A 54362-nucleotide genomic window follows, 5' to 3' on the forward strand; every position below is an offset into this window, starting at 1 on the left:
GAGCACCAGCGCCACCAGGGTCAGCACCGCCATCGCGGAGAGGTAGACCCCCACCAGCCACGGCGACCCGTCACCGGCCTCCCACAGCGCCACCGCGATGAACGGGGCGACGGCCGCACCGAGGATCGAGCTGACGTTGTACGAGACCCCGGAACCGGTGTAGCGCACGCTCGTCGGGAACAGCTCGGGCAGGAGCGCGCCCATCGGTCCGAAGGTCATGCCCATCAGCGTGAACCCGAGCACCAGCCACAGCACCACACCGAGCGTGCCGAGGTCGAGCAGGGGCACCCAGAGCAGCCCGAAGACCACGATCGAGGCGGTGACCCAGATCAGGGTCGTGCGCCGGCCGTACTTGTCGGCGAGCGGCCCGGAGACCAGGGTGAACGCGGCGAAGAACAGCACCCCGAAGATCATCATGAGCACGAAGGTGGTGTAGCCGTACCCCAGCCCCGGCACGGCGGCGTCCTCGGCCGTACGCCCGTAGCTCAGGGAGAACGTGGTCATCAGATAGAAGAGCACGTACGTCGCCAGCATGGCGAAGGTGCCCAGGACCAGCTGCCGCCAGTGGTCGCGGAAGACGGTGGCCAGCGGGAGCTTGTGCACCGTGCCGGCCTCACGGGTCCGGGAGAACACCGCGGACTCCACCAGCCGCATCCGCACCCACATGCCGACCGCGACCATCACGGCCGAGAACAGGAACGGCACGCGCCAGCCCCAGCTGAGGAAGGCGTCGGAGGGCTGCGAGGGGTCCGCGCTCGCCGACGGGAGCAGGACGGCGATGAGCAGAAACAGGCCGTTGCCGATGATGAACCCGAGCGGTGCGCCCAGCTGCGGGAAGGTCCCGTACAGGGCGCGTTTGCCGGCCGGGGCGTTCTCGGTCGCCACCAGCGCCGCGCCGCTCCACTCCCCGCCGAGCGCGAAGCCCTGCGCGAGCCGCATCACCACCAGGAGCGTGGTGGCGACCCACCCGGCCTGGGCGTAGGTGGGCAGGACGCCGATGAGGAACGTGGCGATACCCATGGTGAGCAGGGAGATCACCAGCGTGCTCTTGCGGCCGAGGCGGTCGCCGAGGTGCCCGAAGAACACGGCGCCGATCGGACGGGCGACCATCGCGGCGCCGAACACGGCGAACGACGACAGCAGGGCGGTGGTCGGGTCGCTGTCCGGGAAGAACAGCTGGGGGAAGACCAGTACGGCGGCGGTCGCGTAGATGTAGAAGTCGTAGAACTCGACCGTCGTGCCGATGAGGCTGGCGATGAGGACGCGCGAGCGCGGATTGACGGGAACCTGGGGCGGGCTGGTGTCTGGCGTAGGCATCTGGAGCGTCTTTCACACGTACACGGGGGACGGTCACCGACGCACCGCGTCGGCGGCCCGCACGGCGGCGTGCGGCCCCGGGAGAGGGGACCGTACGAACCGTATGGGCACTACAACCATGTCACCCATCTCATGCATCGGTAGATCAATCTCGGGATATGAGATGCCGTCGAGGCGTGGGCGTGTCGAGGCGGGCCGTGCGGGTCTCGCGCATCCGCCACACCGTGAGGGCGGTGATCGCGGCGCCGGCGCACAGCAGCAGGGAGACCGGCGTGCTGTCACCGCCGGAGGAGGCGACGAGGCTGCTCGCGATCAGCGGCGAGAACCCGGCGCCGATCAGGGTCGCCGCCTGGTAGCCGAGGGAGGCGCCCGTGTAGCGGACCTCGGTGCCGAACAGCTCGGTGAGCAGGGCACCGAGCGGCCCGTACATCGTGGACTGGGCGAGGCCGTGGCCGAGCACGAGGGCGAGGATCAGCAGGCCGGGCGAGCCGGAGTCCACCAGGGCGAGCACCGGGAACGCGAGGGCCGCGCAGGCGAGGGCGCCGGCGAGGACGACGGGGCGCCGGCCGACCCGGTCGGACAGCGCGGAGGCGGCGGGCAGGACGGCCAGGGCCACGCAGGAGGCGACGGTGACCGCGGTGAGGACCTGCGGGCGGCTGTAGCCCCGGTCGACGGCGTACGAGATCATGAAGCCGGTCAGCAGTGACTGCGCGGTGAACGCGCCGATGCCGACGCAGGCGGCCAGCAGCACGGTCCTCGGCCGGCGCAGCACCTCCACGACCGGCGGCCGGGCCGCCTTCTCCCGCCGCCCTTGTGCGAACAGCGGGCTCTCCGCCACCTTCAGCCGCACGAACAGGCCGACGGCCAGCAGGACGACACTCAGCAGGAACGGCACCCGCCAGCCCCAGGAGCGGAAGTCGTCGTCGGGCAGGGCGGAGACGAGGGCGACCACCCCGGCGGAGAGCACGGAGCCGAGCGGGGCGCCGAGCTGGGTGGCGCTGGACCACAGGCCGCGACGGTCGCCCTGGGTGCGCTCGGCGTGCTCGACGACCATCAGGGTCGCGCCGCCCCACTCGCCGCCGATCGCGAGCCCCTGCACCACGCGCAGGGCGACCAGCAGGACGGGCGCCCACACACCGATGGCGTCGTAGGTCGGCAGCAGCCCGATGAGGAAGCTGCCGCCGCCCATCAGGGCCATCGTCAGCAGCATCATCGACTTGCGGCCGATCCGGTCGCCGAAGTGGCCGAAGACGATGCCGCCCAGCGGCCGGGCGACATAACCCGCGGCGAAGGTGCCGAAGGCGGCGATGGTGCCGACCGCGGGGTCGGCACCGGGGAAGAACAGATCGCCGAAGACCAGCGCGGCGACGGTGCCGTAGACGAGGAAGTCGTAGAACTCGACGGTGGTGCCGAGCAGGCCGGACAGGGCCACGCGACGCAACTGGCGGTGGTCCGGGGACGGTTGGCGGGCAGGGGAGGGGGACGGCTGCACGGTGAGCTCCCTGGGGACGGTGCCGATGCCCGGGAAGCTAGGCACGAATTCTTCAGCCGTCAATCATCTGCACAACATCACTTCAGCCCGTCCCCGGCGATGCGCAGCAGCAGCGCGTGCAGGGTCTCCCGTTCGGCCGGGTCGAGCGGGCCGAGGAGGTCGTGCGTCACCTGCGTCCCCGCCTCGTCGGTGTCCTGGAGGAAGGCGCGCCCCTTGTCGGTGAGGACGACGATCCGGCTGCGCCGGTCGTCGGGGGACGGCCGGCGTTCGGCGAAGCCGAGCCTCTCCAGGTCGTCGACCAGGCCCACGATGGCGCTCGGGTCGTAGCCGAGCCGCGCGCTCAGCTCACGCTGCAACGCGCCGTCGGTGGTGGCGAGCAGGCGCAGTACCGCGTAGTGGCGCAGGCGCAGCCCCGACTCCTGGAGCGAGGCGTTGAACAACTGCCCCGAGCGCAGACCCAGGCGGTAGAGCAGATAGCCGGTGTCCGCGTGCAGGGCGCGCATCCACGGCTCGTCCGCGTCGATCGGCTGGGGGTTCGTGGCGTGCTGGCGAGTGATGGCGGGCTCCCTGGTCGAGGCCCCTGGCGGGGCTGTGCGTCGGTGCTGCCCCGAGTCTCTCGCACTCGGCGGGTTGGCAACAACTATTGACGACAACAATTATTGCTCTTAACTTCTAGTTCGACCCAGTCACCCCGTGAAGGGATCCGCACGTGCCCCGCATCGATCTCACCGGCAAAGCCGCCGTCGTCACCGGCGCCGGCCGGGGCCTCGGCCTCGCCTACGCCCACGCCCTGGCCGCCCACGGAGCCTCGGTGGTCGTCAACGACGTCGACGAGACCGTGGCCGAGGCGGCCGTGAAGTCCGTCCGCGAGGCCGGCGGGACCGCCGTCGCCGAGGTCGTCCCGGTCGGTACGGCCGAGGCCGCCGACCGCCTGGTCGCCCGCGCCGTCCACGAGTTCGGCCGGCTCGACGTCCTGGTCACCAACGCGGGCATCCTGCGCGACAAGGTGCTGTGGAAGATGACCGACGACGACTTCGACGCGGTGCTCGGCACCCACCTCAGGGGCACCTTCACCTGCGCCCGCGCCGCCGCCGTCCGCATGCGCGAGCAGGGTGAGGGCGGCACCCTGGTCCTGGTCGGGTCCCCGGCCGGCCAGCGCGGCAACTTCGGCCAGACCAACTACGCCGCCGCCAAGGCCGGCATCGCCGCCATGGCCCGCACCTGGTCGATGGAGCTGGGCCGGGCCGGTATCACCGTCAACGCGATCGTGCCGGTCGCCGCCACGGCGATGACCGAGACGATCCCCGCCTTCGCGCCGTACGTCGAGGCGATGCGCGACGGCGCGCCACTGCCCGGCTTCCTGCGCAAGGGCGAGGGTTTCGGCACCCCCGAGGACTGCGCCGCCCTGGTCCCCTTCCTCGCGTCCGGGGCGGCCCGGGGGATCACCGGCCAGTGCATCGGCATCGGCGGCGACAAGGTGAGCCTGTGGTCCCACCCGCGGGAGATCAGGTCGGCGTACGCCGACGGCGGCTGGACCCCCGACGCCCTCGCCGCCGCCTGGCCCACCTCGGTCGGCGCCGAACTCCAGACGGTCGGCATCCCCGCGCCGAAGGTTCCGGAGGCGTGATGACCCGGGCCATGAACGTCGAGGAACTCGTCGCGATCGACGTCCACACCCACGCGGAGGTCTCCTCCAAGGGCCACGCCTCCCTGGACGACGACCTGCACGAGGCGTCCTCCGCCTACTTCAAGGTCGAGGGCAAGCGCAAGCCCACGCTGGAGGAGACGGCTGCCTACTACCGCGAGCGGAGGATGGCCGCCGTGATCTTCACGGTGGACGCCGAGTCCGCCACCGGTACCGCGCCGGTCCCCAACGAGGAGGTGGCCGAGGCCGCCGCCGCCAACGCCGACGTCCTCATCCCCTTCGCCTCCGTCGACCCCTTCCGCGGCAAGGCGGGCGTGCGGCAGGCCCGCCGCCTGGTGGAGGAGTACGGGGTGAAGGGCTTCAAGTTCCATCCCAGCATCCAGGGCTTCTTCCCCAACGACCGCTCGGTGGCGTACCAGTTGTACGAGGTCATCGAGGAGACCGGCACCATCGCCCTGTTCCACACCGGCCAGACCGGCATCGGCGCCGGCGTGCCCGGCGGGGGCGGGATCCGCCTGAAGTACTCCAACCCCCTGCACGTGGACGACGTCGCCGCCGACTTCCCGCACCTGAAGATCATCCTGGCGCACCCGTCCTTCCCCTGGCAGGACGAGGCCCTCGCGGTCGCCACGCACAAACCGGGCGTGCACATCGACCTGTCCGGCTGGTCGCCCAAGTACTTCCCGCCGCAGCTCGTGCAGTACGCCAACACGCTGCTCAAGGACAAGGTCCTGTTCGGCTCCGACTTCCCCGTCCTCACCCCCGACCGCTGGCTCGCCGACTTCGACAAGCTGACGATCAAGGACGAGGTCAAGCCGAAGATCCTCAAGGAGAACGCCGCCCGCCTGCTCGGGCTGACCACACCGTGAAGGGGCGCGACATGCGCAACGAGGGACTGGGGTCGTGGCCCGCACGCCGGGCCCGCAAGACCCCGCACCGCACCGCCCTGGTCCACCACGACACGACGGTCACCTACGCGGCGCTGCACGAGCGCACCACCCGCCTCGCCCACGCCCTGCGCGCCCGGGGCGTCCGGCGCGGCGACCGGGTCGCCTACCTCGGCCCCAACCACCCCTCCTACCTGGAGACCCTCTTCGCCGCCGGCGCGCTCGGCGCGGTCTTCGTCCCGCTCAACACCCGCCTCGCCGCCCCCGAGATCGCCTACCAGCTCGCCGACTCCGGTGCCAGGGCACTCGTCCACGCCCCGTCCGCCGCCGGGATCGTCGCCGGACCGCCGGGCAGCGCCGACGTACGGGCCCGTATCGAGACCGGCCCCGAGTACGAGGAGGCGCTCGCGGCGGCCGGGACCGAGCCGATCGACGAGGCGGTCGCCGCCGACGACACCTGCGTCATCATGTACACCTCCGGCACCACGGGTCGTCCCAAGGGCGCCATGCTCTCCCACGGCAACCTCACCTGGAACGCCGTCAACGTCCTCGTCGACCACGACCTGACCGCCGGCGAACGCGCCCTCGTCTGCGCTCCGCTCTTCCACACGGCCGGACTGAACATGCTCACCCTGCCGGTGCTGCTGAAGGGCGGCACCTGCGTCCTGGTGGAGTCCTTCGACCCGGCAGCCACCCTCGACCTGGTCGAACGGCACCGGATCACCTTCATGTTCGGGGTGCCGACGATGTTCGAGCAGGTGGCCAGGCAGCCCCGCTGGAAGGACGCCGACCTGTCCTCCCTGCGGATACTGACCTGCGGCGGGTCCCCGGTCCCCACCCCGCTCATCACCGCCTACCAGGAACGCGGCCTCACCTTCCTCCAGGGCTACGGCATGACCGAGGCGGCCCCCGGCACGCTGTTCCTCGACGCCGAGCACGCCGTCGCCAAGGCCGGATCGGCGGGCGTACCGCACTTCTTCAGCGACGTACGGGTCGTCCGGCCGGACCTCACCCCGGCCGGCCCCGGCGAGACGGGCGAGGTGGTGGTGCGCGGCCCGCACGTCATGACCGGCTACTGGGGGCTCCCCGAGGAGACGGACGCCGCCTTCGCCGACGGCTGGTTCCGCAGCGGGGACGCCGCCCGCGTCGACGAGGACGGCTACGTGTTCGTCGTCGACCGCATCAAGGACATGATCATCTCAGGCGGGGAGAACGTCTATCCCGCCGAGATCGAGGACCTGCTCCTCGCCCACCCGGACATCACCGAGTGCGCGGTCATCGGCGTGCCCGACGCCACGTGGGGCGAGGTACCGCGCGCGGTCGTCGTCCCCCGCGAGGGCGCCGTCCTCGACCCCGGCGAGGTGCTCGCGTCGCTGACCGGCCGCCTCGCCAAGTACAAGATTCCCAAGTCGGTCGTGGTCGCGGACGAACTGCCCCGCACCGCCTCCGGAAAGCTCCTCAAGTCCCGGGTGCGCGAGCGCTTCGGGAGCCCACGACGCACACGCACAACGGTTGGGGAAGACATATGAGCATCACCGTCAACGGTCTCGACGAGCTGAAGAAGCTGGCCGGCGGCGACCTGGGCACCAGCGACTGGATCGAGATCACGCAGGAGCGCGTCGACACGTTCGCCGACGCCACCGGCGACCACCAGTGGATCCACGTCGACCCGGAGCGAGCCGCCGCCGGCCCGTTCGGCGCCCCCATCGCCCACGGCTACCTGACCCTCTCCCTCTTCATCCCGCTCTTCACGGAACTGCTCGACGTCCAGGGCGTGACGACGAAGGTCAACTACGGCCTCGACAAGGTGCGTTTCCCCGCACCGGTCAAGGTGGGCGCGCGCGTCCGGCTCACCGGCCGGCTCGCCGAGGTCACGGACGTGCCCGGCGGCGTGCAGATCGCCGTCGAGGGGACCATCGAGATCGAGGGCGCCGACAAGCCGGCGGCGGCACTGCGGAGCCTGTCGCGGTTCTACGCCTGAGGCGCGCGCACCGGCACCAGGTCGAGCAGGCGGCGAGCGGCGTCCCGGGCAGGCGGGGTCAGTCGCTCGTGCACCGTCCGGAACGTCTTCTCCGCCCGCTCGGCCGGCCAGTCGTCCGGCAGGTGCTCCACCGGCAGCCGGGGGTCGCGGCGGATCAGCCCGAGCCACTCGGTCTGCATCCGCAGCCGCGACACGAGCGCCTCGTCGCCGTCCGGTGTCCGCTCCGCGCAGGGCCCCCAGTGCCGCACGAACGCCTCGTACGAGGCGGCGAGCCCGGACAGCTCCCAGGTCTCCTCGATCATCGCGCCGATGTCCATGCCCGCGTCCGCGTGCGCGCGGAACACCTTGACGTGGGCGGACAGGTCCAGCTCCGCCACCAGCGCCGCCACGTCGACCTCGCCGGGCGCGATCCACAGCCCGTTGAACAGCGGCCCGAATCCGGCCCAGGCCAGCCGCGAGCGCAGGTCGTGCCGCTGCCGCTGCCAGGACTCCGGCAGCGAGAAGCCGAGCAGCGTCCAGGTGCCGTCCCACCGCCGGTTGACGGCGCCGGTGTGCCAGACGCGCCGTTCGCCGTCGCGCAGCACGGCCTCCGAACGGGCGGTCAGACCGAAGTACATCCGGCGGCCCTCACGCTGGCGGCGCAACAGGCCGCGGCCGACCATGCGGGTCAGGGTCGAGCGGGTCGCCTGCTCGCCGATCCCGGCCCGCGCGAAGACGTCGATCACACTGCCGGAGTACACGCAGACGTCCCGGCCCAGCACCTGGTCGCCCAGGAACGTCAGCATCAGGGACTGCGGCCTGGGCGAGTCGTCACGCGTCACGCGGTCACGGTACCTCCGGCCGGGACACGCCAGGCCGACTCGGTCCCCGGCGGCTCTCGGTCCCCGGCGGTTCCGTGCCGTCGGCACGAGGAACGACGCGGCCCGGGACCGCGCCGCGCCCTCGGCCGGGCGTGGCCCTCCGGCAGGAGAACTCCCCCTGCGCCGTCAGAAGGAAATCTGTAGCGGACACAGTAGACATTGACCCGCGCGACGGGCTACGGTTTTCCCGTAGCCACGAAGTCGACGAGAGGTGGAGCAGAACGCCATCAGGATCGCCCGGGCGAGGACGTCATCCGCCCGGGTACCGCAGGCCCCGGATTGGAAGGTGGTCCCCGGTCACGCATCCGCGATCCCCGCAGCCCCGCCCTCCCGGGCGGAACCTGCGGACAACAAGTCCGGCACCACGCCGGTAGATGGTGTTGAAAGCTCGGGGCCCGGGTGCCGCACGGCACCCGGGCCCCCCGACGCGTCATACGAAAGAAGAGGTCTATGCCCCCTCGCAGTACCCACTCCGTCACCCCCCTGGAAGACGACGACTACCCCGCCTACACCATGGGCCGGGCCGCCGAGATGCTCGGCACCACCCCCGCTTTCCTCCGTGCCCTCGGCGAACACCGCCTCATCACGCCCCTGCGCTCCGAGGGCGGCCACCGCCGCTACTCCCGCTACCAACTGCGCATCGCCGCCCGCGCCCGCGAACTCGTGGACCAGGGCACCGCCATCGAGTCCGCCTGCCGCATCATCATTCTCGAGGACCAGCTCCAGGAAGCCCAGCGCATCAACGAGGAACTGCGGCGACGCCCCGCCGACGTGACGGACACGGCCGACGCCTGACACGTCACCCGCCCGTCCCTCACGCGTCCCGGCGCACGCGGTACGTCACGTGGGTGACCGAGTGCGTCGCCCGCGACTCCACCTGCTCGAGATCCAAGGGCGGTACGCCGTCGAACAACCGTGTGCCGGCGCCGAGCGTGAACGGCACGATGTGGAGTCGCAGCTCGTCGATCAGGCCCGCGGCGAGGTACTGGTTGACGGTGGTCGCGCCCCCTTGGACCGCCACCTCGCGCCCCCCGGCCGCCTTGCGAGCCCGCCGGAGCGCGGCTTCGATGCCGTCGGTGACGAAGTGGAACGTGGTGCCACCGTCCATCGGCTGCGGTGCGCGCGGATGGTGGGTGAGCACGAAGACCGGCGCGTGGTACGGCGGATCGTCACCCCACCAGCCGTTCCACTGCCGGTCCCACGCGCCGCGCACGGGGCCGAACATGTTGCGGCCCATGATGAAGGCGCCGACCGGCGTCAGCCGGTCGAGTTCGGCCTGCCGCTGCTCCGGGGTTTCGAACATCCAGCCGTGCAGCCTGTCGCCCCAGCCGTCGCCGGCGTCGTCGCCGAACGGGCGCTGCTCGCTCTGGCCGAGCCCGGCCGAGTACCCGTCGACGGAGATCGAGAGAGTGCAGGTGACCCTGCCGGAAGGTGTCGCCACTGTGCCCTCCTCCTGCCGGTGGCCTCCCGACACCTTCTCGGTGAGCCACCTGATCCGTTCGTCACAGGGGCAGACCGTCGCGGGCCCACGAACTCATCGCACGGCCCGTCACCGCCCCTTCGCCAGCTCCCGTACCGCCCGCTCCAGCCGCGTCCGCCGGGCCTTTGCCGTCGCGGCCTGGAGCAGCGGCAGCATCACGAGATAGCGGGCGGTACGGTCCAGCGCGTCGAACGCCGCCCGCGCCGCCGGATCCGCGGCCAGCGCCGCGGCGAGGTCGTCCGGGACGCCGGCTGTCGCCTGCGACGCGTACGCGCGGTCCCAGCGGCCGTCCTCCTGGGCCCGCCGGACCTCGGCCAGGCCGGGCTCCCGCATCCGGCCCGCCGCCGCCAACGCCGCGACCTTCTCGACGTTCACCCGCGACCACAGGCTCCTCGGTCGTCGCGGCCCGTACTTCTGCAGGTAGTACCGGTCGTCCAGGCCCCGGCGCTGCCCGGAGATCCAGCCCCAGCACAGCCCCACGTCGACCAGCTCGTCGTCCGTGACCGACGCGATCCCCGACGCCTTCTTGGCCACCTTGACCCAGACACCCTCGCGCCGGGTGTGGTGCTCGGCCAGCCAGTCCTCGAAGGCCGCCGCATCCGGGAACGCGACGACGTCCACCCCGTTGAAGTCCTCCATGCGGGCCAGGCTAGCCCGGCGGGAGCCGGGCGGGTCGGCCGACCGGAGCGGCGGACGCCTGTACCGGCCCGGTCAGCCGGTCAGCCGGTCGAGCCGCTCGCGGTGGACCTGCGTCAGCTCGACGTCCTGCGCGGCCAGGTTCTCCTCGAGGTGGTCGATCCGGGCCGTGCCGGGGATCGGCAGGACGACCGGCGAGCGGCCGAGGAGCCAGGCCAGTGCGACCTGGGTGGGCGTCGCACCGCACTCCGCCGCCACAGCGGCGATCTCGGTCCTCTCGCCCGCCGTTCCCGCCGCGACCGGTCGCCACGGCAGAAACGCGATGCCCGCCGCTTCGCAGGCCGCGAGGACGGGCTCGTGCTCGCGGTCGAGCAGGTTGTAGCGGTTCTGCACGCTGACCACGTCGATGATCTCTCGCGCCTGTTCGAGTTCGCCGACCGTGACCTCGGACAGCCCCAGCCGGCCGACCTTGCCCTCGGCCTGGAGCTCCGCCAGGGTGCCGAGCTGGTCGGCCATCGGCGTCTCGGGGTCGACGCGGTGCAGCTGCAGCAGCTCGATCCGCTCGACGCGCAGCCGGCGCAGGGCCTGGTCCACCTGATCGCGCAGGATCGCGGGCCGCCCGTCCAGCCGCCACGCGCCGTCGGGCCCCGTTCGCGCGACACCGACCTTGGTGGTGACCAGCAGCCCCTCCGGATAGGGATACAGGGCTTCCGCGAGGAGTTCCTCGTTGGCGCCGCCTCCGTACAGGTGGGCGGTGTCGACCAGCGTGACGCCCAGTTCGACAGCCCGCCGGACGACCGCGAGGGAGTGCTCGCGGTCCGCGCCGGGCTCGGTCGGCAGGCGCATGGCCCCGAAACCGAGCCGCCGGACTCCGAGGTCTCCGCCTATGTCGAACGCGGTCGATGCCATCCGCTCTCTCCGCCCCCTCGATGGAAGGGCCACGCTAGCAGCGCCGGTGACCGCGAAGCTGAGTCCCGTCCGTCCTGTCCATCCCGTCCCATCCGTCCCGTCGGAGCGGCGACACCGCGTGCGTGTCCTCACCTCGCTCCGCGGAACGTGTCGCGGTAGGCGCGCGGTGACACGCCCAGCGTCTCGCGGAAGTGCTGGCGCAGCGCGGTGCCCGTCCCGAAGCCGGCCTCCGCCGCGATGCGGTCCACGGGCTGGTCCGTGCGTTCCAGCAGCCTGCGGGCGTACTGGAGGCGCTGCTGGCCGAGCCACCGCATCGGAGGCAGTCCGGTCTCCTGACGGAACCGGCGGGTCAGCGTGCGCACGCTCGTCGACGCCCGGCACGCCAGATCATCCAGGGTCAGGGGCTCGCCGAGGTGCTCCAGCGCCCAGGCGCGCGCGGCGGCGGTCGAACTGCCGTCGGCCTGCGGCACGGGTCGCTCGATGTACTGGGCCTGGCCGCCCTCGCGGTGCGGAGGCACCACCGTCCCGCGTGCGACGGTGTTGGCGATGTCGGCTCCGTGGTCGCTCCGGATCATGTGCAGGCACAGATCGATCCCGGCGGCGACGCCCGCCGACGTCAGGACGCCCCGGTCGTCGGTGTACAGCACGTCCGGGTCCACCTCGATCTCCGGGTAGAGGGCGGCCAGCTCCGGGCAGGACTTCCAGTGCGTCGTGGCCCGCCGGCCCGCCAGCAGCCCGGCCGCCGCGAGCACGAACGACCCCGTGCAGATGGACGCCAGACGTGCTGATTCCGGGACGTGGGCGAGGGCCGCCCGTACCTGCGGGCTGAGCCACCCCCGCCGCTGGGGGCCGTAGTCCTCGACCGCGGCGGGCACCACCACCGTGTCCGCCGCACGCAACGCCTGCGGCCCGAGCGGCACATTGACGGTGAAGTCGGCGTCCGTGGGCACCTCGCCCGGTTCCACGGCACAGGTCACCACCGTGTACAACGGCTGCCCGTCCTCGTCCGCGGCGGTCCCGAACAGCCGGTGCACGATCCCCAGTTCCATGGGCAGCAGACCCGCGCGTACCAGGACCACCACGTTGTGCACACCCTCGTCGCTCACGGCCATGACCGGATTCTTTCACTACGTGTCCGGACGGCCAGTGGTTCGCCCGCCCGCCCCGTCGAAGGATGCGGGGCATGGACAACGCGATCACCCGTCACACGAAGGATTCCGGCCGCCGCGCCTGGTGGGTGGCAGCCGTCACCGGGGTGGCGGTCGTCGTCGCCGGCGCCTTCTCGACCATGCCGGGCATCCTCCAGGACCCCCTGCGGCAGGAGTTCCAGTGGTCGCGGGGCTCGATCGGCCTGGCGGCCTCGGTCAACATGATCCTGTACGGCGTCACCGCGCCCTTGGCGGCCGCCCTGATGGACCGGTTCGGCATCCGCCGCGTCGTCGTCGCCGCACTCGGCACCGTGTCCGCCGGTGCGGTGCTCACCGGCGTGATGGACGCCGCCTGGCAGTTCACGCTCTTCTGGGGGCTCCTCGTCGGCCTGGGCACCGGCGCGCTCTCGATGACCCTCGCCACCACCGTCACCCACCGCTGGTTCACCACCCGCCGCGGCCTGGTGACCGGCATCCTCGCCTCCGGCAGCGTCCTCGGCCAGATGGTCTTCCTGCCCGCCCTGTCGTGGACCGTCGCCCGCCACGACTGGCGGCCCGCGCTCATCAGCCTCGCCCTCGCCGCGCTGGCGGTCGCCCCACTGGCCCGGCTCGTCCTGCGCGACCACCCGGCCGACCTGGGCCAACGCCCCTACGGCAGCGACACGTTCGTCCCGCGTCCCGACCCCGTACCCGGCGCCGCCCGCCGCACGGTGACCGTGTTGCGCCAGGCGGCGGGCACCCGCCCCTTCTGGCTGCTCGCCGGCGCGTTCGCCATCTGCGGCGCGTCCACCAACGGCATCATGTGGACCCACTTCGCCCCGGCCGCGCACGACCACGGCATGCCGGTCACCACGGCCTCGACCCTGCTGGCGCTCATCGGCGTCTTCAACGTGGCCGGCACGATCGCCTCCGGCTGGCTCACCGACCGCGTGGACGCCCGCCGGATCCTCGCCGTCACCTTCCTGCTGAGGGGGCTGCTGATGGTCGGCCTGCCGCTGATCATGACCGCCACCGTCAGCGCGCCCATGCTGGTCTTCGTGGTCGTCTTCGGTCTGCTCGACCTGGCCACCGTGCCGCCGGTCATCGCCCTGTGCCGGACCTTCTACGGAGACGACAGCGCCATCGTTTTCGGCTGGACCAACGCGGCGCACCAGATCGGCGCCGCGTCGGCCTCCTTCCTCGGAGGCGTCGCCCGTGACGCGTTCGGCGGTTACGACCCGGTGTGGCTCGCCCTGGGCGCCGCGTGCGCCACCGCGGCACTGCTGTCCCTGGCCGTCCGCCCGCGTCCCGCCGGCCCGACCGGGGCGGGGCGCGAGAGGTACGCCTCCCCGGCCGCGCGGGGATGACGGCGAGGGCACGGCTCGGCCCGCGGATCCCCGCGAACGCCGGGGAAGACCGCCGGCGCCGGACCGGCAGGGGCGGGAGGCGACGGCCGCGCGGCGTTCACCAGCTGATGCCGGCCGCCACCGGCAGGTGGTCGCTGCCGGTGGCCGGCAGGACCCAGGAGCTTTCCGGCGTCACTCCGCGTACCAGGATCTGGTCGATCCGCGCCACCGGGAAGGCCGCCGGCCAGGTGAAGCCGAAGCCGTCCCCGGCCTCGCTCTGGGCCGACCGCAGCCGCGAGGTGACCGGGTCGAGCGCGCGGTCGTCCGTCGTGCCGTTCAGGTCCCCGAGCAGGACCACCCGCTCGTTCCGCTCGGCGGCGACGGCCTTGCCGAGCGCCCGCGCGTTACGGTCCCGGCTCTCCGTCCAGAAACCCCCTCGGGGCATCAGCCGTACCGACCCCAGGTGCGCCACGTACACCGCCAGCGGACCGCGGTCCGTCGCCACGGTGGTGCGCAGCGCCCGGTTGTCGGCCGGCGTGACGTCGTCCGGCTTGGTCTTTGCCAGCGGGCCGTAATCCATCTGGGTGTCGACCGGCCGGGTGTCCGACAGCGGCAGCCTGCTCCACACCCCGACCGTGCCCAGCACCGCGTGGAACGGGTACGTCTTCGCCAGCTCCTTCTCGTACGTGCCCCGGGCCCGCTCGGTCAGTTCCACCAGCGCCAGCACGTCCGCCCCACTGGCCGCCAGGTCGCGGGCGGTGCCGGAGGGGTCGGGGTTGGCGTCCGCGACGTTGTGCTGGGCCACGACGAGGTCGCCGCCGGAGCGGGACTTGTCGACGAGCAGCCCGCCGAAGAGGTTCAGCCACACCACGACCGGCAGCAGCGTCGCGACCACCGCGGCGGCGGAACGGCGCCACAGGGCCCAGGCCAGCAGGACGGGGACGAACAGGCCGAACCACGGCAGGAAGGTCTCCACCAGGCTGCCGAGGCTGCCGCGGTCCGTGATCCGCGCGTGCAGCAGCAGGAGCAGGCCGAGCAGCACCGTCAGCGCCGCCGGCACCCGGCCGCGCTTCCAGGGGCCGGGGCGGGAGACGGCGCGCATCGCCCGGCGCAGAGCCCCGCGCGCGGCACGGGAATCGGTGTCCCGCCGGCGGCCGGGGCCGCCCTGTCCGGTGCCCGCCGTGTCGTCCCGCGTCATCGTCCGGACGGTCTCGCTGCCGTTCACTGCTGCATCCTCGGGTCCTGGGTGGGCTCGGCGTACATGGTCGGGCAGCCGTCGTCGGCCGCTTCGGGGCGCAGTTCGTAGTGCCAGGGCTCGTTGCGGTAGATCTGGCACAGCCCGTACTCGGCGCCGTGCCGGGACAGCCAGGCCGTCGCATCGGACGGCCCGAGGTCGACCGCGTCCCCCGACACGTGAGGAGACGTCTCGGCGGTGGCCACCCAGCGAGCGGCCTCTTCCTCGGACCCGTACTCGGCGACCGCCTCCCGACGGAGCAGGTCCTGGTACGCCCGGGAACGCCAGCCGCTGTTGACGTGGAACGCGACGTGGTCGTCCGCCGCGGCCGTCGCGGCCCGGCGGAGGGCGTCGAGGAGGTCCTCGTCGAGTTCGGCCACCGCTGGTACCGCGTCGTCGAAGACGGTCACGCCGTCGGGGACGACACCGTCGGCCTCGCCGAGGCCACCGGTGGCCTCGCGCGGCTCGCCCCCGTGGTCGGGGCCCAGTGGCCGCGAGGGCGGTGCGTCCGAGGAGGACGGCGAGGACGGGGAGGACGGCGAGGGCGGGGAGGAGCGGGCGGAATCGGCGGACGACCGGGAGCCCGAGGGCTTCTGCGCGTGGGAGTCGCAGGCCGTGACGAGGACCGCCGTGACGGCTGTCAGGGCGGCGGCGAGGAGCCGGCGCGTCCGGTGGGTGGTTGATCGTGTGGTGGATGCGGGCCGATGCATGGAGCCAGTCAAGGCAGCATGGTGTTGCCGGCGCGTATGCGCTTTCCGATACGCCGGCGATATGCGCCGACTCCTAGCATGACGGCATGCGTGTGCTGATCGTCGAGGACGAACCCTTCATGGCGGAGGCCATCCGCGACGGCCTGCGGCTGGAGGCGATCGCGGCCGACATCGCGGGCGACGGTGACACCGCGCTGGGACTGCTGGGCGTCAACACCTACGACATCGCCGTCCTCGACCGCGACATCCCCGGCCCCTCCGGTGACGAGGTCGCCGAACGCATCGTCGCCTCCGGCAGCGGCATGCCGATCCTCATGCTCACCGCGGCCGACCGCCTCGACGACAAGGCCTCCGGGTTCGGTCTCGGCGCCGACGACTACCTCACCAAGCCCTTCGAGATGCGGGAGCTGGTGCTCAGGCTCAGGGCACTCGACCGCAGGCGCGCGCACACCAGACCCCCCGTGCGCGAGATCGCGGGCCTGCGCGTCGATCCGTTCCGCCGCGAGGTCTACCGGGACGGCCGCTACGTGGCGCTCACCCGTAAGCAGTTCGCGGTGCTCGACGTGCTCGTCGCCGCGGAAGGCGGTGTCGTCAGCGCCGAAGAGCTGCTGGAACGCGCGTGGGACGAGAACGCCGACCCGTTCACCAACGCCGTGCGCATCACCGTCTCGGCACTGCGCAAACGCCTCGGCGAACCGTGGATCATCGCCACCGTGCCGGGCGTCGGCTACCGCATCGAGGGCAGGGACCGTGGATAGGCGACCCGGGCTGAGCGCGCGCCTCAAGCTCACCCTCAGCTACGCCGGATTCCTCATGCTCGCGGGCGCCCTGCTGCTCGCCGCCATCGGAGTGTTCCTCCTGCGGCAGGGATGGCTGCGGACCAACCCGGAGGGGGCGTGGCGGGCCACCCCCGGCACCACCTTCGTGCTCGGATTCGCCCCGATGGCAGCCGCCGTCATGGGGTTCCTCCTCGTCTTCGGCCTCCTGGGCGGATGGTTCCTCGCCGGCCGCATGCTCGCCCCGCTCAACCTCATCACGCACGCCACCCGCACGGCCGCGAACGGATCGCTCTCCCACCGGATCCGGCTGCCGGGCCGTCAGGACGAGTTCCGCGAACTCGCCGACGCCTTCGACATGATGCTCGCGCGGCTCGAGGCGCACGTCGCCGAACAGCAGAGGTTCGCGGCCAACGCCTCGCACGAGCTACGCACCCCGCTGTCGGTCTCGAAGTCGCTGCTCGACGTGGCCCGCGCCGACCCGGGCCGCGCCACCGACCCGCTCATCGACCGCCTGCACGCCGTCAACACCCGGGCCATCGACCTCACCGAGGCACTGCTCCTGCTCAGCCGCGCCGACCGGCAGTCCTTCACCCGGGAACACGTCGACCTGTCCCTCATGGCGGAGGAAGCCGCCGAAACACTTCTCCCCCTCGCCGAGGGACAGGGCGTCACCCTCGAGACCGACGGCGACGTCGCTCCCACGATCGGATCGCCGGCGCTCCTGCTGCAACTGACCACGAACCTCGTGCACAACGCCGTCGTCCACAACCTGCCGGAACGGGGAAACGTGTGGGTGACCACCCGGGCCGGCCCCAGGACCGTGACGCTCACGGTCGAGAACACCGGCGACCGGATCGCCCCGGAACTGGCGGCGACCCTCACCGAACCGTTCCGGCGAGGCACCGAGCGCGTCCACACCGGCCACGCGGGCGTCGGTCTCGGCCTGGCGATCGTCAGGAGCATCACCCACGCACACGACGGAACACTCACCCTCACCCCGCGTCCCGCCGGCGGCCTGAGCGTCACCGTGGAACTGCCCGCCGCGTGTTCACCATGACGGACCTCGCGGGCGACGCCGACCGGCGCCGCACGTGGGAACTGCTCGCCGGTTCGCGATGACCGGGTGACCGCGCGTGCGGGGCGGCGGCACGGGAACCCGGTTTCGGCCAGAATCGTTCTTGCGCCCGCGCCGTCCAGCCGAGGAGTCATCGCTTGTCCGCCAGATCGACGGTCCCTCCGGGGCCCGGTGCCCAGCCGTCCCGCCCGGCAGTTTCCGAGCACGGCGAGTGGTGGGGTGGTGCCGGATGAGTGCCGTGGAAGCCTGGCTGGGCGTGCTGGCCGTGTTCGTACTGACCGCGGGCACCGGCTACTTCGTCGCCCAGGAGTTCGCGTACGTCTCCGCCGACCGGCTCGCCCTCGCGCGGGAAGCCGAAGCCGGGGACCGCGGGGCCGCCCGTGCGCTGAAGGTGCTGGCCCGGCTGTCCTTCATGCTCTCGGGCGCCCAGCTCGGCATCACGGTGACCGGTCTGGTCGTCGGTTTCATCGCCGAGCCGTCCGTCTCCGCACTGCTGAGGCCGGTCCTGTCCGGCCTCGGCATCCCCGACGGCGCGGTCACCGGCATCTCCGTCGTGCTCGCCTTCGTCCTGGCCACGGCCGTACAGATGGTGCTGGGCGAGCTGGCCCCCAAGAACCTCGCCATCGCCGTCCCGGAACGGCTGGCGAAATCACTGGCGACATCCACGCTGGCCTACCTGAGGGTCGTCGGCCCCGTGGTCCGCGTCTTCGACGGCGCGGCGAACGGGCTGCTGCGCAAGGCCGGTATCGAGCCGGTCGAGGAACTGCACCACGGAGCCACCCTGGAGGAGCTGGGCCACCTCATCGGTGAGTCCCACGAGCAGGGGCAGCTGCCGCGCGGCACCGCCGAGTTGATCGACCACGCCCTGGAGTTCTCCGAGCGGACGCTGCACGAGGTGATGGTGCCGCGCGTCGACGCGGTCTTCGTCCGCGAGGGCGCCACCGCGGCCGAGGCCATCGAACTGATCGGCAGGCACGGCCACTCGAACTACCCGGTGCTCGGCGACCACCCGGACGACGTCGCGGGGGTGCTGGGCGTACGGGAGCTGATGGGGCTGCCCGCCGGCCTGCTCGCCTCCACCACGGCCGGTGCCGCGGCCCGGGTGCCGCTGCTGCTGCCGGACACCCTGCCGCTGCCGGATGCCGTGGAGCGGATGCGGGAGCGCGACGACGAGTTCGCCGTCGTCCTCGACGAGCACGGCGGTGTGGCGGGCGTGGTCACCTACGAGGACGTCGCCGAGGAACTCGTGGGCGACATCGCCGACGAGTCGGACGAGGTCACCGAGGTCGCGGTCGCGGACGGCGACGGCTGGCTGGTGGACGCCGGGCGCCGGCTCGACGAGGTGGCCGAGGTCACCGGCATCGAGCTGCCCGAGGACGAGGACTACGACACCGTGGCCGGACTGGTCGTCGACCGGCTCGGCCGCTTCCCGGCCGTCGGCGACCACCTCACGGTCGCCCTTCCCGACGGCGACGAGGTGCTGATCGACGTACGCACCCTCGACCGGCACGTACCCGAACGGGTCCGCATCGAGCGGACGACCGAGAAGGCGCAGGCGCAGGCATGAGCTTCCCGATGGCGTTGTCCGTCACCGTCCTGCTGCTCATCGGCAGCGGGTTCTTCGTCGCCGCCGAGTTCGCGCTGGTCGCCGCCAAACGGCACCGCGTGGAGAAGGCCGTCGCCGACGGCCGGCGCGGTGCCAGGGCGGCACTGGCCGGCATGCGCGAACTGTCGCTGATGCTGGCCGGCGCCCAGCTCGGCATCACCGTGTGCACCCTGGGGCTCGGCTCGGTCTCCAAGCCCGCGATCTCCCACGAACTGGATCCCCTGCTGCACCGGCTCGGCCTGCCCACCGCGCTCAGCTACGGCATCGCCTTCGCGGTGGCGATGATCGTGGTCGTGTTCCTGCACATGGTCCTCGGCGAGATGGCACCCAAGTCCTGGGCCATCGCCCACCCGGAGCGCTCCGCGATGCTCCTCTCCCCGCCGTTCAGGGCCGTCGTGAAGGCGGTACGCCCGCTCATCAGGGTCCTCGACGCCCTCAGCAACGCCCTGGTCGGGCTGTGCCGGGTCACCCCGCGCGACGAACTGGCCTCCGTCCACAACCGCGAGCAGCTCACCCACCTGGTGGAGGAGTCCGAACGGCTCGGTCTGATCAGCGAGACCGACTCCGACCTGCTCACCCGCTCACTGACCGAGCCGGAGACCCCGGTACGCGACCTGCGCGTCCCGGCCGCCGACATCACCGCGGTCCACGCCGACGCCGACGCGGACCAGATCCTCGCCCGGGCCGCCGAAAGCGACCGCACCCGGCTCCTGGTCCGTGCGGCGGACGGGGAAGTGCTCGGTTCGGTGCACGCGCGGGACGTCCTGGTCGCCCGCGCCCGGGGCCGCGCCACCAGCGCCCGCGCCCTGGCACGGCCCGTGCCCGAACTCGCCGAGCAGACCACGGTGGCCGAAGCGATCGAGACGCTGCGCCGGCGCCGGGCCACCGTCGCGGTGGTCCGCGACGACACCGGCGCCCTCACCGGCACGGTGAGCCTCGACGACCTCCTCGCCCGCTACCTCCGGCCCCGGACGGTGTAGGCACCTCACCCCGCGCGCGGCCGACACCCGCCGAGCACGATCCCCCCGCGGTGGCGCGAACCCGTCCCTCCCCACGCGGGGGAGGCGCGGAGGAGGCGCTAAGCTGCAGGAGCCTCGTGGGGGAAGTCCGGTCGAAGTCCGGCGCTGACCCGCAACGGTAGGCGGCATCCCGCACAGGATTCCGCGAGCCCGATTACCCACGGTGGTGAAGCTCCTGTCAATCGCCGTGGACTGCGAGAGGTGCTGCGCACGGGGCCCAGCGCCCGGGCCCGCTCCTTCGAACACGCAGGCGCACGGCCCGAGGCGAAAGCGATCCGCCTGTGGCCACGCTCCGCGAACGAACACCCGCCGTGCGGCGCCGCGGCACCGGCGGCGGACCGCCGCCGGCCGGCCGCGTCCCGTTGCCCTGGCTCGTGACCGGCCTGTGCGCCGCCCTTCCCGTCTCCCTCGCCTGCGGAGCGGGCATCGGGGCGTCGGGCATCGCGTGGAGCGAGGTGCTCCACTACCTCTGGGCAGGACTGACCGGTGGCTCCATAGACCCGGACGAGGTCCCCTCCTACCTCATCGTCTGGGAACTCCGCTTCCCGCGCGCGGTGCTGGCCGCCGTCGTCGGCGCGGGACTGGCCGCCGTGGGCGTCGCCGTCCAGGCCATGGTCCGCAACGCGCTCGCCGACCCGTTCGTTCTCGGCATCTCCTCCGGTGCGGCCGTCGGCGCCAACGCCGTGCTCATCTTCGGCGCGTTGGGCGCACTGGGCATCTGGGCGCTGTCCACGGCGGCGTTCGTCTCCGCGCTCGCGGCCATGCTGCTCGTGTACGCGATCGCCCGCACCCCGCGCGGTCTGACACCGCTGCGGCTGGTGCTGACCGGTACCGCGATGTACTACGGCTTCTCGGCCGTGACCACGTTCATGGTGTTCGCCGCCGAGCACGGCGAAGCGGCCCGGTCCGCGATGATGTGGCTGCTGGGCAGCCTGGGCGGCGCGAGCTGGTCGTCCGTTCCGATCGCCGCCGGCGCGGTGCTGGCCGGCCTCCTCCACCTCGGCTGGTCGGCCCGGCGCCTGAACGCCCTGGCGATGGGCGACGAGACCGCCGCCGCGCTGGGCGTGGACCCCGGACGGCTGCGCAAGGAACTCTTCCTGACGACCGCCGCCGTCACCGGCGCGGTGGTCGCGGTCAGCGGGGCGATCGGTTTCGTGGGCCTGATGGTCCCGCACGCCGCCCGGATGCTGGTGGGCGCGGACCACCGTCGTCTGCTGGCCGTCGCCCCGCCCGCCGGCGCCGTGCTGCTGATCTGGGTCGACATCCTGTCGCGCGTGGTGCTCGCCCCGGCCGAACTGCCGCTGGGCGTCCTGACGGCCGCGATCGGCGTGCCCTGCTTCGTGCTGCTCATGCGCCGCCGTACCTACACCTTCGGAGGCGTGTGATGCGGGTCGAGACCGACGGGCTCACCGTGGAGATCTCCGGTGCGCGGGTGGTGGAGGACGTCACCCTGGGGGCGGGCAGCGGTCAGTTCGTGGGACTCGTCGGGCCCAACGGCAGCGGGAAGTCGACCGTGTTGCGGTGCGTCTACCGGGCCCTGCGCCCCACGTCCGGTGCCGTGCGGCTCGGCGGTGACGACCTGCGGGCCATGAGCGCGCGCGACAGCGCACGCCGTCTCGCGGCCCTGCCGCAGGAAGCGGCCGCGGAGTTCGACTTCACGGTGGCCGAGGTCGTGGCCATGGGCCGGCTGCCGCACCAGGGGGCGGTGGCCCGGGACACCGACGAGGACCGGCGTACCTGCGCCGCCGCGCTGGAAGCAGTCGGCGCCGGCCACCTGGCCGACCGCGGCTTCCTCACCCTCTCCGGCGGTGAGAAGCAACGCGTCCTGATCGCCCGCGCGCTCGCCCAGCAACCCCGGATCCTGGTGCTCGACGAACCCACCAACCACCTGGACATCGCCCAGCAACTCGAAGTCCTGGCCCTCGTCCGCGCCAGCGGGCTGACCGTGCTCGCCGCGCTGCACGACCTCAACCTCGCCGCGCTGCACTGCGACGTCCTCCACGTCATCGACGGCGGACGGATCGTCGCGTCCGGCGCCCCCCACGACGTACTGACGCCCTCACTGCTCGCCGACGTCTTCGGGGTCCGGGCCCACCGTGTCCCCCACCCCGAGACCGGTGCGGTGCAGCTGCTGTTCGACCGACTCGCCTCCCGGTAGACCGCCCCCACCGTCCGTATCCGAAGGAGCCACCGCCACCATGCCGCACCGCGCACGCCCCGCCGCCCTCGCCCTCGCCCTCGCCCTGGTCCTCGCCGTCACCGGCTGCGGGGCGGACGTCTCGTCGGGGGAGGGGAAGGGGGAGGGGACGGGGAAGACGGACGGCGCGGAGGCGTCCGGCGGCCACTATCCCGTCACGGTCGAGAACTGCGGCGAGAAGAAGACGTTCGAGCGAGCACCGCGGCGGGTGGTCACCAACGACGTGGGCATCACCGAGATCATGTTCGCCCTCGGGCTCGCGGACCACATGGCGGGATACGTCATGCCCGACGACAAGGGTGACCTCACGGCCGTGCCGTGGAAGGACGGTTACCGCGAGACCAAGTGGCTCTCCAAGCAGCGCATCAACAAGGAGCTGGTGCTCGACGCCCGTGCCGACCTGGTCTTCGCGGGCTGGAACTACGGCTTCGACGAAGGGTCGGGGTTCACACCCGCCGCGCTCCGACGCGTGGGCGTCGACTCGTATCTGCTCAGCGAGTCGTGCCGCAACGGGCGGGGCAAGGCCCGGGGCGTGATGCCGCCGCTCGACGCGCTGTACACGGACCTGCGCAACCTCGGGAAGGTCTTCGACGTCGAGGAGCGGGCCGAGAGCCTCATCACCTCGTTCCGCGAGCAGGTGGCCGATGCCCGGGCGAAGGCCCCGAAGGGCGGCGACCGGCCCAGGGTGTTCCTCTACGACAGCGGTCAGGACAAGCCGTTCACGTCCGGCGCCTACGCGGGCCCCCACGACATCATCACCAAGGCGGGCGGCGACCACATCATGAAGGACCTCGAGGACAGCTGGACCACGGTCGGCTGGGAGACGGTGGTCGCCCGCGACCCCGAGGTCATCGTGATCAACGACTACGGGGACACCACCGCCGAACAGAAGCGGGAGTTCCTCATGTCCTACGAGCCGCTCGCCGACGTCTCGGCCGTCAAGAACGACCGGATCGTCGTCCTCGACTACGCCGACCTCGTCGAGAGCCCCCGCAACCCGGCGGCCGTCAGTTCCCTCGCGGCGGACCTGAGGAGCCTCGGCTCCTGAACGTGCGTGTTCTTGGTCTTTACTGTGACGTGAATCACCGCGAGAGTGCTGAGTGGGGGATGCGGGAAGCTCTCGTACCACCCCATGAGGGCGGAGCCACGAATGCGAGGATGAGCCGCCATGACTGTCGGGTGGTGTCTGCGCACGACGAGGGCCGCGGTGTTCGCGGCCCTCTGCGTGCTGCTCGCCACCCTGGGGCACGTCCTGATGTCGGGGACCCCGGTGCCGTGGTGGGCGCTCGTCCCCGCGACGGCGGTGACCGGTGGCACGGCGTGGTGCCTGGCCGGCCGGGAGCGCGGGCCGCTGCTCGTCTCCTCGGTCGTCGTGGCCGCACAGACCGCACTGCACGAGTGGTTCTCCTACGCGCAGGAGCTGTCGGCGCCGGCCACGTCCGCCTCCGTCGGAGGCATGGCTGACGGCACCTCTTCCACGGGTCACATGGCCTCACCGGAACACCTGGGCCATGCGGGGCACTCCGTTCACTCCATGACTCAGGCGCCCTCCGTCACGGACGCGGCGGGGGCCCTGGAGCCCTTGGCGGGCGTGGGCCACACCATGGGCGGGATGTCGTCCTCGGGCATGCTGGCCGCCCACCTGCTGGCCGCGCTGCTCAGCGGCCTGTGGCTCGCGTACGGCGAACGCGCGGCCTTCCGTCTCCTGCGCGCCGTCGCCGGCTGGCTGGCCGCTCCCTTACGGCTGTGTCCGGTCCTTCCCGCGCCGCCGCACCGGCCGCGCCTTCTCGCCCGTCGTGGCCGCCTGGCGCGCAGGCCGCGTCGGCTGTTCCTCGTGTACGCGATCACTTCTCGGGGTCCGCCCCTGGGGACCGCTGTCGTCTGAGACAGCCGGCTCCCCGACACCGCCCCGGGCGCTCGACGCCCGGACGGCTCGGGCAACGGACGTACGCCGCCCCGCGCGGGTGCGCCCGCCACTCCCGCACCACCACCGGACCCGCCCCGCGTCTCGCGCGCTCGGACCCCGTGGTGGCCGCACGTCCGCGCGTCGGACGTCGGGACCTACGAGAAGGACACCAGGTGATCAGCCCTGCCCTGCCTGACCCGTGCGACAGACCGTCACGCGCCACGCGGATCCGCGACGAGAGGACATACGCGGACGAGTTGACGACCATGTGGGCGCTCGCCGCCCGCGGTGGTGACCAGGAGGCGGTCGAGAACCTCGTCCGCGCCCTCCACCGCGACGTACGCCGTTTCGTCACCCATCTCGGCGCCGATCCGCAGGCGGCCGACGACCTGGCCCAGGACACGTTCCTGCGGGCCCTCGGCAGCCTGCACCGCTTCGAGGGCCGTTCCTCCGCCCGCACCTGGTTGCTGTCCATCGCCCGCCGTGCGGTGATCGACAGCCACCGGTACGCGTCCGCCCGGCCCCGCCTCGCCGACACCGACGACTGGCAGGCCGTCGCCGAACGCGCGCAGGAGCGGGGTCTGCCGGGCTTCGACGACGGCATCGCCCTGACCGAGCTGCTGGACGCGCTGCCCGACGAGCGGCGTGAGGCGTTCGTCCTCACCCAACTGGTCGGGCTTCCCTACGCGGAGGCGGCGGCGCTCAGCGACTGCCCGGTCGGTACGGTCCGTTCCCGCGTCGCCAGGGCCCGCGCGGCCCTGGCGAGGTCCCTGGACGACGCCGAGCGAGCCGGACCCTCGGGTGCGGCCGCCTGACGCCGCGCACGTCACCGGCTTCCCGACCGGCGGGTTCGGCGCCGGTCAGGGCCGCACCGGCATCCAGGCGCGGGCGGCGCACACGAGGGCGTCGACGCCGGTGGTGAGGGTGGGTTCGAGGACGGGGGCGTAGTGCGGGGAGTGGTTGGAGGGCAAGTCGTGGGCGATGCGCACGACGTCCTCCAGCGTCTTGGCGGGGGCGAAGGCCTGGGGGTCGGCTCCGCCGAGGAGCCAGTACACGCAGGGTGCGTCCGCCTCGGTGGCGAGGATGCCGACGTCCTCGCTGCCGGTGACGGGTCCGGGGTCCACCACCAGCCCCGGACCGAGACCGGCGGTGAACGCCTCCCGGGTGCGGGTGCAGGCGTCCGGGTCGTTGATCACGGCGGGGAAGGACTCGGTGAGCGTGATGTCCGGCTCCCGCGGTGCCGCGGACGCCGTCGCTTCGGCCCGTACGATCCGTTCGACGGCGGCCAGGACCTCGTCCCGCACGTGGGCGTCGAAGGTGCGGACGCTGAGCCGGAGTTCGGCATGGTCGGCGACGACGTTGCCGCGGGTGCCGGCATGCAGGGCGCCGACCGTGACGACGGCGGTGGCGGAGCCGGCGATCTCGCGGGAGACGATGCCCTGCAGGCGCATCACCGTCGCCGCGGCCATGAGGACCGGGTCGACGGTCGTCTCGGGCCGTGACCCGTGACCGCCCTTTCCGTGCAGCACGACGGTCAGGGAGTCGGCGGCGGCGAAGGCCGGACCGGGATGCAGCCCGAGGAGCCCGGCCGGCACCGGGGCGACATGCTGCCCCAGGACCACGTCGGGCCGGCCGAAGCGGTCGTAGAGGCCGTCGTCGACCATGGCCCGGGCGCCGCCGGCGGTCTCCTCCGCCGGCTGGAAGACCAGCAGGGCGGTGCCCCGCCAGGCGGTCCGGTCCGCCGCCAGCTCGGCGGCCGCACCCAGGAGGCACGTGACATGCGTGTCGTGGCCGCAGGCATGCATCACGGGAACGGTCTCGCCGTCGCCGTCGGTCGCACGGGCCGTGCTCGCGTAGGGCAGACCGGTGCGTTCCCGCACCGGAAGGGCGTCCATGTCGGCGCGCAGGAGCGCGGTGGGGCCGTCGCCGTTGCGCAGGATCCCCACGACGCCGGTCCGGCCGACCCCGGTGGTGGTCGCGTAGCCCAGGGCGCGGAGCCGGTCGGCCACGATCGCCGCGGTGCGGGTCTCCTGGAAGGCGAGTTCGGGATGGGCGTGCAGGTCGCGGTAGACCGCGGCCAGCTCCGCCGCGGTGGTTGCTGCGGGCATCGTGTGGTCTCCGTTCCTCGGCCGCGTCGGGGCATCGACGGGTGAGCGGCACGGTCCATGTCACCACGCGGTCAGCCCCAGTCGCCGTTGATCCACGCGAGCAGGCGGGCGCGCTTCGTGTAGGAGCACGGAGTGTGGGCGGGGCCGGACGTGACCTGTGCCTCGGACCCGCCCCGGAGGTCGTACCCGTGGTCGACGGGGCCGTACTCGCCGTCCCGGTGGCCGTCCAGGCCGTCGGCCCAGTCGCCTGCCCGGTCGAGGAGACCGAAGTCGAGGTTCTCGAGGTACCGGCCGGCGTCCGCCGGTTCGACGGGTGCGGGGCGACCGTCCGCCCCGGCGACGGGCCGGTCCTCGAGGCAGCCGTCGGAGCGCACGGGCTGGCCCAGCCACCAGCCGGCCAGGAACACGGCGTAGAGAGCGGTGGCGGCGCCGAGGCGGCGAGGGGTCATCCAGGCGGGCATCCCGGGAGTGTCGCACGACGCGGGGCAGGCGCTCGCGTCGGCGGCCACCGCGCGCCGCACCGCCTGTCTACCGCCAGTCGCCCTCCAACCACGCCTGAAGGCGGGGGCGTTCGCTCGTGTCGTTGGTGCAGGAGACGGCGTAGGTGGTGAACGTCTGGGACAGCGTGACGTCGGTGACGGTGAGCGAGTCGTGGACAGGGCCACGGGTGAACGTGGGGGTGGGGGAGGGGGAGGTGCCGCGCTCCTCGGCGATCCGGTCGAGGGCCGCCTGATCGACGTGGCATGCGGGGCTGACGGGCTGCCCCAGGTACCAGCCCGCCACGAACACGCCGTAGACCGCGGCGGCGGCACCGAGACGGCGCGGGGTGACCCGGCGGGGGCCGGCCAGGCGTGGGGCGGGCGGTGTCGGGGTCATGCGCAAGGACCCTACCCCGCAGGCACGCACGCTCAGGCCGAGGCGTCACCGCCGGTGGCCGGCTCCACGGCCGCCACCCTCACCGCCCTTGCGTCCCAACTGGAAGGCACACGCCGGATTTTGAGCTGGTCCGGCAGGTGTGATCTGCCCGCGGTGGGCAACTGGATGGAGAGCGAAGGACCACAACACGCAGATCCACGACTCTCCGGGAGATATCATGTCGAGCTACAGCAGAACGGGCGCGCGGAACACCAGCAGGGCGAACGGGATGGCCATCGCCGGACTGGTCTGCGGAATCGTCGGCCTCCTGTTCCTGCCGATCGTCCTCGGCCCGCTGGCCATCATCTTCGGTGCCGTGTCACTGCGTCAGACCGGCTCGACCATGGCGAAGTGGGCCATCGGCCTCGGCGTGGTCGACATCCTGCTCATGATCCTGATGTTCGTGCTCGCCGCCAACAACGGTGGCAGCTTCACCTGGCACTTCGGCTGACCGAGCCCGTGGCGTTCCCGGCTGCCGGTCGACGACGCCCGGAACTCCGGCCCGGCCGGTCGTCCGCCGCCCCCGACCCCGGCCGAGGCGGGACACGGTCTACGCGGCGGTCCCATGACCGCTCTCCCGCGGATCCCCCGTGGGCCGTGTCAGCCCGTCATCCGCAGCCGCACGCCGGCTCGGCTCCGTGGTGTCCAGCTCCCAGTGGTACCGACACTCCTCGCACCGGACCTCCTCGGTGCCCGGCGCGGCCGGCAGGACCTCTCCGTTCGGACAGTCGCTCCCGTCCCCCCGCCCCGCACACGCCTGCTCCCTCGTACCCGCCATGCGGATGACCGTGCGTCGCGGTACCGGCGGACCGGGAGAGGGCTTGCGGGGGCGCACGGGAGCTCACCCTCGGCACCGCACCCCGGCACGCGACACCCACCTCACCAGTGCTCCCCAGGGGTCGCTCCGGGTTGAAGCCCTGCCGAGTGGGCAGACGCCGGGCCTACCAGCACAACCGATCAGGACCGGATGGCAGTGCATGACCGACACCGACATCACGCGTACCCACACCCACAGGGCTCCCGTCCTCGCCGAAGGCGACAGTTCCGCCGGCATCGCTCACGCTCGTGACGTCACCCGCGCCTTCGTCGACGGGCTGACCCCCGCGCCGGCCGCCGGGACGGCGGAGACCCTCGCCCTGGTGGTCTCCGAGCTGACCACCAACGCCCTGCGGTACGGCGGGGGCCGGTACACGCTCGAACTCACGGCCACCGCCGACGCGCTCCACGCTGCCGTCAGCGATCCCAGCCCCGCACCCCCGCGGGAACGGACCCCCGACCTCAACGGCGGCACCGGCGGCTTCGGATGGCCCATGGTCCGCCACCTCACCAGCATGGTCACCGTCACTCCGGGGCCCGGGCAGGGCAAGACCGTCCATGCCCGCCTGCGGCGACGGCCGAGGTTCGTCGACTCCTGACCCCGCGGCTCCCCGTGGGACCGGTCACTCATGAAGTTCCCCGGAACAGGCCGACCCCGGCGCTGCTTGCCCCCGCAATCTTCGGGTAGCAGCGTGTGAACGGGAACCCGTATCCGCCCGCACAACAGGTTACTGAGAGTGATGCATTCGTGACTGGTCTCGGCAGTTCGGGGGGCGACCTTGTGAAAGGCTCGGGGCATGCTCCCGAGGACGTCGCCCTGGAGATCGCCGACGCCGTCGAGTCCCTGACGAGCCTGTGGTCGCTGGCCGCTCAGGAGGCGGTGCTGCGCCTGTCCGTGCACCAGTTGCGGGCGTTGCGGGCACTCGAGGCGACACCCGACCTCAATCTCACCGGTCTGGCCGAACGGCTGGCCGTGGGGCTTCCCACCGCCAGTCGCCTGTGCGACCGGCTCGAAGCCGCCGGTCTGCTGGAACGCGCCCTTCACCCGCGCAAACGCCGAGAGGTGCAGCTCAGTCTCACCGTGCAGGGACATCGAGTGCTGGACGACGTCGCGGGACGCAGAGCGCACGCGCTGACCGCAGTGCTGGCCGGGATGGAACCCGCCGACCGCATCGCGTTGAGCCGCGGTATGGGAGCCTTCCTGGCGGCGCGGGGATCCGGTCCGCCCGGATGATCACCGCGTCGGGCCGGTGGGGTGGCAGAGCAGCAGGCACACGTCGTCGTCGCGTTCCGATTCGTGCAGCAAGGGCTTGAGCAGGCCTTCCGCCGCGGCGTCCAGATCGTGCGCCGGCGCCACCGCGCTCAGCGACCTGAGGGCCTGGGTGAGGCGGCCCACGCCGGCGTCGAGGCCCTCGGTCCGCCGCTCGACCAGCCCGTCGGTGTAGAGGGCCAGCGTCGAACCGGGCGGCAACTGCGCGGAGTGCTCCCGGTACTGGTGCGGCACGGGCACCCCGAGCATGGGACCCGGCGCGGCGTCCAGGACGCGCACGGTGCCGTCGGGCAGCCGTACGAGGGGCGGGGGATGCCCGGCCGACGCCCAGGTGATGCCCGGCTCTCCCGGCGTGAACCGGGCCAGTGCCGCGGTCGCGTACAGCTCGGGTTGCTGGTGGCGCAGCATGCCGTGCATCCGGGTGAGGATGCCGGCCGGGCCGTCACCGGTGACGGCGTAGGCGCGCAGCGCGGTGCGCAGTTGGCCCATCAGCACGGCGGCGTCGAGCCCGTGGCCGGTCACGTCCCCGATGACGGCGAGGAGGCTGCCGTCGGGCTGGCTGAAGGCGTCGTACCAGTCGCCACCGATGTTCAGCCCGCGGGTGGCGGGCAGATAGCGGGCGGCCAGGAGCAGCCCCGGTGTGGCGGGCAGGTCGGTGAGCTGCGCGCGTTGCAGGGCACGGGCGGTGTCCTCGTGCTGTTCGTAGCGGCGGGCGTGTTCGAGGGCGACGCCCGCGCGACGGGCGAGTTCGACCAGCATGATGCAGGTGTCCGGATCGAACGCGGGTCCCGGCGCGGTCAGGGTGAGCACACCCGTCACTTCCGGCCGCGGCGTGGTGAGGGGGATGGAGAGGATGGCCGTGTCCGGGGCCAGGGCCGAGGGCGGAAGGTCGTCGATGCCGGGCAGGGCGCTGGGACGAGCGGCGGCGAGCTGGGGACGGCCGGTTCGGGCGGCCGCCACGGCGGCGGCCGGGCGGGGGACGGCGGGACGGCCGCCGCGCCCCTGGTGGTCCTCGTCGAAGAACCAGGCATCGACGTGCGCGGCGTGGTCGGGTACGAGGAGGCCGGACAGGCGCCGCAGGATGTCGTCGGGACGCAGCGACGCGCTGACGGCGGCACTGGCGTCGACGAGGAAGGCGAGCAGACGACGGGCGTTCTCGGCCTGCGCGTGTGCCTGCCGTTCGGCGTCCAGCAGTTCCCGCTGGCGCAGCGCGGCGGCGTCGAGTTCGGCGTGGAGGGCCAGCACCCCCTGGTTCGTGTGATGCATCTCCTCCCGGTGGAAGCGGACGAGTTCCTGTAGTTCGTCCAGGCGCCGCAGGACCTCTCCGGCGTCCACGTCGGCGTCGACGAGCGCCTCGGCCAGCACGGTGCGGTCCGGACGGGCGGGCGGGGCCGGGCCGCCCTGCCGCGTGGAGGGGGAGCGTCAGCTGTCGGCCGGGCTCCAGCGGCGGCTCTCCCGCACGGCGCAGGACCAGCCGGAGCAGGCCGTCGGTGCCGGCGGCGGGCGGACGCAGATGGACCAGCAGTTCGTACCGTTCGTCACCGTCGAGCGCGTCGAGCCCGTCGAGACAGGGACGCAGTTGGGCGGTCAGCGCCGTCACACAGCGCAGACGTTCCAGGAGAGGGACGTCCGCGTCGGCCAGCAGACGCGCCACGGCTGTCCGGGCGCGTGCCGCGTCCGTGGCGGAGCCGATCGGCCAGGTGTCAGGGACGGTCATCGGGATCGGTGCGGTGGCCGTTCGCCAGTACGGCCACGCTGGTGTCGTCGCGCAGGGGGCGCGCGGCGCTACTGGCTTCGCGCAGGACCGCTGCCGCGATCACGGCCGGGTCACGGGTGAGGAGGTGGGGATCGGCGGGCGGCGTCCAGCGTCCCGGCAGGCCGTCACTGTGCAGGAGAAGCAGGCTGTCGGCCCGCCACGTCGTGTGCTGCAGCGGCAGGGGCGCCGGCAGGCGCGCCCCGACGATGCCCGGCTGGGACAGCAGCGGCCGCCAGGTGCCACCGGAATGCAGACGCGCGCCGACGTTGCCGACCCCGCAGTACGAGAACCCGCCGGTGGCCACGTCGGCCTGGCACACGATGACGGCCGCGCCCCGGGTGGAGCGCAGCGCTCCGTCGATGCTACGCATGATCTCGTCCGGCGGCCGGCCCGCGCTGTCCCGCAACTGAGCCACGGCGGCGGTGGCGGCCCGCGCGGCCCTGATGCCGTGGCCGAGCCCGTCGGCCAGCACGAGGGTCAGGCGGGAGCCCGAGCGCACGCAGCCGAAGGCGTCACCCGAATACGGGTCCTGGGCCAGCGAGACGTTGATGCCGCCGGCCCGCATGCCGTGTGCGGAGCGGGGCGTGCGGACCCGGGCGGCGGGTGCGGGACCGACGCGGGCGACGGCCACGGTGCCCTGTCCGCGCCGGCTGTGCAGGTCGAAGGCGTTCGATACGCGCAGGCAGGTCCCGAGGCCGGCGCCGAGCGAGGCCGGAACCGTCGAACTGCCGTCACGCAGCGCGGCTTCCACGTCGGGGATGCCCGGTCCGTGGTCGAGCGAGGTGACCTGCACCCACGACGAGGAGGGGACGTCGGTGACGTCCGGATCCTGAGCGAGATTGATCACGATGCGGCCGCCACCGGCGTGCTTGAGGAGGTTGGTGGCCAACTCGGTGGCCACCAACGCGCCCACGGCGGTGCGCTGGGAGTCGAGCCCGGCCTCGGCACACGCCTCCTCGGCCGCCACGCGCACGTCCCGGATGCGTGTGGTGTCGTGCACCGGAACATCCCAGACGCGGCTCACAGGGCACCGCTGCGGGGAGTCGGCAGTCCGGAGATCCACTCCGTGATGGTGACGGTGGTGCCCTCTCCGGGCCGGCTGTCCAGGGCGAACTCCTGCACCAGCCGTTTCGCCCCGCTCAGGCCCAGTCCGAGGCCACCGCCGCTGGTGTAACCGTCGGTCATCGCCAGGTCGATGTCGCGGATGCCGGGCCCCTCGTCGATGCAGGACAGCCGCAGTCCGCGGGACTGGCCGTCGTCCAGGACGGTCATCTCCATATATCCGCCGCCCCCGTGGACGAGGGTGTTGCGGGCCAGTTCACTGGCGGCGGTGACCAGTTTGGTCTGCTGGACCAGGCTGAAGCCGAGTTCGGCCGCGGCCTGACGCACCTCGTGCCGCGCCCAGGCGAGGTCGGCGTCGGAGCCGATGCTGACCTTGGTCGTCAGGCCGAGTCGGGCTTGCATGACGCGCCCTCCTGCGGATGTGGGGACGGGGCCGCCGAGGAGGCGTGTCCCAGCGAAGCCAGGGCGCTCTCGACATCCAGGGCGGTGGGCAGGCCGGGCAGGGTGAGCCCCAGCTCGACCAGCGTGATCGCGACGGCCGGCCGCATCCCGGTCAGTACCGTCCGGGCGGCCAGCAGGCGGGCGCCGGCGGCGATCTCGGCCAGGACGCGGCCGAGGAAGGAGTCGACGATCTCCACGCCGGAGATGTCGATGACGACCCCGTTCACCGGCCGCCGCGCGATGCGGTGGGTGATGTCGTCCTGGAGCTGCTCCGCCGCGCCGTCGTGCAGATCGCCCTGGAGGGTGACCAGCAGTATGTCTCCCAGCTCCAGGACCGGTACGGCGACCGCGGGGTGGTAGGTCACCGTCGGCCCACCGCGGCGGGTGAACGCGGGGAGACTTCGATGCCCAGCCGGCCCAGCGCGTAGGCGAGGGCGTCGGCCAGGCCGGCGCGCGTGGTGATGGGGCCGAGGTCGATCCCGAGGTGGACGATGGTCTGCGCGATCGCCGGGCGGATGCCCGAGACGATGCACTCGGCACCCATCAGCTGCGCGGCGGCCACGGTCTTCATCAGGTGCTGGGCGACCAGGGAGTCGACCGTGGGCACGCCGGTGATGTCCAGGATGGCGTACTGGGCGCGCTGGGCGACGATCGCCTCCAGCAGGCTCTCCATGACGACCTGGCTGCGGGCGCTGTCGAGCGTGCCGATCAGCGGAACCGCCACGACGCCGTCCCACAGCCGGATCACCGGGGTGGCCACTTCGAGCAGCTGTTCACGCTGCCGGGCGATGAGCTGTTCACCGGCACTGAGCGCCGTCTCCATCACCACCAGACGCAGGGTCCCCATCAGAACGGTCAGGGCCAGCACGGACTCCCGGGCCTCCGCCTCCGACGGATCGGAGAACTCCGCGAGGAGCAGCTCGGTGGCCGGGCCGCGCAGTGCGGCGACCTCCTCGGCGACCTGGGCGGGAGACGATCCGCTGCGGGCCCGGGAGGCGGCCGTCCGCCCCAGCTGGTCGCGCACCGCCTCGAAACCGGCCGCCGCGACGTCCTCCGGCCGGCCGGATGCGGCTACGGTGGCCAGCGCGTCCACCACGGCCTTGCTCGCCTCGACCGCCTCGTCACGGGAGAGAGTGAAGACCGTGCGGAACAAAGGGGCGTCCGCCCAGCGCTGGGCGAGCTGCTCCCGGCGCCGGCCGAGAAAGGCGCCCACCTGCCGCGTCGCCAGTTCCTGGGCCGCGTCCCGCTCCGACACTTGCATCGTCTCCCTTGCCTGCAGCCTTCGCGCCGCCGAGTGGTACGCGCTCCGGCAATAATTGCCGTACGGCAAACATTAGCCCCGGGGGAGCGGCACGAACAAGCGATCCCCGGTGCGAGCTTCACCACGGCGCGACGGTCACCGCCCCAGCCAGTCCAGGCAGACCACGAGGGCGTCGTCGTCCGGGATCCGCTGCCCCCGGTGTCCGGTGAGCTCCCGCAGGATGGCCCGGGGGACCTCGGCGGCCGGCAGCAGGCGCGTCGCCTGGATCGCGCGGGCCAAGGCCGCCTCCCCGTAGGTCTCGCCCTTCGGCGAGGCGACGGCGTAGACGCCGTCGCTGACGAAGACCAGGCGGTCGCCGGGCTCGGCCCGGAACTCCTGGGTCACGTAGTCGGTCTCCTCGAACATGCCCAGCGGCAGCTGCGCCTCCAGCTCGACGCGTTCCACGTTCCCCTCGCGCAGCCGGAACAGTTGCGGCGACCCGGCGTCCACCACCCTGGCCCGGCCGGTGGCGAGCTCGAAGTCGAACATCAGCACCGACAGATAGCAGTCGCCCCCGTACTGGGCGTACACGGCCTGGTCGGCCAGGGCCGCCTGGTCGGCGAGCGGCAGCCCCGCGCGCCGGGCGTTGCGCAGGGCGTTGATGGCCAGGTTCGTCAGGAGGGACGCCTCTATGCCCTCGCCCATGCCGTTGGTGACGTACAGCATCAGGTGCTCCGCCGTGGCGGACCAGTCGAAGTTGTCGCCGAAGATGGCGTACGCGGGCTCCAGCTGAGCGCCCAGCTCGTACTCGGGCCGGCTGCAGGACCGGCCGGGCAGGAGCTGCCACTGCATCTCGGCCGCCAGCGTGAGCCGGTCCTTGCGGCGCGCCTGGAGATAGAGGTCGGTGTCCCGCTCCGCCACGACGACCTCGCGCCCGAGCACCTCGGCGATCTCGGCCAGCTCCGTCAGGCAGTCGCGGACGTGGTCCCCGCCCGGCAGCGCGACCGACAGCACGCCGAGCCGGTCACCGCGCACGCTCACCGGCAGATGTGCTCGCACCAGGCCGCCGCCTCCCGGCGCGTCCTCCACGAACGGCTCCTGGGCGCCGAAGGCCCGTCCCTCGGGGCTGTTGTGCACCGACACCGGCTCCAGTGTGTGCGGCAGCACGGACACCGGCTGCAGCACCGTCAGCCCGTAATCGGCCATGAAGAGCTCGACGCCCTCCGCCGCGTACTGCTCGACCAGTACACGACGGACGGCGTCGAGCAAGTCATGCGGTGCCGCCGTACGGACAGCACGTTCAGCGGCGACAAATCTATTCATGATCGAAATTCCAATCATTTGTCCGGCATGCCGAGAATATGGCGAAATGTGATCAATGCGGAAAAAAGTGAGCTACTCAAGACGTCTGCAGCCGGGGGACGGGTCCTAGTACGCTGACATCTGTCCCAGCGTCTGCGAGAGTATGGCCGTGAGTACTATCCGCCCCCGCCCACAGCCCGACGAGGTCGCCCGTGTGACCTCAACGGCCGCGGAGCTACTGGAAGTGCTCTGGGGTCGCGCCTCGACGGCTCCCGCCTCGGCCTCCCAGCTGCGCGTGCTGCTCATCCTCGAACACCACGAGGGCATCAACCTGCGCACCCTGGCCGACTCCCTCGCCTCCACGCCGCCCTCGACCAGCCGGCTGTGCGACCGGCTGCAGGCCACCGGGTTCGTCGACCGCGTGGTGAGTCCGTCCGACCGTCGCGAGGTACGGCTGCGCCTCAGTGACCGGGGCCGGGCGTTCCTCGACGACCTGCGCCGGCGCAGGCAGCGTGAACTGCGGTCGGTGCTGGACGTCATGCCCGCGGCCAAGAGGGCGGCGCTGCTCGAGGGGCTGGAGGCGTTCTGTGACGCCGCGGCGGGCCGGATACACGACGAGGCCGACTCCGAGACACGGTCCGCCTGAAACGGACACGGCCGCACCGGGCCGCCCGGTCCCTCGCCATGGCGGCAGCCGGCGCACGGTGCGACGCCGGCCCATCGGAGCATCCCGGCCCCTCCCTCGTCCACTTCTGTCACGGATACTTTGTTGCCTCAAGGCTATAGTTGTCAAACGACAACAATCGTTCCTCCCTCTCTCGTTCAGTCACCTGATACCCGCTTCGGCGCCGTGCAAGGCCACCGCCGAACGGGCCGCGGACGTCGCGTCGGAGCGCGTTCGCGTCGACCGGGCCCGGGCGAGGGGACGCCGTCTCAGCTCAGTTGCTCGGCCAGTCCGACGATGATCCCCTCCGGGCCGCGGACGTAGCAGAGCAGATGGCTGTCCTCGAACCGGGCGATCTTCCCGAGGAGTTCGCCGCCGTGGGGACGCAGGCGGGCCACGGTGTCCTCGATGTCGTCGACCGCGAACATGACGCGGTGCGTGCCCAGGACGTTGTGCGGCCGGTCGCTCGGTCCGGCGCTGATCGCCGCGGGGCTGCGGTACTTCGACAGCTCGAGCCGGCCGTGACCGTCCGGGGTCCGGAGCATCGCGATGTCGCAGTGGACGCCGTCGAGTCCGGTGCACTGGTCGGCGAAGAGGCCGCCGGCCTCCGCCCTGCCCTCCAGCTCCATACCGAGTTCCTGGAAGAACCCGACGGCGGCGTCCATGTCCCCGACGACGATGCCGACGTTGTCCATCCGTTGAATCGCCATACCGGCTTCTCCTCTGCGACTGATGCGGGCGGTTATTGACCGGACGTTAGCCGAGTGATCTCCGGGTACTCGTCTCATCCCGCGGGCGCCGACGGGTCGGCCGCCGGGCGGGGCAGTGACGAACACGGCAGAGAGAGGTTTCACATGAGCACGGTGAAGGAAACGGTCGAGGTCGAGGTTCCTGTGCACACCGCGTACAACCAGTGGACCCAGTTCGAGGAGTTCCCGCAGTTCATGGAGGGGGTCGAAGAGGTCAGGCAGCTCGACGAGCGCCGCAACCACTGGACGACCAAGGTCAGCGGGGTGAAGCGCGAGTTCGACACCGAGATCGTCGACCAGCTTCCCGACGAGCGCATCACGTGGCGCACCACCACGGGCGACTCCAAGCAGAAGGGCACGGTCCGCTTCCAGCGCCTGGACGACACGCACACCCGGGTCGAGCTGGTCATGGAGGTCGACCCCACCGGTGCCGCCGAGAAGGCCGGCGACATGCTGGGAGTGATCGACCGGCGGGTCAAGGGTGACATGCAGCGTTTCAAGGAGTACATCGAGGGACGCGGCGGGGAGTCCGGAGCCTGGCGCGGGCGCATCAGGCCGGGTGAGTGACTCCCGTACCCGTGGTGCACCGCACCTCGGGAAGGACCCGGGCGACGACGCCACCAGGCAGGCACGGGGGGCCGGTCCGGCCCACGGCGAAGCGGCGACCCCCGGCCTCGGGCGTCGCCGCTTCGCCGTGCCGCCGGACGGGACGCGCGTGAGACGAAGGCGGGCGGGGTTCATGCCCTCGGTGGTGCCTCCGTCGTACGCGAGCGGAACGTGCGCCGGTAGGTGTCCGGCGGCACCCCCAGCGTGCGGTTGAAGTGGCGGCGCAGCGTCGTGGCCGTCCCCATGCCCGTCGACCGGGCGATCTTGTCGATGTCGTGGTCCGTCTTCTCCAGGAGTTCCTGCGCGTGGCGGATGCGCTGGGCCAGCAGCCACTGGAGAGGCGTGGTGCCGGTGGCGGCACGGAAGTGGCGGCTGAGGTGGCGGGAGCTCATCCCCGCCTGGCGGGCGAGGTCCTCCACCGACAGGGGCCGGTCGAGACGTTCGATGATCCAGGGGAACAGGGCGGTGAGCGGGTGGCCGTCCTGGTCGGGTACGGGAGTACTGACGAACTGGGCCTGGCCACCGGCGCGGTGCGGCGGGACGACCAGACGACGGGCGACCGTGTTGGCGACGGCCGAGCCGTGGTCGAGGCGGACGAGATGGAGACACAGGTCGAGGGCGGCGGCCTTGCCGGCGGACGTCAGCACGGAGCCGTTGTCGACGTAGAGGACGTCCGGGTCGACCTCGATCGCGGGATGACGGGTGGCGAGGACGTCGGTGTGGGCCCAGTGGGTGGTGGCGCGCAGGCCGTCCAGGAGGCCGGCGGCGGCGAGGACGAACGCGCCCGTGCACAGGGACACGACGCGGGCGCCCGCGTCGTGGGCGTCGCGCAGCGCGGCGAGGAGGTCCCCGGGCGGGGGCACGTCGACATCGGCCCAGCCGGGAACGATCACTGTGCCGGCGTGGCGCAACTGGTCGAGGCCGTGGTCCGGGGCGAGGCGGAAGTGGCCCAGGCGGACGGGGCGCGACGCGCACACCGCCAGGTCGTACCAGGGGACGGTGACGGCGGCGGGGGCGGAACCGAACACCTCGTGCGCCACGGCCAGTTCGAAGTGGAGCATGCCGTCCGTGACGGCCAGCGCGACAGAAGTCATGTCCGGAACTGTACGGGCCATGTCGTTGCGGACACTCACGGTTCGGTCCCCGGCGTCGCCAGAATGGATCTCGGTCGATCGGTTCACGAGACGGAGGACGTCATGGCGGCGGGACAGACGGTGGCGGTGTACGGGGCGTACGGGCACACCGGGCGGTTCGTGGTGGCCCAGCTGGTCGAGCGGGGGTTCGTGCCGGTCCTGGCGGGGCGCGACGCCCGCAAGCTGGCGGAACTGGCCGAACAGTACCCGGGACTTGAGGCGAGACCGGCAGCGGTGGACGACCCGGCCGCGCTCGACCGGGTGCTGGCGGGGGCCGCGGCCGTCGTCAACTGCGCCGGCCCCTTCGCCGTCACCGCGGCCCCGGTGATCGAGGCGTCCTTGCGCGCCCGTGTCCCGTACGTCGATGTCGCCGCCGAGATCGAGGCCAACGCCGACACCTTCGCGCACTTCGCCCGGCGGGCCCGCGAGACCGGTGCGGTGATCGTGCCGGCGATGGCCTTCTACGGCGGGCTCGGCGACCTGCTGGTCACCGCCGCGATGGGCGACTGGACGGAGGCCGACGAAGTGCACGTCGCCTACGGACTGAACAACTGGCACCCCACCCCGGGTACACGGATCGCCGGCCAGGTCTCCGCCGAGCGGCGCGGCGGGCGCCGGGTGCGGTTCACCCAGGGCCGGCTGGAGTACCACGGTGACGCCCTGCCCACGCTCGAGTGGCCGTTCCCCGAGCCGATGGGAGCGCGGCCCGTCGTCGGCGAGTTCACCATGGCCGACGTCGTCACGGTCTCCAGTCACCTGGCCGTCCCCGAGGTGCGCACCTACATGACGACGGAGGCGGCCGGCGGTGTGGCCGCGCCGCACACACCCGCGCCCACCGCCGTCGACGAGCACAGGCGTTCCGCACAGACCTTCCTCGTCGACGTCGTGGTGCGCCGCGGTGAGGCGGAGCGCGGCATGGTCGCCTCCGGGCAGGACATCTACGCCGTCACGGCACCCCTCGCGGTCGAGGCGGTCGCCCGTGTCCTCGACGGCCGGATCCGGGCCAAGGGAGTCGCCTCGGCCGGCGAGATCTTCGACGCCCACGACTTCCTCCGGTCGCTGGCCCCGCACATCACCGTGGCCCCGCGCGCCTAGCGGAAGCCGTGGTCGCTCCCTGGTGTACCGGGCCGCGTATGTAACAGGGGTGTCCTGGGCAGCGGCCGGTGGGAACGTCACCCCGGGCCCGGAAGGTCTTGCTGGTCAGAAACGCTCGCTCGGACCGACTCGGTCCGAGCGGCCGGCACCTCCCACCGAGACCGAGGACGAAACCATGCGCGTTCGCAAGCTCACCTTCGCTGCCCTGGCCGTCGCCGCCGGTCTCTCACTCGCGGCCTGCAACGGCGACGACGGCACGGCACGGAGCGACGGGGCACCCGCGTCCCCCGCCGGCCCCGCGTCTTCCGAGGGCAGCGGTTCGGGCTCGGGCGCGGGCGCATCGGAGCAGGGCGCCGGGGGCCAGGAGGACGGGGGCCAGGAGGACGGGAAGGACTCCGCCGGCCAGAACTCCGGCGGGCAGGGCACGGCCGGCGGAAGCGGCTCCGGGGCGAACGCCGAGGCCGGGAAGTGCCGAACCGGCGCTCTGAAGATCACCGCGTCGGACAGCACCATCGACGGCGACCCCCGGGGCTCGGTGGCGGTGACGTTCGTGAACGTCGGCGGCCGGGACTGCGCCCTGTCCGGATACGCGGGCGTCGACCTGAAGACCAGTGAAGGGGACCTGTCCGCCCGGCGCAGTGGCCAGGAGTCCAGCCATGTGGTCCTCAAAAGCGGCGAGTCGGTGTCCTTCGGCATCACCTACCCGGTCAACGACTCGGGCGGTTCCGGAGTCCGGGTCACCGGACTCGTGGTGACCCCGCCCGACGAGACGAAGTCGTTCTCCCTCGCGTGGCCGGGTGCCTCGTCCCTGCCCGTCACCGATGGCGCCGGCACCCCCGTCGAGGTGGGCCCCCTGGGCAGCGCCGGCCAGGGCGGGGCGAGCTGACCAACGTGGATGGGCTGTCGCCGCCTCCGGGAAACGGCCGGACCGCCGGCGGCCGCGCGACCTCCGACCGGCCGCCCGGCCCCCGACCGGCCGCCCGGCCCCCGACCGGCCGGGGGATCCCCGGCCGGTCGGGTCGACTTCGTCGCGCGTCGCACGCGGTCGCGTTACGGAAGCGTCGAGACCGCGACAGCGCGTGGCGCGGGTCAGACGATCGGCTGCTGCGCGTTCGCGGGGCGCTCGAGCCCCATCAGCTGGCGGCCGAGGAACGGAGCCTTCCAGGAACTCGTACCCCGGTAGAGGTAGTTGCCCTGAGGGCCGAAGGCAGCGAGGTCGTTGCGGCCGTCGCGGTCGGCGTCGTCGACGGCGACGAGGTGGGTGTACGCGTTCCACCCGGCGCCGATCCGGGTGCGGGACGCGAACGTGCCGTCGCCCTTGCCCAGGTAGAGCCAGAGCACCCCGTCCTTGTCCCGGGCGACCAGGTCGCCGGCGGTGGCGCCGCCGATGTTCCCGACGGCCGTCAGGTCGTTGTAGACGCCCCAGCCGCCGCCGACCTTCTTGCGTGCGGAGAACGGGGCGGTGGCGGTGCCGGTCCCGGAGTAGAGCCAGAGGACACCGGCCCGGTCGGTCGCCAGGAGGTCGTTCCTGCCGTCCCCGGTGAGGTCGGAGCCGCCCGCGATCCTGTCGTAGGTCTGCCAGCCGCCGCCGACCTTGACCCGGCCGGCGAAGCCGCCGCGGCCGTCGCCCTGGTACAGCCACAGGACACCGGAGGTGTCGCGGGCGACCAGGTCGCCGACCGGCGTTCCGGCGAGGTCACCGGTGGCCTCGATACGGTCGTAGACGTTCCAGCCGCCGCCGACGAGGGCCTTGGCCTCGCCCTCGCCGAGCTGCCCGGACGCGTTGGCACCCGCGTTGAAGTAGGTGTCGTGGCGCGAGAGTCTGCCCCCGGAGTCGCGCGTGAGGATGTCGGGCGTGCCGTTGTCGTTGAAGTCGTGCGGCCGGGCCGCGCGGGTGACCGTGAAGGTACCTTCGGCGCTGGTGGCCGGGCCGATGCCGTTGAGGGGCTCGGCCACGACCTCCCAGGTGTAGGCGCCGTTGGGAGCGGCCTCGTACCCGTCGCCGATCGCCCCGCCGTTCCAGTCCAGCGTCACGGACGGGGTGTCGGGGTGCCTTTCGGAGGCGACGACGGTCTTCCCGGTGCGGACGTGGCGCAGCGTGATCCGCACGTCCACGGTGGTCCGGGAGAAGTCCCAGCGCAGCGACGGCGAGCCACCGTTCGCGTCGAGGTCGACGACCGCGGGGACGGTGTTGCCGGTGATCTCGACGTTCGTGGGTGCTCCGGCGCTCGCCACCTGGGTGACGACGGGGGCCCCGCCGTCCCCGGCGGTGATCTTGAACAGGCCCTCGCCGTCGGCGACGGTGCCCCCGCGCACGTACAGGCCGTCGGGGGCGGCGGCGGACGAGGTCAGGTGGTCGAGCAGTTTCACCGAGGCACCGGTGGCCGGGTGGTACGCGGTGACGGCGTGCAAGGGGTTCTCTTCGCCGGACGAGAGGCCTCCGGCCTCGCCGTACACGACCCAGCCGCCGACCAGGCCGACGTGGAGGTCACTGGCGTGGGCCTGGGCGACCGGGAGCCTGTCGACGACGTCCGAGGCGCGGTCCAGGACGTACACCGAAGGGGTCGCGGTGTCGTCACCCTCGGTCCAGACGACGTGGGTTTCGGAGACGGCGATGTCACCCCCGGCGGAACCGGGGGTCCGGTCGTGAACCTCGTGGACCGAGGCGGTCGCGAGGTCGACCAGGGCCCACTTCTCGCGGCCACCGTCGGTGAAGGTGAGCAGGGCGTCCTCGGGAGTGCCGGGGAGGACCGCGACGTCCTTCGCGCCGGCCGGCAGGCCGGTGACGGTCCGCGCGCCCGTGTCCTCGGTGTGCTGACGCAGCTTCACGGCTCCGTCGGCCTCGGCGGTCGTGAAGATCGCGTTCGCCGCCGAACCCGCGTAGCGCGGCTCACCGGCCAGATCCCCGACGAAGACGTCGAACGACGACAGGGTCTTGAGGTTCCGCTGCTGGACGCCCCAACGGCCCGCGAAGACGAGGTAGTCCGCCGTCCGCGTCGAGCGGAGGTAGGTCCGGTGTGCGTACCCCGTCCCGGCGCCGTCCGCGTACCGCGTGAAGCGCTTGTCGACGGAGCCGTCGGCGAGGGTCACGAAGCCGGTCAGACCGGCGTCGACCAGCTTCGCGCCCTTGAGGAAGGGCATGAGTGCGGCGTCGGAGGCCGCCGAGTCCGCCGCCACGGCCGCGTGGGCGGGCGCGGCCGGTGCGGACAGGACGCCCACGCCGGGAGTGACGGTGATGACAGTGGTGACGGCGACTATCAGCCGACGTCGGGTCGATCGGGCCAGGGGCACGTGAGATTCCTTCTGGATGTATCAGGCGCACCATGCGCCTCACGGCCTATGACTCACCAAGGAGCGAATGGTTGTACGAAGGTGTGGGCCGGGACCCGCGGGTATGGACTCCGGGCGGCGACGCGGTGCCGCGTGGGCTCAGGCGAGGGCGGTGACCAGCAGGGCGAACGCGGCGATGATCACGGCGACACGGACGTGGTGGAACCGGTCCCAGCGGTTCATCTGCTGCTTCCAGTCGGCGGGCCGGTTCTCGGGGGTCCACGTCTTGCCCCGGTTGTTGATCGGGACCAGCAGCAGGAGCGACATGATCACGCTGAGGAGCAGCAGCGCGCCGGCGGTGACGGCGAGGCCGGCTCCGGGGCGGTCCCGTCCGGCGACGGCCCAGACGGTGACGAGGGCCAGCGAGGTGATGTACCAGACCGGCATCACGGCGCCGAGCATCCGGCCTCCGTGGGCGCGGCCGAGCTGGCCGCTGTCCTCGGGCAGTGCGTTGAGGATCGGGTTGACGACGAAGGCGACGGAGAACTCCACCCCCCCCATCACGCCGACGACCACGGTGGTGAAGACCTCGAGTGCGTTGAGCATGAGTGATCCCCCTCTTCAAGACACCTAGCGTTGCTAGATGATGTGGCAACGCTAGCCCTACCGCCGCTCGATTGTCTAGCGGTGCTAGCATCGGGTCATGTCGGTACAGGAACGCAAGGAGCGCGAACGGGCGAGCCGCGAGCGCCTCATCGTGGCGTCGGCCCGCGAACTCGCCGAGCAGCAGGGCTGGGACGCGGTGACCACCCGCCGGCTCGCCGAGCGCATCGAGTACAGCCAGCCCGTCCTCTACAGCCACTTCCGCGGCAAGCGCGAGATCATCGGCGCCGTCGCCCTCGAAGGTGCCGCCGAGATGGCCGCGGCACTGCGGGCCGCGACCTCGGCCGCGGACGGTCCCCGCGCCCGGGTCACCGCCCTCGCCCGCACCTACCTCGACTTCGCGGCACGCAACCCGGCGGTCTACGACGCCATGTTCCAGCTCGACGGCGGCCTGCCGTTCGCGGACGAGGACACCCCGGAGCCTCTGAAGGACGCGTTCGCCGCCCTGCTGGAGAGCCTCGGCGAGGTCGCCGGCGACGGCGTCCACCCGGGGCTGTTCACCGAGGTGTTCTGGGCGGCCCTGCACGGGCTGGCGACCCTGACCCGGGCGGAACGCCTCCCGCCGGAGGACGCCGAGCGGAGGACGGAACTGCTGCTGGACCGGCTCATCGTGCTCTGACGTGCCGTCCCGGCGGGCGTGCGGACGGGCCGGGCCGCGCTCGGCACGCGGAACCGGCCGAGCCGGAGCCCTTGGCCGTCCCGGCCTCGCCGGTAGGCTGCGGCGGTGCGCACGGTTGAGCTGCTGTTGGACGAGACGGCGGAGCAGGTGGTCCGGGAGGCCTGGCGGCGGCTCGCGGACGCGGGACTGCCCAGCCAGGCGCGCCACCCCTCACCGACCAACAGTCCGCACCTGACGCTGGCCGCCTGCACCGAGCTGACCGCCCCGATCCGCTGGGAACTCGCCGAGGTGGCCGCCGCCCTGCCGTTGCCGGTGCGGTTCACCGGCGTGGTCCGCTTCGAGCGGCCCACCTCGGTGCTGGCCTGGGCGCTGGACCGCGACTCGGTGCTGGCGGACCTCCAGCGCCGGGTGTGGGAGGCGGTGGCCTCGGACAGCCCGCCCGAGGCACTCAGCCCGTTCCACGAACCCGGCCGTTGGAGCCCGCACATCACCCTCGGCCGTACCCGGCGCGCGGGTGCCTTCGCCGGCCGGCGGATCCCCGAACTGCTGCCGACGCCCCCGCTGTCGGTCCAGCTCGTCACCCTGCGCAGCTACGACACCGAGACCGGCGTCCTGGAAGTGCTGAAGCCCCGCGCCTGAGAGGCATCCGCCGGCATCCCGGCCCCGGCCGGCGCAACCGACTTGCGGATGACACGTTTGTTCGGGCGAGAGCGGTGTACACGATGAATTGATTCATCTCTTACACGACTCTTACACGACGAAGCGGAGACGCTCATGGGCATCATTGCGTGGATCGTCATCGGCCTGCTCGCCGGCGCCATCGCCAAGGCGCTGATGCCGGGCAAGGACCCCGGCGGCATCATCATCACCATGCTCATCGGTATCGCCGGAGGTCTGCTCGGCGGCTGGCTCGGCAAGGTGATCTTCGGCGTCGACTCCATCGACGGGTTCTTCGAACTCTCCACCTGGATCGCCGCCATCGTCGGCTCGGTCATCCTGCTCGCCCTCTACCGCCTCGTCGTCGGCAACCGGCGCTCGCACCGTCACGCGTGACCGGCCGGCGCTCACGACCCGGCCTCCGACGGCTCCCTCCCCGCGCGCGGGGAGGGAGCCGTCGGGCTGTGCGGGCGCCCGCCGGGCCGCCGCCGTGCGCAGGCCGCCCGAGGCCTCAGTCGGCGACGATGCCCCGGACACGGAGGTCGTCCTGGAAGCCCGGGCCCAGGAACTCGGAGCCCAGGACCCGCCGGAGGTTCGGAAGCTTCGCGAGGTCGTCGAGCGAGGCGATGTCGAACAGGTCGTCCTCGCCGTCCCATACGGGGGCGCACTCCTGGTAGATCCGGTTCCCGCCGTCCATGCACAACTCCTCGACTTCCGCCAGGAGTTCGTTGCTGATCTCCAAGGACTCGAAGTGGTCGCGCGCCTCGGGCACCACCTTGTACTCCAGCCCGTGCTGGTAGGCGTACTCCCAGGGGTCGTCGCCGAGACCCCGCTCCCGCAGCAGATCGGCGAGCCGGAACTGCGGAGTGAGCTTCTCGTCGATGTACATGAGCTGCTCGATGACGACGAGTTTGAAGTTGAAGTCCTTGAACTGGGTCATGCGCACAATCTAAGCGGCGGCTGACGGGCGCAGACGCCGCCCGGTCCCGGCCAGGTCCCCTCTCATGGCCGGTCGAGTGTCGCCGCGAGGGCCGGGGCGAGCAGGTCGGCGATCTCCTCGGGGGAGGGGTGGGTGAGGGCGGGGATCCGCAGGATGTACCGGCCCAGCGCCAGGCCGAGGAGCTGTGAGGTCACCAGTGCCGCCCGGGCGGGCGCCGCGTGCGGGCCGACGACCGGGGCGAGTGCCGGGCCCACCTGGCTCGCGAAGATCTCACGCATGCGCGCGGCCGCGTGGTCGGCCGTCACCGCGGAGCGGAGCAGCACCAGCAGGGTGTCACCGGCCGGGGCCTGCTCCCAGCGGTCGAGGAAGGTCAGGACGAGTGCGCGCGGAAGCTGCTCGCGGGGCACGGCCGTGAGGTCGGGCAGGTGCAGGTCGACGGTGAGCGCGGCTTCGAAGAGGCGGTCCTTGCTGCCGTAGTAGCGCATCACCATCGACGGGTCGATGTTCGCGTCCGCGGCGACGGCGCGGATGGTGGTGCGGTCGTAGCCCTGTTCCGCGAAACGCCGCCTGGCCGCGTCCAGGATCGCCGCCCTCGTGCGGCCCGAGCGTCGCGCCGTGCCGGCGTTCGCCTGCGTCGTCTCCTTGCCCCGCGTCATGCCAACAACTGTAGGCCAACGAGTGTTGACATGCCATCGCCGCGGGGCCATTCTCGATGTCAACGGTTGTTGGCCAACAGCTGTTGGCACCGGAATCGGAGGCATCGCCATGAACGCCACCGCACAGCCCGCCGCACTCCCCGCCCGTACCGCAGTGGCGATCGTCGGGGCCGGTCCCACCGGCCTGGCTCTCGCGCTCACCCTCGCCGCCGAGGGCGTCGACTTCGTGCTGCTGGACCGGCTCGCCGAGGGTGCCAACACCTCCCGCGCCGCGGTCGTCCACGCCCGCACCCTCGAGGTGCTCGACGAGCTGGGCGCGGCCGCCCCGCTGGTCGAGCAGGGGCTGAAGGTCGAGCGGTTCGCGGTCCGCGACGGAGCCAGGAAACTGCTCACCGTCCCCTTCGGCGGGCTGCCGACCGCGTACCCGTACACCCTGATGATCGAGCAGTACAGGACCGAGGCCGTGCTGCTCGCCCGTCTGCGGGCGCTCGGCGGCGACGTGCACCGGCCGTACGAGGTCGAGTCCCTCGCGCAGGACGCGGACGGCGTCACCCTCACCCTCGCCGGAGGGCAGACCCTGCGCGCCGACTACGCCGTCGGCGCCGACGGGATGCACAGCTCGGTGCGCGAGGCGGCCGGGATCGGCTTCAGCGGCAGCGCGTACGAGGAGTCCTTCGTGCTCGCCGACGTCGAGATGGACTGGGCGCCGGGGCCCGAGGAGGTCTCGCTGACCTTCGGCACGGACGGTCTCACCGTCGTCGCGCCGCTGCCCGGCGGCCACTACCGCGTCGTCGCCACCGTCGCCGACGCCCCGGCGGATCCGGGACTGGGCTTCGTGCGGCGACTGCTCGACGAGCGCCTGCCGGGTCAGGCACGGGCGCACCGGGTGGTCTGGTCGTCGCGGTTCCGCATCCACCACCGGGTGGCGGACGCCTACCGCGCGGGCCGGCTGCTGCTCGCCGGGGACGCCGCGCATGTGCACAGCCCGGCCGGCGGGCAGGGCATGAACACCGGCATCCAGGACGGCGTCGCCCTCGGGCGCGCCCTCGCGGCGGCGCGGGTCGAGGAGTACGAGGGGCGACGCCGGCCGGTCGCGACGGAGGTGGTCGCGTTCACCGACCGGATGACCAAGGTCGCCACCACTCGCAACCCCGTTCTGCGGGCCGTCCGCAACGCGGTGCTCCCGCGGATCGGGCGGATCCCGGCCGTCCGCGCCAGGCTGGCGCGCCGGCTCGCCGAGCTGGACTACCGGTGACCCCCTCGGCCCGGTCCGCAGGGGCCGGGCCGGCCGCCGGTGCGCACGGGAAGTGTGACGCAGGTCACGCGTTGCGACTGAGCTGCGAGAATCGGCCACTTCTGCGATAACCGAATATCGGACGGCCACTGCCCGCCCTTTGGGAGATGCGGGTAGTGGGCACTCTTCCCCTGGGTAGTGCAGGTGAACGCTCGTCATCGACCTGCAAATGAATGGTGGAGTGAGCGGAGGTGGTCCGAGTCATCGAACAGCCACCACGGAAACCGCAGGACTTAACGTCTTGTTCATGACTCAGCTGGACGTACGGCTGGATGCCTCCGACGGTGACGGAGCCTCCTCCGAAGGCATGCGCGCGAAGGGCCTGAACGGGAATTCCGTGGGCCTCATGGGCAGTGCGGTGATCGGCGTGTCCACCGTGGCCCCGGTCTACTGCCTCACCTCAACGCTCGGCTCGACCGCCGGCGAGGTGGGTGTGCAGATGCCCGCGGTGTTCCTCGCCGGCTTCCTGCCCATGCTGCTCGTCGCCTTCGCCTACCGCGAGCTGAACAAGGCCATGCCCGACTGCGGCACGTCCTTCACCTGGACGGTGCAGGCGTTCGGCCCCCGTGTGGGATGGATGTGCGGCTGGGGCCTGGTGATCGCCACGATCATCGTGCTGTCGAATCTGGCGGGAGTGGCGACCTCGTACTTCTGGTTGCTCGCGGGAGAGGTCACCGGAAGTACCGCGGTGGCCGACCTCGACGGCAACAAGGCCGTGCACATCGTGACCTGCCTCGCGCTGATCGCACTCGCCACGGTGATCAGCTATCGCGGGATGACGGCGACCAAGGGCCTGCAGTACGCCTTGGTGGCGCTGCAGCTCGTGGTGCTGGCCGTCTTCGTGGCGATGGCCTTCTCCAAGGCCGGAAGCGCCGACCTGCCGACCTCCGCCGACTTCTCCTGGTCCTGGCTGAACCCGTTCGCCGTCCAGTCGTTCGCCGCCTTCACCGCGGGGCTCTCGCTGTCGATCTTCATGTACTGGGGCTGGGACGCCTGTCTGACGGCCAACGAGGAGACCAGCGGCAGCAGCCGCACCCCGGGCCGGGCGGCACTCGTCGCCATGGTCGTGCTCGTCGGTTCCTACCTGGCCACCGGCGTCGCCGCGCAGATGGTCGTGGGCTCCGGTGACGAGGGACTCGGCCTGGCCAACCCCGACACGTCGGACAACGTCTTCGCCGCCCTCGCCGGTCCCGTCATGGGCCCGGGCCTCGGCGTCCTGCTCTTCGTCGCGGTCCTCGCCTCGGCGGCGGCGAGCCTGCAGACGACGTTCATCCCGGTCGCCCGCACGGTCCTGGCCATGTCGACGTACGAGGCCCTGCCCGCCTCCTACGCCCGGGTCCACCCGCGTTTTCGCACCCCGGGCCGGGCCACGGTCACCGCGGGCGTCGCCACGGGCGTCTTCTACACGGTGATGACCCTGGTCAGTGAGCACGTACTGGTCGACACGATCTACGCGCTCGGCCTGATGATCTGCTTCTACTACGCGCTGACGGCCTTCGCCTGCGCCTGGTACTTCCGCGCCGACCTCCTGAAGTCCGGTCGCGACCTGATGTTCAAGGGACTGTTCCCGCTCGTCGGCGGCGTCCTGCTCGCGGCCGTCTTCGTCAAGACACTGGTCGACATGTGGGACCCCGCCTACGGCAGCGGATCGTCCGTCCTCGGAGTCGGATCGGTCTTCGTGATCGGCGTCGGACTGCTCGCGCTCGGCGTGCTCATCATGTGCGTCATGCGTCGACGCAGCCCCGCCTTCTTCCGCGGCGAGGTCCTCACCCGCTCGACACCCGCCCTGATCGCGGAGGACTGATCCCCCGAGACACACCCCGGCGCAGGGCGCCCGCAGGCGCCCCCCGCCCAGGGGGAGCAGGGGGCGCTTCAGCAGGGGCCGGGCGAACCGGGGGAGTCGGGGGAGGGCGGGGCTCGGGGTGTCAGAGCAGGTCTCGTGGCACCGTCTCGTTCCAGGTGCGGGAGAAGACTCGTCGGCCGCTCTCGTAGCCGTCCAGGGTGGCGTCGACGAAGAAGCGGTCCTCGTCGCACGTGAGACGGGTGTGCGTGACCACGCGCACGTCCCAGTCGTCGCGCCGGAAGCCCATGGTCCACGTCGACTCGCCGCTCACGGACGTGAAGTCGTCCGCGACGGAGGCATAGCGTTCGTACGCCCGCCGGCCGACGTCCAGGCCGATCTCCTCGAAGCGGACCGTGCCCCGGTCCTTCACCGTCTCCAGTTCGGCGTGGTAGTTGACCAGGTCCCGCTTCACGTCCCACCGCTCCTCCGGAGGAGCGAGCGTCGTGGTGGCGATGGGCGGGGTGCCCTCCGGTTCACCGAACGGTGCCGCCTGGGCGTCGTCGGCCTTCTCCGGGGGCCGGACCGGGAGGGTGAGGCTGCTGGAGCCCTCGTGGACGCTGAGCATCGCCGGCTTCGGCGGCGGCCAGGCCAGTGGCCAGTAGGAGGACGACAGGGAGAGGCGGATGCGATGGCCCGGCGGGAAACTCTGCGCCACTCCGTTGAGGTGGACCGTGGCGCGGTACCGACGGCCGGGCACGAGCGGCTCGGGCTGTTCCGCACTGTCCAGCCGGGTGAGGTTCAGGAGGCCGTACGTCACCCGGGTCGCCGCTCCGTCCGGACTGACGTCGGACAGGCGCGCGGCCACCATGGCCACCGGTTCGTCGACCGACAGATCGAGGTCGAGGGTCGGCGAACCGAGGATCTCCACCCGTTCGTCGAGCGGCGCGGTCTCGAAGACGAGGGAGCCGCCGTCCTCCTCGCGCTGGTCGTAGGGCAGGTCGGGGGGCGCGTTGTACGAGGCCCACTTGCCCGCGAACTGTCCGACGGACAACGGTGACCGCACGGTCAGGACGTCACCGCCCTCCCCTCCCGCCGCCTGCTCGCCGGGAGGCGCGATCCGCCGCCCAAGGAGCGGATGCGTGACCGGGCGGACGTGCGGCGACGGCCAGCGCGGTTCCGCCACCCAGCGCCCCGGCCGTTCCTCGTACGACGTGGACGGCGGGACGCTGTCCTGCATCCACGTCCGCAGCATCGGACCGTCCATGACGCCGTTGTCGACGCCCTTGAGCCAGTGGTCCCACCAGCGCACGACTTCCTGGAGGTAGCCGATCGCGGGCCCCGGCTCACCGAGGTGGGGGAACTTGTGCGACCAGGGGCCGATGAGCCCCTTCCTGGGCACGTCCAGATGGGCGAGCAGCCGGGTGACCGCGTTGGAGTAGCCGTCCGCCCAGCCGCTGGAGGCGAGTACCGGGCAGCGTACGTCCTGGTAGTTCTCGGCGACCGAGGCGTGCCGCCAGTAGTCGTCGCGGCGCTGGTGCCGCAGCCACTCCAGGACCCAGGGCCGCGCGTTCTCGAGGCGTTCGTGCCACATGTCGCGCCAGCGGTCGCCGACCACCGCCGGGTCGGGGGGACACGTGGCGTAGGCGAACATGGTGCCCGCCTCGGCCAGGTTGTCCGACAGCATGGCACCGCCCATGTAGTGCATGTCGTCGGCGTGCCGGTCGTCGGTGAAGGACGCGATGACGATGGCCTTCAGGCTCGGTGGCCGCCGGGCCGCCACCTGGAGGGCCGCGAACGCGCCCCATGACAGGCCCATCATCCCCGTCGTGCCGTCGCACCAGGGCTGGTCGGCGAGCCAGGCCAGCACCTCCTCGGCGTCACGCTGCTCGATCTCCAGGTACTCGTCGCGCAGCACCCCCTCCGACTCGCCGGTGCCCCGCAGGTCGACGCGGACACACGCGTAGCCGTGCCCGGCCATGTAGGGGTGGTGGACGGAGTCGCGTTCGGAGGTGAGATCGCGCTTGCGGTAGGGGATGTACTCCAGCACCGCCGGCACGGGTTCCTGGTCCGACGACGTGGGCCGCCAGACGCGCGCCGACAGACGGACGCCGTCCGACATGGGGATGACGACGTGTTCCTCTTCCTTGGTCGTGTACGGCAGATGGGTCACGTGTCGCATGGTCGGCGCTCCTTAACCCCGCGCTCCTTCGGCCGGCTCGGCGAAGGTGAGGCCCAGGGCGGCGACGCACTGGTCGTACTTCCTGCGCAGCTCCTCCTCGTCGTCGCCACCGGTGAAGATGTGCGCGAGTTCGTAGCTGTAACTGTCCTGCTGGGAAAGGTCGGAGAGCCGCTGGCCGGCCTCGGGCAGGACCTCGATCCGTACGCCCGGAATCTCGCTCTCGATCCGGGCGATGTCCTCGGCGGAGGGAACGCTGCGCACCACTCCGTCCGTGAACCACCGGTAGTACCACTTCGCCGCCATCGCGTACGGGCCCTGGCGGTGCGGCATGCGGGGGTCCTGTCCCAGGGCGAGGGCGAGCATGGGGTGGTGGTTGGGGACACCGTCCACGTACTGGAACAGCTCGGCGTGCGACTGCGAGTGGCGCGGGTTGATCTCCAGCAGGCCGATGTCCTGGCTGCCGGGGTCGTAGAAGTACTCCACGCTGAACGTCGCGTTGTCGAAGCCGATCTGGCGCATCACCCGCTCGGTGACCTCGTGCAGCCGCGTGATGACCTGCGGAGGCAGCATGGAGGGGTACTGGTGACGCAGGAAGCACGGTGAGTCCGGGTAGTCGATGGAGTCCAGCGTGCCGTAGACGGTCACGTCCCCGTCGTGCACGTAACCCTCCACCGCGACCTGCACACCCGACAGCGACTCCTCGGCGAGACACACCCGGCCACCGACACCGTCCATCTCCGGCGGCAGGTCCACCTGCCCGAGGACGTGCTCGAAGGGGCGCCCGATACGGGAGATGCCCTCGCGTATCTCCGCGACGGCCGTACGGAACTCCTTCTCGTTCCCGACCCCGAAGGCGAGTTCGGACGAGTAGGACAACGCGGGCTTGAGCCACATCGGAAACCGCATGCCGTCCGGGAGGCGCGGCGGATCCGCCTCCAGGTCGACGCGGCCGAAGCGGGGATGACGGTCCGTCACCTTACGCTGTTCGAGCCTGCTCCAGTACTTGTGCTCGCACTTGACCACCGACTCGAGGCTCGTGGTCCGGGCGCCGTACCGTTCGCCGAGGATCGGGACGAGGGTGCTGACCGGGAAATCCCAGTACCCGACGATCGCGTCGATGCTTCCGTCGAAGGCGTCCAGCACCCGCTGTGCCTTCTCCACCACCGTCGGCAGCGACACCTCCCCGCCCTGAAGCTCCTCCACCGTCAACAGACCGTGGAAGCGCAGCTCGTCGGCCCCCGGTACGGCCTGGAGCGTGGGCAGGTTGGCCTCGTCGAGACCGACCACGAAGACGTTCTTGACATTGTCGCCAGACACGGCTCTCCTCTCTCTTCCCAAGATCGACGGGGTACCCCTGCACGGCGCGGGCAACACCACCCCGTCGGTTCCGGAGGTCCTCGTCGGTGCCGCGTCCCGGGGCGCTCCGTGGTCGGTGTCGGTGCACGATGCCCCGACGCGCGCTCAGCAGTCGAACACCGACCAGCAGATGTCGTTCCGCAAGCGCTGGTCGTCGAGTACCAGCTCGCGAACGGCCTCCGGAAGCCGGTCACGCTGCCACCGGCACTCGAGTCGCCCCGCGGTCTCGCCCTCGCCTTCGGGCGCGGCAGCGCGTGCGGCCTTGATCGCATAGGCGGCCGCCCCGAGTTCGTGGGCGGCGACGTGTGCGACGACCGCGGCCTGGCCGGCGGCATACGCCGCGTGCCGTGCCGCGCCGCGCAGGTCTCGGGCCGCGCCCATCGCATGACCGCCCGCCGCGCGGGCCTCCATCATTTTGACCTCGCCACGCGTCCATGCGCGGGCCTGCTCGATCGCCCGGCGCGGCCGCGTGTCCCCGGGCTGAGCCGACTCGAACAGGTCGAGGACGTGCTCCGCGCAAGCCGCCGCCCAGAGGGCGAGGAGATGGTGATCGGAATCGGTGAGGGTTCCACCGCGCCGGATCGTCACGAAGCGAGGGTCTCTGACCTTCGGGAGGATCATGGCCGGCGTTCCTTCCTGTTGGCGTGCGGCCCATACTCGCGGACGCGCCCCGCCGAGGGCCACGCGGTCGGCGACCAGGCCCCCTCAGGCCGCCGTCAGCGCCGCCAGGGCACGGTCCATCGCGGCGTTGAACTCCTCCGGCGCCAAAGGCAGCCGGGACTTGACGTCCCGGCTCCACTGGTCGGCGAGGACCTCGGCCCGGCCCGCCTCGACACCGTCGAGTGCCGCGTCGGCCAGGTCCGACGGCGCGATCTTGGCCACCGGCCAGCCCGCGGCCATGTCGGTGTCGGCCAGACCGAGGTGCACCGCTGTCACGAGCGTGCCCTGCTCGGCGAGCTCCAGGCGGACGCCGTTGGTCATGGCCCAGGCGGCGGCCTTGGTCAGGTGGTAGGCGCCCGCGCCCTTGCCCCCGAACCACGACATGGCGGAGAGCACGTTGACGATCGCGCCCCCGCCGTTCTCGGCGAGCGCCGGCGCGAACTCCCGGATCATTCCCAGGTGGCCGAACACATTGGTCTCCAGCTCGTGCCGGACCGCGTCCAGCGAACCGGTCACCAGGTCGGTCCCCGTCTGGATCCCCGCGTTGTTGACGAGCAGCGAGACGTCCGGGGCGGCCTCGGCGGCGGCCCTCACGGATGCGGGATCCGCGATGTCGAGAGGGAGCACGTCGACGCCGGGCAGGTTCACGGTCTCGGGCCGGCGAGCCGTCGCGTAGACCTTGCGGGCGCCCCGTTCGAGCAGGCGCTGGGCGAAGGCGCGGCCCAGGCCGCGGTTGGCTCCGGTGACGAGGGCGACCGAGTTGTTGATGTCCATGCCCGGTACGCTAAAACCTGACGTCTACGTCAGAGGCAAGTGCCGATCATCAGGGCCGGCGTGAGAGGAATCACCATGACCGTCACAGAGGCCCCGGCCGAGCGGCTGATCCGCATCGGCGAGGTGGCGCGGGGCGCCGGCGTCTCGG

Annotated in this window: 57 protein-coding genes and 1 riboswitch (2 of these 58 cut by a window edge); of the genes, 28 read left to right on the top strand and 29 right to left on the bottom strand. The window is 72.1% G+C overall.

From position 1 onward, the window contains the following. The 3 genes from ACFIF2_RS08000 to ACFIF2_RS08010 form a co-directional block, all read right to left on the bottom strand. On the bottom strand, positions 1–1317 hold the 5' portion of the coding sequence (locus ACFIF2_RS08000; protein ID WP_395571820.1) for an MFS transporter. The gene continues 141 nt to the left of window position 1, outside the view; 1317 of the gene's 1458 nt are visible here — the first part of the coding sequence; the start codon lies at positions 1315–1317; its stop codon lies beyond the left edge, outside the window. Positions 1318–1462: 145 nt separating this feature from the next. After that, positions 1463–2809: an MFS transporter gene (locus ACFIF2_RS08005; protein ID WP_395571951.1), complete on the bottom strand. Its 1347-nt coding sequence runs from the start codon at positions 2807–2809 to the stop codon at positions 1463–1465. 77 nt (positions 2810–2886) lie between these two features. Then, on the bottom strand, positions 2887–3312 hold the full coding sequence (locus tag ACFIF2_RS08010; RefSeq protein WP_395571821.1) for a MarR family winged helix-turn-helix transcriptional regulator: 426 nt from the start codon (positions 3310–3312) through the stop codon (positions 2887–2889). Between the two features lie 206 nt (positions 3313–3518). On the opposite strand from ACFIF2_RS08010, the gene ACFIF2_RS08015 reads away from it, so the two are divergent. From ACFIF2_RS08015 to ACFIF2_RS08030, 4 genes are read left to right on the top strand one after another with little or no spacing between them, the layout of a single operon-like run. Further along, positions 3519–4436: an SDR family NAD(P)-dependent oxidoreductase gene (locus ACFIF2_RS08015; RefSeq protein WP_395571822.1), complete on the top strand. Its 918-nt coding sequence runs from the start codon at positions 3519–3521 to the stop codon at positions 4434–4436. 11 nt (positions 4437–4447) lie between these two features. After that, positions 4448–5323, top strand: coding sequence for an amidohydrolase family protein (locus tag ACFIF2_RS08020; protein WP_395571952.1), 876 nt, complete (start codon positions 4448–4450; stop codon positions 5321–5323). Between the two features lie 11 nt (positions 5324–5334). Beyond that, entirely contained in the window at positions 5335–6870 is a 1536-nt protein-coding gene (menE, locus tag ACFIF2_RS08025; protein WP_395571823.1) for an o-succinylbenzoate--CoA ligase, read from the top strand. Then, the gene (locus tag ACFIF2_RS08030; protein ID WP_395571824.1) at positions 6867–7322 is read left to right on the top strand and encodes a MaoC family dehydratase; all 456 of its coding nucleotides are present in this window, start codon (positions 6867–6869) and stop codon (positions 7320–7322) included. Before menE ends, ACFIF2_RS08030 begins: the two co-directional genes overlap by 4 nt. On the opposite strand, the gene ACFIF2_RS08035 is transcribed toward ACFIF2_RS08030, so the two are convergent. Next, positions 7313–8143 (bottom strand): PaaX family transcriptional regulator C-terminal domain-containing protein, encoded by an 831-nt coding sequence (locus ACFIF2_RS08035; RefSeq protein ID WP_395571825.1) that lies wholly within the window; start codon positions 8141–8143, stop codon positions 7313–7315. The two genes, ACFIF2_RS08030 and ACFIF2_RS08035, sit on opposite strands and share 10 nt — an antisense overlap. Positions 8144–8632: 489 nt before the next feature. On the opposite strand from ACFIF2_RS08035, the gene ACFIF2_RS08040 reads away from it, so the two are divergent. After that, a complete protein-coding gene (locus ACFIF2_RS08040) occupies positions 8633–8977 on the top strand; it encodes a MerR family transcriptional regulator (RefSeq protein ID WP_395571826.1) in 345 nt (114 codons plus the stop codon). A 19-nt stretch (positions 8978–8996) separates the two neighbouring features. Here ACFIF2_RS08040 and ACFIF2_RS08045 read toward each other — a convergent pair whose 3' ends face one another. From ACFIF2_RS08045 to ACFIF2_RS08060, 4 genes are all read right to left on the bottom strand, one after another. Next, positions 8997–9623, bottom strand: coding sequence for a dihydrofolate reductase family protein (locus ACFIF2_RS08045; RefSeq protein ID WP_395571827.1), 627 nt, complete (start codon positions 9621–9623; stop codon positions 8997–8999). Between the two features lie 108 nt (positions 9624–9731). After that, positions 9732–10301, bottom strand: a complete 570-nt coding sequence (locus ACFIF2_RS08050; protein WP_395571828.1) for a YdeI family protein — start codon at positions 10299–10301, stop codon at positions 9732–9734. Positions 10302–10373: 72 nt separating this feature from the next. After that, positions 10374–11207, bottom strand: a complete 834-nt coding sequence (locus ACFIF2_RS08055) for an aldo/keto reductase (RefSeq protein ID WP_395571829.1) — start codon at positions 11205–11207, stop codon at positions 10374–10376. A 128-nt stretch (positions 11208–11335) separates the two neighbouring features. Further along, positions 11336–12319 carry a GlxA family transcriptional regulator gene (locus ACFIF2_RS08060; RefSeq protein WP_395571830.1) on the bottom strand — a complete coding sequence of 328 codons (984 nt, stop codon included), beginning with the start codon at positions 12317–12319 and terminating at the stop codon, positions 11336–11338. A gap of 62 nt (positions 12320–12381) precedes the next feature. Between ACFIF2_RS08060 and ACFIF2_RS08065 the strand changes: the two genes are divergently transcribed. After that, on the top strand, positions 12382–13701 hold the full coding sequence (locus ACFIF2_RS08065; RefSeq protein WP_395571831.1) for an MFS transporter: 1320 nt from the start codon (positions 12382–12384) through the stop codon (positions 13699–13701). 97 nt (positions 13702–13798) lie between these two features. Here the strand turns inward: ACFIF2_RS08065 and ACFIF2_RS08070 are convergent, their stop codons facing one another. Continuing rightward, positions 13799–14782 (bottom strand): endonuclease/exonuclease/phosphatase family protein, encoded by a 984-nt coding sequence (locus ACFIF2_RS08070; protein ID WP_395571954.1) that lies wholly within the window; start codon positions 14780–14782, stop codon positions 13799–13801. Between the two features lie 119 nt (positions 14783–14901). Next, complete coding sequence (locus tag ACFIF2_RS08075; protein ID WP_395571832.1) at positions 14902–15624, bottom strand: M15 family metallopeptidase; 723 nt, start codon at positions 15622–15624, stop codon at positions 14902–14904. A gap of 86 nt (positions 15625–15710) precedes the next feature. Between ACFIF2_RS08075 and ACFIF2_RS08080 the strand changes: the two genes are divergently transcribed. From ACFIF2_RS08080 to ACFIF2_RS08120, 9 genes are all read left to right on the top strand, one after another. Next, entirely contained in the window at positions 15711–16382 is a 672-nt protein-coding gene (locus tag ACFIF2_RS08080) for a response regulator transcription factor (RefSeq protein ID WP_395571833.1), read from the top strand. Further along, a complete protein-coding gene (locus tag ACFIF2_RS08085; protein WP_395571834.1) occupies positions 16375–17460 on the top strand; it encodes a sensor histidine kinase in 1086 nt (361 codons plus the stop codon). The genes ACFIF2_RS08080 and ACFIF2_RS08085 overlap by 8 nt, the downstream gene beginning before the upstream one ends. A 247-nt stretch (positions 17461–17707) precedes the next feature. Further along, entirely contained in the window at positions 17708–19045 is a 1338-nt protein-coding gene (locus tag ACFIF2_RS08090; protein ID WP_395571835.1) for a hemolysin family protein, read from the top strand. Continuing rightward, entirely contained in the window at positions 19042–20064 is a 1023-nt protein-coding gene (locus ACFIF2_RS08095) for a hemolysin family protein (RefSeq protein WP_395571836.1), read from the top strand. The genes ACFIF2_RS08090 and ACFIF2_RS08095 overlap by 4 nt, the downstream gene beginning before the upstream one ends. A 119-nt stretch (positions 20065–20183) precedes the next feature. Further along, positions 20184–20263, top strand: a riboswitch (cobalamin riboswitch). Positions 20264–20384: 121 nt separating this feature from the next. Continuing rightward, complete coding sequence (locus ACFIF2_RS08100) at positions 20385–21488, top strand: FecCD family ABC transporter permease (protein WP_395571837.1); 1104 nt, start codon at positions 20385–20387, stop codon at positions 21486–21488. Next, complete coding sequence (locus ACFIF2_RS08105) at positions 21488–22261, top strand: ABC transporter ATP-binding protein (protein WP_395571838.1); 774 nt, start codon at positions 21488–21490, stop codon at positions 22259–22261. Before ACFIF2_RS08100 ends, ACFIF2_RS08105 begins: the two co-directional genes overlap by 1 nt. Positions 22262–22301: 40 nt before the next feature. Next, entirely contained in the window at positions 22302–23348 is a 1047-nt protein-coding gene (locus tag ACFIF2_RS08110; RefSeq protein ID WP_395571839.1) for an ABC transporter substrate-binding protein, read from the top strand. Positions 23349–23468: 120 nt separating this feature from the next. Beyond that, positions 23469–24185 (top strand): hypothetical protein, encoded by a 717-nt coding sequence (locus ACFIF2_RS08115; protein WP_395571840.1) that lies wholly within the window; start codon positions 23469–23471, stop codon positions 24183–24185. Positions 24186–24379: 194 nt separating this feature from the next. Beyond that, complete coding sequence (locus tag ACFIF2_RS08120) at positions 24380–25021, top strand: sigma-70 family RNA polymerase sigma factor (protein ID WP_395571841.1); 642 nt, start codon at positions 24380–24382, stop codon at positions 25019–25021. 45 nt (positions 25022–25066) lie between these two features. On the opposite strand, the gene ACFIF2_RS08125 is transcribed toward ACFIF2_RS08120, so the two are convergent. From ACFIF2_RS08125 to ACFIF2_RS08135, 3 genes are all read right to left on the bottom strand, one after another. Beyond that, complete coding sequence (locus ACFIF2_RS08125; RefSeq protein ID WP_395571842.1) at positions 25067–26314, bottom strand: amidohydrolase; 1248 nt, start codon at positions 26312–26314, stop codon at positions 25067–25069. 71 nt (positions 26315–26385) lie between these two features. After that, complete coding sequence (locus tag ACFIF2_RS08130) at positions 26386–26775, bottom strand: hypothetical protein (RefSeq protein ID WP_395571843.1); 390 nt, start codon at positions 26773–26775, stop codon at positions 26386–26388. Between the two features lie 67 nt (positions 26776–26842). Continuing rightward, positions 26843–27190: a hypothetical protein gene (locus ACFIF2_RS08135; RefSeq protein ID WP_395571844.1), complete on the bottom strand. Its 348-nt coding sequence runs from the start codon at positions 27188–27190 to the stop codon at positions 26843–26845. A gap of 217 nt (positions 27191–27407) precedes the next feature. Here ACFIF2_RS08135 and ACFIF2_RS08140 point away from each other — a divergent pair, with 217 nt between their 5' ends. The 3 genes from ACFIF2_RS08140 to ACFIF2_RS08150 all read left to right on the top strand — a co-directional run bounded on the left by ACFIF2_RS08140 (position 27408) and on the right by ACFIF2_RS08150 (position 29279). Beyond that, a complete protein-coding gene (locus ACFIF2_RS08140; RefSeq protein ID WP_395571845.1) occupies positions 27408–27680 on the top strand; it encodes a DUF4190 domain-containing protein in 273 nt (90 codons plus the stop codon). 526 nt (positions 27681–28206) lie between these two features. Continuing rightward, the gene (locus ACFIF2_RS08145; protein WP_395571846.1) at positions 28207–28644 is read left to right on the top strand and encodes an ATP-binding protein; all 438 of its coding nucleotides are present in this window, start codon (positions 28207–28209) and stop codon (positions 28642–28644) included. A gap of 149 nt (positions 28645–28793) precedes the next feature. Further along, positions 28794–29279 carry a MarR family winged helix-turn-helix transcriptional regulator gene (locus tag ACFIF2_RS08150; protein WP_395571847.1) on the top strand — a complete coding sequence of 162 codons (486 nt, stop codon included), beginning with the start codon at positions 28794–28796 and terminating at the stop codon, positions 29277–29279. Here ACFIF2_RS08150 and ACFIF2_RS08155 read toward each other — a convergent pair whose 3' ends face one another. The 6 genes from ACFIF2_RS08155 to ACFIF2_RS08180 form a co-directional block, all read right to left on the bottom strand. Continuing rightward, positions 29280–30680 (bottom strand): PP2C family protein-serine/threonine phosphatase, encoded by a 1401-nt coding sequence (locus tag ACFIF2_RS08155; protein ID WP_395571848.1) that lies wholly within the window; start codon positions 30678–30680, stop codon positions 29280–29282. 338 nt (positions 30681–31018) lie between these two features. Continuing rightward, on the bottom strand, positions 31019–32095 hold the full coding sequence (locus ACFIF2_RS08160) for a SpoIIE family protein phosphatase (protein ID WP_395571955.1): 1077 nt from the start codon (positions 32093–32095) through the stop codon (positions 31019–31021). Next, positions 32092–32535, bottom strand: a complete 444-nt coding sequence (locus tag ACFIF2_RS08165; protein ID WP_395571849.1) for an anti-sigma regulatory factor — start codon at positions 32533–32535, stop codon at positions 32092–32094. The genes ACFIF2_RS08160 and ACFIF2_RS08165 overlap by 4 nt, the downstream gene beginning before the upstream one ends. Beyond that, complete coding sequence (locus ACFIF2_RS08170) at positions 32514–32939, bottom strand: STAS domain-containing protein (RefSeq protein WP_395571850.1); 426 nt, start codon at positions 32937–32939, stop codon at positions 32514–32516. The genes ACFIF2_RS08165 and ACFIF2_RS08170 overlap by 22 nt, the downstream gene beginning before the upstream one ends. Beyond that, positions 32936–33835: an STAS domain-containing protein gene (locus ACFIF2_RS08175; RefSeq protein WP_395571851.1), complete on the bottom strand. Its 900-nt coding sequence runs from the start codon at positions 33833–33835 to the stop codon at positions 32936–32938. The genes ACFIF2_RS08170 and ACFIF2_RS08175 overlap by 4 nt, the downstream gene beginning before the upstream one ends. 135 nt (positions 33836–33970) lie before the next feature. Continuing rightward, positions 33971–35137 (bottom strand): PP2C family protein-serine/threonine phosphatase, encoded by a 1167-nt coding sequence (locus ACFIF2_RS08180; RefSeq protein ID WP_395571852.1) that lies wholly within the window; start codon positions 35135–35137, stop codon positions 33971–33973. A 142-nt stretch (positions 35138–35279) separates the two neighbouring features. Between ACFIF2_RS08180 and ACFIF2_RS08185 the strand changes: the two genes are divergently transcribed. Next, the gene (locus tag ACFIF2_RS08185; RefSeq protein ID WP_395571853.1) at positions 35280–35762 is read left to right on the top strand and encodes a MarR family winged helix-turn-helix transcriptional regulator; all 483 of its coding nucleotides are present in this window, start codon (positions 35280–35282) and stop codon (positions 35760–35762) included. A gap of 287 nt (positions 35763–36049) precedes the next feature. On the opposite strand, the gene ACFIF2_RS08190 is transcribed toward ACFIF2_RS08185, so the two are convergent. Then, on the bottom strand, positions 36050–36490 hold the full coding sequence (locus ACFIF2_RS08190) for a VOC family protein (protein WP_395571854.1): 441 nt from the start codon (positions 36488–36490) through the stop codon (positions 36050–36052). A gap of 144 nt (positions 36491–36634) precedes the next feature. On the opposite strand from ACFIF2_RS08190, the gene ACFIF2_RS08195 reads away from it, so the two are divergent. Next, entirely contained in the window at positions 36635–37096 is a 462-nt protein-coding gene (locus ACFIF2_RS08195; protein WP_395571855.1) for an SRPBCC family protein, read from the top strand. A gap of 170 nt (positions 37097–37266) precedes the next feature. Here the strand turns inward: ACFIF2_RS08195 and ACFIF2_RS08200 are convergent, their stop codons facing one another. Then, positions 37267–38229: a helix-turn-helix domain-containing protein gene (locus ACFIF2_RS08200; protein ID WP_395571856.1), complete on the bottom strand. Its 963-nt coding sequence runs from the start codon at positions 38227–38229 to the stop codon at positions 37267–37269. A 102-nt stretch (positions 38230–38331) separates the two neighbouring features. Between ACFIF2_RS08200 and ACFIF2_RS08205 the strand changes: the two genes are divergently transcribed. Beyond that, complete coding sequence (locus ACFIF2_RS08205) at positions 38332–39363, top strand: saccharopine dehydrogenase family protein (RefSeq protein WP_395571857.1); 1032 nt, start codon at positions 38332–38334, stop codon at positions 39361–39363. Between the two features lie 175 nt (positions 39364–39538). After that, positions 39539–40249: a DUF4232 domain-containing protein gene (locus ACFIF2_RS08210; protein WP_395571858.1), complete on the top strand. Its 711-nt coding sequence runs from the start codon at positions 39539–39541 to the stop codon at positions 40247–40249. A gap of 203 nt (positions 40250–40452) precedes the next feature. On the opposite strand, the gene ACFIF2_RS08215 is transcribed toward ACFIF2_RS08210, so the two are convergent. Together ACFIF2_RS08215 and ACFIF2_RS08220 are read right to left on the bottom strand one after the other, a co-directional pair. After that, positions 40453–42654: an FG-GAP repeat domain-containing protein gene (locus ACFIF2_RS08215; RefSeq protein ID WP_395571859.1), complete on the bottom strand. Its 2202-nt coding sequence runs from the start codon at positions 42652–42654 to the stop codon at positions 40453–40455. A 138-nt stretch (positions 42655–42792) separates the two neighbouring features. Then, positions 42793–43239 (bottom strand): anthrone oxygenase family protein, encoded by a 447-nt coding sequence (locus tag ACFIF2_RS08220; RefSeq protein ID WP_395571860.1) that lies wholly within the window; start codon positions 43237–43239, stop codon positions 42793–42795. Positions 43240–43336: 97 nt separating this feature from the next. Between ACFIF2_RS08220 and ACFIF2_RS08225 the strand changes: the two genes are divergently transcribed. The 3 genes from ACFIF2_RS08225 to ACFIF2_RS08235 all read left to right on the top strand — a co-directional run bounded on the left by ACFIF2_RS08225 (position 43337) and on the right by ACFIF2_RS08235 (position 44968). Beyond that, complete coding sequence (locus tag ACFIF2_RS08225) at positions 43337–43915, top strand: TetR/AcrR family transcriptional regulator (protein ID WP_395571861.1); 579 nt, start codon at positions 43337–43339, stop codon at positions 43913–43915. A 105-nt stretch (positions 43916–44020) separates the two neighbouring features. Next, positions 44021–44554, top strand: coding sequence for a 2'-5' RNA ligase family protein (locus ACFIF2_RS08230; protein ID WP_395571862.1), 534 nt, complete (start codon positions 44021–44023; stop codon positions 44552–44554). 135 nt (positions 44555–44689) lie between these two features. Beyond that, positions 44690–44968, top strand: a complete 279-nt coding sequence (locus ACFIF2_RS08235) for a GlsB/YeaQ/YmgE family stress response membrane protein (RefSeq protein WP_395571863.1) — start codon at positions 44690–44692, stop codon at positions 44966–44968. Between the two features lie 115 nt (positions 44969–45083). Here ACFIF2_RS08235 and ACFIF2_RS08240 read toward each other — a convergent pair whose 3' ends face one another. Next, positions 45084–45512, bottom strand: a complete 429-nt coding sequence (locus tag ACFIF2_RS08240) for a DUF6892 domain-containing protein (protein WP_395571864.1) — start codon at positions 45510–45512, stop codon at positions 45084–45086. Between the two features lie 62 nt (positions 45513–45574). Continuing rightward, positions 45575–46168: a TetR family transcriptional regulator gene (locus ACFIF2_RS08245; protein WP_395571865.1), complete on the bottom strand. Its 594-nt coding sequence runs from the start codon at positions 46166–46168 to the stop codon at positions 45575–45577. A gap of 109 nt (positions 46169–46277) precedes the next feature. On the opposite strand from ACFIF2_RS08245, the gene ACFIF2_RS08250 reads away from it, so the two are divergent. Beyond that, positions 46278–47423 (top strand): FAD-dependent oxidoreductase, encoded by a 1146-nt coding sequence (locus ACFIF2_RS08250; RefSeq protein WP_395571866.1) that lies wholly within the window; start codon positions 46278–46280, stop codon positions 47421–47423. A 286-nt stretch (positions 47424–47709) separates the two neighbouring features. Then, positions 47710–49266 carry an APC family permease gene (locus tag ACFIF2_RS08255; RefSeq protein ID WP_395571867.1) on the top strand — a complete coding sequence of 519 codons (1557 nt, stop codon included), beginning with the start codon at positions 47710–47712 and terminating at the stop codon, positions 49264–49266. Positions 49267–49387: 121 nt separating this feature from the next. Here the strand turns inward: ACFIF2_RS08255 and ACFIF2_RS08260 are convergent, their stop codons facing one another. The 4 genes from ACFIF2_RS08260 to ACFIF2_RS08275 form a co-directional block, all read right to left on the bottom strand. Continuing rightward, positions 49388–51424, bottom strand: a complete 2037-nt coding sequence (locus ACFIF2_RS08260) for a CocE/NonD family hydrolase (RefSeq protein ID WP_395571868.1) — start codon at positions 51422–51424, stop codon at positions 49388–49390. A 12-nt stretch (positions 51425–51436) separates the two neighbouring features. Beyond that, positions 51437–52741, bottom strand: a complete 1305-nt coding sequence (locus ACFIF2_RS08265) for an acetyl-CoA carboxylase biotin carboxylase subunit family protein (protein ID WP_395571869.1) — start codon at positions 52739–52741, stop codon at positions 51437–51439. A 144-nt stretch (positions 52742–52885) separates the two neighbouring features. After that, the gene (locus tag ACFIF2_RS08270; RefSeq protein ID WP_395571870.1) at positions 52886–53401 is read right to left on the bottom strand and encodes a putative immunity protein; all 516 of its coding nucleotides are present in this window, start codon (positions 53399–53401) and stop codon (positions 52886–52888) included. An 84-nt stretch (positions 53402–53485) separates the two neighbouring features. Next, entirely contained in the window at positions 53486–54214 is a 729-nt protein-coding gene (locus ACFIF2_RS08275) for an SDR family oxidoreductase (protein ID WP_395571871.1), read from the bottom strand. 75 nt (positions 54215–54289) lie between these two features. Between ACFIF2_RS08275 and ACFIF2_RS08280 the strand changes: the two genes are divergently transcribed. Further along, positions 54290–54362 carry the start of a MerR family transcriptional regulator gene (locus tag ACFIF2_RS08280; protein ID WP_395571872.1) on the top strand. The gene runs 305 nt beyond the window's last position, so the window shows 73 of its 378 coding nt (coding positions 1–73); the start codon lies at positions 54290–54292; the stop codon falls past the right edge of the window.

The organism is Streptomyces sp. BK79, assembly GCF_044142145.1.
Lineage (GTDB): Bacteria > Actinomycetota > Actinomycetes > Streptomycetales > Streptomycetaceae > Streptomyces.

Excerpts from the sequence above, each read along its gene's own strand:
- ACFIF2_RS08010 (WP_395571821.1), bottom strand. The coding sequence starts at position 3,312 with ATGCGCGCCCTGCACGCGGACACCGGCTATCTGCTCTACCGCCTGGGT.
- ACFIF2_RS08020 (WP_395571952.1), top strand. The coding sequence starts at position 4,448 with ATGAACGTCGAGGAACTCGTCGCGATCGACGTCCACACCCACGCGGAG.
- menE (WP_395571823.1), top strand. The coding sequence starts at position 5,335 with ATGCGCAACGAGGGACTGGGGTCGTGGCCCGCACGCCGGGCCCGCAAG.
- ACFIF2_RS08030 (WP_395571824.1), top strand. The coding sequence starts at position 6,867 with ATGAGCATCACCGTCAACGGTCTCGACGAGCTGAAGAAGCTGGCCGGC.
- ACFIF2_RS08040 (WP_395571826.1), top strand. The coding sequence starts at position 8,633 with ATGCCCCCTCGCAGTACCCACTCCGTCACCCCCCTGGAAGACGACGAC.
- ACFIF2_RS08050 (WP_395571828.1), bottom strand. The coding sequence starts at position 10,301 with ATGGAGGACTTCAACGGGGTGGACGTCGTCGCGTTCCCGGATGCGGCG.
- ACFIF2_RS08055 (WP_395571829.1), bottom strand. The coding sequence starts at position 11,207 with ATGGCATCGACCGCGTTCGACATAGGCGGAGACCTCGGAGTCCGGCGG.
- ACFIF2_RS08060 (WP_395571830.1), bottom strand. The coding sequence starts at position 12,319 with ATGGCCGTGAGCGACGAGGGTGTGCACAACGTGGTGGTCCTGGTACGC.
- ACFIF2_RS08065 (WP_395571831.1), top strand. The coding sequence starts at position 12,382 with ATGCGGGGCATGGACAACGCGATCACCCGTCACACGAAGGATTCCGGC.
- ACFIF2_RS08070 (WP_395571954.1), bottom strand. The coding sequence starts at position 14,782 with ATGCGCGCCGTCTCCCGCCCCGGCCCCTGGAAGCGCGGCCGGGTGCCG.
- ACFIF2_RS08075 (WP_395571832.1), bottom strand. The coding sequence starts at position 15,624 with ATGCATCGGCCCGCATCCACCACACGATCAACCACCCACCGGACGCGC.
- ACFIF2_RS08080 (WP_395571833.1), top strand. The coding sequence starts at position 15,711 with ATGCGTGTGCTGATCGTCGAGGACGAACCCTTCATGGCGGAGGCCATC.
- ACFIF2_RS08090 (WP_395571835.1), top strand. The coding sequence starts at position 17,708 with ATGAGTGCCGTGGAAGCCTGGCTGGGCGTGCTGGCCGTGTTCGTACTG.
- ACFIF2_RS08095 (WP_395571836.1), top strand. The coding sequence starts at position 19,042 with ATGAGCTTCCCGATGGCGTTGTCCGTCACCGTCCTGCTGCTCATCGGC.
- ACFIF2_RS08105 (WP_395571838.1), top strand. The coding sequence starts at position 21,488 with ATGCGGGTCGAGACCGACGGGCTCACCGTGGAGATCTCCGGTGCGCGG.
- ACFIF2_RS08110 (WP_395571839.1), top strand. The coding sequence starts at position 22,302 with ATGCCGCACCGCGCACGCCCCGCCGCCCTCGCCCTCGCCCTCGCCCTG.
- ACFIF2_RS08115 (WP_395571840.1), top strand. The coding sequence starts at position 23,469 with ATGACTGTCGGGTGGTGTCTGCGCACGACGAGGGCCGCGGTGTTCGCG.
- ACFIF2_RS08125 (WP_395571842.1), bottom strand. The coding sequence starts at position 26,314 with ATGCCCGCAGCAACCACCGCGGCGGAGCTGGCCGCGGTCTACCGCGAC.
- ACFIF2_RS08130 (WP_395571843.1), bottom strand. The coding sequence starts at position 26,775 with ATGCCCGCCTGGATGACCCCTCGCCGCCTCGGCGCCGCCACCGCTCTC.
- ACFIF2_RS08135 (WP_395571844.1), bottom strand. The coding sequence starts at position 27,190 with ATGACCCCGACACCGCCCGCCCCACGCCTGGCCGGCCCCCGCCGGGTC.
- ACFIF2_RS08140 (WP_395571845.1), top strand. The coding sequence starts at position 27,408 with ATGTCGAGCTACAGCAGAACGGGCGCGCGGAACACCAGCAGGGCGAAC.
- ACFIF2_RS08145 (WP_395571846.1), top strand. The coding sequence starts at position 28,207 with ATGACCGACACCGACATCACGCGTACCCACACCCACAGGGCTCCCGTC.
- ACFIF2_RS08165 (WP_395571849.1), bottom strand. The coding sequence starts at position 32,535 with ATGCAAGCCCGACTCGGCCTGACGACCAAGGTCAGCATCGGCTCCGAC.
- ACFIF2_RS08175 (WP_395571851.1), bottom strand. The coding sequence starts at position 33,835 with ATGCAAGTGTCGGAGCGGGACGCGGCCCAGGAACTGGCGACGCGGCAG.
- ACFIF2_RS08180 (WP_395571852.1), bottom strand. The coding sequence starts at position 35,137 with ATGAATAGATTTGTCGCCGCTGAACGTGCTGTCCGTACGGCGGCACCG.
- ACFIF2_RS08185 (WP_395571853.1), top strand. The coding sequence starts at position 35,280 with ATGGCCGTGAGTACTATCCGCCCCCGCCCACAGCCCGACGAGGTCGCC.
- ACFIF2_RS08190 (WP_395571854.1), bottom strand. The coding sequence starts at position 36,490 with ATGGCGATTCAACGGATGGACAACGTCGGCATCGTCGTCGGGGACATG.
- ACFIF2_RS08195 (WP_395571855.1), top strand. The coding sequence starts at position 36,635 with ATGAGCACGGTGAAGGAAACGGTCGAGGTCGAGGTTCCTGTGCACACC.
- ACFIF2_RS08200 (WP_395571856.1), bottom strand. The coding sequence starts at position 38,229 with ATGACTTCTGTCGCGCTGGCCGTCACGGACGGCATGCTCCACTTCGAA.
- ACFIF2_RS08205 (WP_395571857.1), top strand. The coding sequence starts at position 38,332 with ATGGCGGCGGGACAGACGGTGGCGGTGTACGGGGCGTACGGGCACACC.
- ACFIF2_RS08210 (WP_395571858.1), top strand. The coding sequence starts at position 39,539 with ATGCGCGTTCGCAAGCTCACCTTCGCTGCCCTGGCCGTCGCCGCCGGT.
- ACFIF2_RS08220 (WP_395571860.1), bottom strand. The coding sequence starts at position 43,239 with ATGCTCAACGCACTCGAGGTCTTCACCACCGTGGTCGTCGGCGTGATG.
- ACFIF2_RS08225 (WP_395571861.1), top strand. The coding sequence starts at position 43,337 with ATGTCGGTACAGGAACGCAAGGAGCGCGAACGGGCGAGCCGCGAGCGC.
- ACFIF2_RS08235 (WP_395571863.1), top strand. The coding sequence starts at position 44,690 with ATGGGCATCATTGCGTGGATCGTCATCGGCCTGCTCGCCGGCGCCATC.
- ACFIF2_RS08240 (WP_395571864.1), bottom strand. The coding sequence starts at position 45,512 with ATGACCCAGTTCAAGGACTTCAACTTCAAACTCGTCGTCATCGAGCAG.
- ACFIF2_RS08245 (WP_395571865.1), bottom strand. The coding sequence starts at position 46,168 with ATGACGCGGGGCAAGGAGACGACGCAGGCGAACGCCGGCACGGCGCGA.
- ACFIF2_RS08250 (WP_395571866.1), top strand. The coding sequence starts at position 46,278 with ATGAACGCCACCGCACAGCCCGCCGCACTCCCCGCCCGTACCGCAGTG.
- ACFIF2_RS08255 (WP_395571867.1), top strand. The coding sequence starts at position 47,710 with ATGACTCAGCTGGACGTACGGCTGGATGCCTCCGACGGTGACGGAGCC.
- ACFIF2_RS08260 (WP_395571868.1), bottom strand. The coding sequence starts at position 51,424 with ATGCGACACGTGACCCATCTGCCGTACACGACCAAGGAAGAGGAACAC.
- ACFIF2_RS08270 (WP_395571870.1), bottom strand. The coding sequence starts at position 53,401 with ATGATCCTCCCGAAGGTCAGAGACCCTCGCTTCGTGACGATCCGGCGC.
- ACFIF2_RS08275 (WP_395571871.1), bottom strand. The coding sequence starts at position 54,214 with ATGGACATCAACAACTCGGTCGCCCTCGTCACCGGAGCCAACCGCGGC.